Here is a 57671-nt window from a genome sequence, read left to right as displayed (position 1 = left end):
TGACGGACGAGCTCAGGGAGCTCGTGAACGACGAGAGCGTCGAGTCGAGGCCGCCGATCCCGTGCGCGACGACCGCCGGATACCAGATCGGCACGTATCCGGGGGACTCCTCGTACCGCACGGTGAGCACGCGGGTCCACTCCTTCTCGAGCCCGAACAGCATGGCGTAGGGGAGCAGCTTCTCGTAGAGGTGGATCACGTCGATCGTGCCGTCCTGCCGGCGCTCCGCGCCCTGGTACGACTGCAGCATCTGCAGCCGGTCGGCCTCCGCGACCCGGATGAAGAGCCTGACGCCCTCCAGGTACTCGCGCCACTCGGCGCCGACGGGCGTGTAGACCCGGTGCTTCGAGACGCTCATGAGCGCGAGGACGAGCGCCACGACGCCGATGATGATGCAGATGAACGCCGTGGGGGAGTTGCGCAGGGCGAGGCCGAGCACGATGAAGACGGCGAGCACCGCGATCAGGCCGATCGAGATGAAGCCGAGCACCCGCGCGGCGCCGCTGCGCTCCTTCGTGAAGTAGCCCCGCTCCAGCGCCTGCTGAGAGCCGGCGGTGCCGAGCGCGGTCATGCGCTTGCCGAACGACTCGCTCTTCTTGGGCAGCGCGAACGCGGCTCCGGCCTCGAGGGAGGGGAACAGCGCGGTCATGGTCTGCTGGTCGAGCGGATCGGCCGCGCGCTGCGGGTCGACCACCCGCAGGACGGGCTGCGCCGCTTTGGGGCCGAAGAGCCCCTGCTCCGGCTCGCCGTCCTCGATCCGGATCGCGCCGGTGACCGCGAGGTGGACGATCTCGGCGGGGACCGGGCCGACCGAGACGCCGGCGACCGGGGCCGCGATCAGCGGGGGCAGGGCCGGCGGCACGTCGTACTGGGCGATGACGGTGCCGCGCGCCGTCTTCCGGCGGTGCTTGAGCCGGCCCGTCGCCACCGCGCCGGCCGCGGCCGCGGCCAGCGCCCCGCCGCCGATCGCGAACGGCAGACCGTCGAGTGCGAAGTTCGGCAGCCGCTGCGGCGGCTGCACCACGCTGCCCGGCTGCAGGCCGATCGCCACGGTGACGCCCTCGCGGGAGCCGAGGCTCGGCGTCGAGGCGCGGAACACCCCGCCGTCGCCCTCGATCGTGCATTCCGCGGTCGAGTCCGGGGCGCCGAAGTAGCATCTCGCGTCGCCGTTCAGCCGTTCGGCGAGATCCTCCGAGAACGAGATCTCCGCCGAGAACGACTCGATCGGCTGGAGGTGCTCGAAGTCGGTGAGGTCCCAGTAGAACTCGTCGGCCGCGCCGTCGTCGCGGGCCAGGATCACGTCGCCGAGCGTGTAGCCGATGACGTAGGTCTGCACCCCGTGCACGTAGCGGTCGTCGCCCGTGAGCACGGCGATGAAGCCGTCGTCCTCCTCGATCTCGAAGGGGATCGGCTCTCCCGCCGCGTCGGTCACGGTGAAGTCGCGCGGATCGGTCGACGCTCCCTCGTAGTCGATCGGGAGCCCGCGGACGAGGCCGCGGTTCTGGTCGTAGTCGGGGAAGCGGGCGGTAAGCGTCTCCGTGACCCGGGCGACGGCGCGGCCGTCGTCGTCGGTGCCGATGCGGTACTCGACGTGCCAGCTGTCGTAGCTGAAGTCCGAGACGTCGGCCACCGCGGGAGCGGCGATCCCGACCCCCGTCAGCAGTGCGCCCCCGAGCGCGATCCCGAGTGCCATCAGCAGCCTGCGCAGCGTTCTCATGCCTCCCAGGCTACTGCGGGGCAGACGCCGGCCGGGTCGGCGCTCCGGGCTGGTGCTACAGTAGAGGCATGCTGTTCGGCTCGCTTCTTCTTAGCTGCCGCGACGAGTCCTAATCTTCAGGCCTCCCTCGTCGCGGAGTTTCGTGTTGGCTGAACCCAGGACCCAGACGAGAAAGTTCCCGAGCCCATGAAGAACATGCAGCAGCCCTCCGGCATGCCGACCCACCGCTACCGCCCGTTCCACGAGATCATCGCGGTCGATCTGCCCGACCGCACCTGGCCCTCGAAGCGGATCACCGAGGCGCCCCGCTGGTGCGCGGTCGATCTCCGAGACGGCAATCAGGCCCTCATCGACCCGATGAGCCCCGAGCGCAAGCGGATCATGTTCGATCTGCTGGTCAAGATGGGCTACAAGGAGATCGAGGTGGGCTTCCCCTCGGCGAGCCAGACCGACTTCGACTTCGTGCGGCACCTCATCGAGGACGGCGCGATCCCCGACGACGTCACCATCCAGGTGCTCACCCAGGCGCGCGAGCACCTGATCACGCGCACCTACGAGTCGCTCATCGGCGCGAAGCGCGCGATCGTGCACCTCTACAACTCCACGAGCGTGCTGCAGCGCGACGTGGTGTTCCGCTCCGACAAGGCGGGCATCAAGAAGATCGCCACCGACGGTGCGAAGCTCTGCCGCGCCAGCGAGCACATCTGCGCGGATACCGAGATCTTCTACGAGTACTCGCCCGAGTCGTACACCGGCACCGAGCTGGAGTACGCGGTCGAGGTCTGCAACGACGTGCTCGAGATCTTCGAGCCGACCCCCGAGCGCAAGGTGATCATCAACCTGCCGGCGACGGTGGAGATGGCGACTCCGAACGTCTACGCCGACTCCATCGAGTGGATGAGCCGCCGCCTGCACCACCGCGAGAACGTGATCCTCTCGCTGCACCCGCACAACGACCGCGGCACCGCGGTCGCCGCCGCCGAGCTCGGCTACATGGCGGGCGCGGATCGCATCGAGGGCTGCCTCTTCGGCAACGGCGAGCGCACGGGCAACGTCGACCTCGTCGCACTCGGCATCAACCTGTTCACGCAGGGCGTCGACCCCCAGATCGACTTCTCGCGCCTGGACGAGGTGCGCCGCACGGCCGAGTACTGCAATCAGCTGCGCGTGCCCGAGCGCAGCCCGTGGGCGGGCGACCTGGTCTACACGGCGTTCTCGGGGTCGCACCAGGACGCGATCAAGAAGGGCTTCGAGCGCATGGCCGCGGATGCCGAGGCCGCCGGCGCCTCGGTCGACGAGATCGAGTGGGCCGTGCCGTACCTGCCCGTCGATCCGAAGGACCTGGGGCGGTCCTACGAGGCCGTGATCCGCGTCAACTCGCAGTCGGGCAAGGGCGGGGTGGCCTACCTGCTGAAGACCGATCACCACCTCGACCTGCCGCGCCGGTTGCAGATCGAGTTCAGCTCGGTGGTGCAGGGCGTGACGGACAGCGAGGGCGGCGAGGTCTCGAGCGATGAGATCTGGCGCATCTTCCAGGACGAGTACCTGCCCACCACGGGCGACGTGTTCGAGCAGTGGGGTCGCTACGAGCTCTTCCGCACCTCCTCGACGAGCGCGGGCGACGGCGTGACGGAGCTCGTCGTCGACTACCGCGACGGCGAGGGCGAGCACCAGATCGTCGGCCGGGGCAACGGGCCGGTCGACGCGTTCATCACCGCGATCAACGAGAACGGCCACGCGGTCACCCTGTTCGACTACGTGGAGCACGCGATGAGCGCGGGCGGCGACGCGGTCGCGGCGGCCTACGTCGACCTCGAGGTCGACGGGCAGCGCCTGTGGGGCGTCGGGATCGACCCCGACACCACACGCGCCACGCTCAAGGCGATCGTCTCGTCGATCAACCGCGCGGTGCGCGCGCAGCAGGCGCGGGGAGCGGTCGCGGTCGAGGCCTGAGCGGTGCCGCCATTCGTATATATATTCGAATGAACGGTGTGGCGCGGGGTCGCGTGTCGGTGGTTCGCCCTAGGGTGAGTGTGTGATTGCTTCGATTCGCGGGCCCGTGCTCGCTGCAGGTGCGGGTTGGGTCGTCGTGGGCGTCGGCGGGATCGGGATGCGCGTGGAGGTGCCGAGCGGCCGCGTGTCGCAGGCGGTCCCGGGCGACGAGATCGACCTGCGCACCTCGCTGGTGGTGCGGGAGGACTCGCTCACGCTCTTCGGCTTCGCCACGCAGGCCGAGCTGGAGGTCTTCGGGCACCTCATCGCGGTGTCCGGGGTCGGACCGCGCAGCGCGCTCGGCGTGCTGTCGGGGCTCGCCCCGGCCGAGATCGCGCGGGCCGTTGCGGCGGAGGACGAGAAGCCGTTCCGCAAGGTGTCGGGGATCGGGCCGAAGACCGCCAAGCTGATCGTCGTGTCGCTCGCGGGCAAGCTCTCGGAGCTCGGCCTGGACGAGGGCGGCGGTGCGGTTCCCGCGGTCGCCGAGGATCCCGCGATCGCGGCGGCGGAGGCGGTGCGCGACGGGCTCGTCGGCCTCGGCTGGGGGGAGTCGGACGCGTGGCAGGCGGTGCAGGACGCGCGGGACGCGGGTGCGCCGGCCGACAGCGCGGGTCTGCTGCGCGCCGCGCTCGCGCTGCTGCAGGCCGCTCGGGGCGGAGCCCGCCGATGACGGGGGAGCTCTCGCCGCAGGCCGCGCCGTCCGAGCAGGGCTACGAGGGTGCGCTGCGCCCGGCCACGCTCTCGGAGTTCGTGGGGCAGTCCAAGGTGCGGCGCCAGCTGGGCCTGCTGCTCGACGCGGCGACCATGCGCCAGCACACGCCCGACCACATCCTGCTGGCCGGGCCCCCCGGCCTCGGCAAGACGACCCTCTCGATGATCGTCGCCGCCGAGCTCGACAAGCCGCTGCACCAGACCTCCGGCCCGGCGATCCAGCACGCCGGGGATCTCGCGGCGGTGCTCTCGGCGCTGACGCCCGGCGAGGTGCTGTTCGTCGACGAGATCCACCGCATGGCCCGCAGCGCCGAGGAGATGCTCTACCTCGCGATGGAGGACTTCAAGGTCGACATCATGGTCGGCAAGGGGGCGGGGGCCACCTCCGTGCCGCTCGAGCTCGCCCCCTTCACCCTGGTGGGGGCGACGACGCGCGCCGGCCTGCTGCCCAACCCGCTGCGCGACCGCTTCGGCTTCACGGCGCACCTCGAGTTCTACTCCGACGACGAGCTGACGAGCGTGGTGCGCCGCGCCGCCGGACTGCTCGACTTCGCGATCTCCGAGCAGGGCGTGGAGGAGATCGCGCGCCGATCCCGCGGCACGCCTCGCATCGCGAACCGCCTGCTGCGCCGGGTGCGAGACTACAGCCTGGTGCACGAGACGCCGGGGGACACCGCGAGCGTGCACGCGGCTCTATCGCTGTACGACGTGGATCAGCACGGCCTCGACCGCCTCGACCGGGAGGTGCTGCGCGCGGTCGTCGAGCGCTTCAGCGGCGGCCCCGTCGGGCTCTCGACGCTCGCCGTGTCGGTCGGCGAGGAGGCGGAGACCATCGAGGCGGTGGTCGAGCCGTTCCTGGTGCGGGCGGGGCTGCTCACCCGCACGCCGAGAGGCCGGGTCGCGACGCGGCTCGGCTGGGAGCACGTGGGCGCGGTGCCGCCGCCGGCCCCGGGATCGGCTCCGACGCTGCTCTGATCCGCGTTGCCGCTGTGTTGATCGGATGAATCTCCGGCCAGTTGCCTCAAAGTGGTGGGTTCACAGTCTCAGCACGGTAGACTGCTGAAATCTGTGCCCCTCGCATACGCGTGCGCACGCCCATCGAAAGGACCACTGTTGGACCCGATCACTCTCGTCATGTTCGGCCTCATCGCCGTGCTGATCTTCTTCATGTTCCGCAACGGCAAGAAGCGCCAGGCGGCGATGCAGGAGCTGCAGAACGGCCTGCGCCCCGGTGCCGAGGTGATGCTGCAGTCGGGGATCTTCGGAACCATCGACTCGATCGATGAGGCCGAGAATCGCGTCACGCTGCTCAGCGGCGGCAGCACGATCGTGGTGCACCGCAACGCCGTCTCGCAGATCGTCACGCCGAGCGAGGCGCCCGAGGCCGACGTCGTCGGAGGCGAGCTCGCGCCCGACGATGATCCCGCGTTCGGCGAGCGCATCGCGGGCAACGGCGCAGAGGGCGCCGATGCGGCGAAGGCGGATGCCGAGACCTCAGATGTCGAGAGCGTCGAAGCGGCGGGTCCCGAGAGCACCGGTGGTGCGGCGCAGGACCTCGACGGCGGCGCGAACCCCGAGCAGCCCGGCACCGATGAGCCGGGGGACGCGCAGGCGCCCAAGGCCTGACCCGGCCCCCGCGGTGCTCACCGCGGCATCGTCATCTTCGTTCCAGAGAGAAAGCAGTCAGTCTTGGCGTCCACACCCGCCGTGCGGAGGGCTCGTCGTTCCCTCGTATTCCTCTTGGTCTTCATCGTCGGCCTCGTCGGGCTGCTCACGTACGGCGTGCTCCGCAGCGACGCCACCTGGACCCCGAAACTCGCCCTCGACCTGCAGGGCGGCACGCAGATCCTGCTCGCGGCCGAGCAGACCGACGGTCAGGCGGTCGGCGGCGAGCAGCTGCAGCAGGCGGTGTCGATCATCCGTCAGCGCGTCGACGCCGCGGGTGTCTCGGAGGCCGAGATCACCACGCAGGGCAATCAGCACATCTCCGTCTCGATCCCGGGCAAGGCCGACGAGGCCACGCTGCAGCGCATCGAGGCGTCGGCGAAGCTGGACTTCCGCCCCGTGCTCTCGATGGGCCTCGGCGTGAACGTCGAGGATCTCCAGGGCGACCAGGCCGCCGAGGGCGAGGACGCCGCCGCTGGTGAGGACGCCGCCGCGGACGAGACGGCGACGGAGGAGGGCGCCGAGGAGGACCTCGGCCCGATCGATCCGGACCCGCTGCCGGAGGGGGCCGGCGACCTCGCCTGGATCACCCCGGCGCTGCAGCAGCAGTTCGACGACTTCACCTGCGACTCGGAGGCCGTGCTCGACACGCGCGATCAGCCCGCCGATCGGCCGCTCATCACATGCGACGAGTCGGGCACCGCGAAGTACCTGCTCGGCCCGGTGGAGCTGAGCGGCGACGTCATCACCGACGCCACCGCCCAGATGGCCACCACGCAGACCGGCGCCACCACCGGCGAGTGGGTCGTGCAGATCATCATGAACACGGAGGGTGCCGAGACCTTCGGCAAGATCAGCACCCGCCTGTACGGGGCCCCCGAGCCGCAGAACCAGTTCGCCTTCGTGCTCGACGGCAGCGTGCTGTCGGCCCCGACGATGCAGGGGCAGATCCTCGACGGGCGTCCCTCGATCAGCGGCAGCTTCACCCAGGACTCGGCCAAGGCGCTCGCCGATCAGCTGAAGTTCGGCGCGCTGCCGATCGACTTCACCGTGCAGAGCCAGGAGGACATCTCCGCGACGCTCGGCACGAACCAGCTCGCCGCCGGCCTGCTGGCGGGCCTGATCGGCCTGCTGCTGGTGGTCGTGTACTCGATGTTCCAGTACCGCGCGCTCGGCACGCTGACCATCGCGTCGCTCGCCATCGCGGGTGTGCTCACGTATCTGCTGCTCACCTTCTTCTCCTGGCGGCAGGGATACCGGCTCTCGCTCGCGGGCGTCGCGGGCATCATCGTGGCGGTCGGCTTCACCGCCGACTCCTTCATCGTGTACTTCGAGCGCATCCGCGACGCCCTGCGCGACGGCTTCTCCATCGAGAACGCGGTCGAGCACGGCTGGAAGCGCGCGTTCCGCACCGTGCTGGCGTCCGACGGCGTCAACTTCCTCGCCGCGGTGATCCTCTTCATCCTCGCGGTGGGCAATGTGAAGGGCTTCGCCTTCACCCTCGGGCTCACAACCCTCGTCGACGTGCTCGTCGTGGCGCTGTTCACGCACCCGATGATGACGCTGCTGGCCCGCACGCGCTTCTACCGCGACGGGCACCCGGCCTCGGGGCTCGACCCCAAGCGCCTGGGCGCGGTGTACCGCGGACGAGCGCAGTTCCGCGAGCCCGTGCGCACCGGGAAGAAGAACGCCCGCAGCCAGCGCGAGGCGGAGCGCCGCCAGACCATCGCCGAGCGCAAGGCCGCCGGAGCCGCGGCCCCCGAGGCCGAGTCCGTCGGCGCGACCACTGGGAAGGAGAGCTGACATGGCTCGCTCATTCGCCGAGTTCGGCAACGCTCTGTACACCGGTGAGAAGTCCATCGACTTCATCGGCCGGCGCAAGACCTGGTACCTCATCTCGATCGTGCTGATCGTGCTCTCGATCGCCGGCCCGATGCTGCGCGGGGGCTTCACCTTCGGCATCGAGTTCACCGGCGGCAGCCAGTTCCAGGTGCACCTCTCCGAGAGCCAGGACCGGGATCCGGCGATCGCCGAGTCGGCGGTGGCGGAGGTGCTGCCGTCGAGCGCGCCGCGCGTCACCCAGCTCGGACCCACCGACATCCGCGTGCAGACCGAGGCCCTGAGCGAGTCCGAGAACCGCGAGGTGACCGCAGCGCTCGCCGAGAGCTACGGCATCAGCGCCGACGAGGTCACCTACTCGTTCGTCGGCCCGGCCTGGGGGCAGGACATCACGAAGCAGGCGATCATCGCCCTGATCGTCTTCATCCTGTTCGCGGCGCTGATCATGGCGATCTACTTCCGCACCTGGAAGATGTCGCTCGCCGCGATCATCGCGCTGTTCCACGACCTCATCATCACGGCCGGCATCTACGGCATCTCCGGTTTCGAGATCACCCCGGCCGCCATGATCGGCTTCCTCACGATCCTCGGGTACTCGCTCTACGACACGGTCGTGGTCTTCGACAAGATCCGCGAGAACACGGCGCCGGGCGAGCTCAACGATCGCCGCACCTTCGCCGAGTCGGTCAACCTCGGCGTCAACCAGACGCTCGTGCGCTCGATCAACACCTCCGTGGTGGCGCTGCTGCCGGTGGGGTCGATCCTCTTCATCGGCGCGTTCGTGCTCGGTGCCGGAACGCTGCGGGACATCTCGCTGGCGCTCTTCATCGGCATCCTGGTGGGCGCCTACTCGACCATCTTCATCGCGGCGCCCGCGTACGCGCACCTGCGCGAGGGCGAGGAGGCGATCAAGCGGCACGACGAGAAGGTGCTCCGGATCCGGGGCAAGCAGGAACCGGCCGAGGAGGCGAGCGCGACGGCTCAGGCCTGACCGCGTTCGATGACCCGAGCCCCGCGCCTCCCGCTTTGCCTTGAACCGCTTGCCGCGTGTAATGTTCAAACATTCAAGGGAGGATGCAGGTGGTAGCTAACGACGTCACACACGGCGGTACGGCGCTGCGACGTCTGGTGCCGCGCATCTTCTCCCGCGGGAGCTCGCCGGGGGCCGTCGATCAGCTCGTGCGCACGGTGCGCGCCAATTACCCGCGCGCCGACCTGTCGATCATCGAGCGCGCCTACACGGTCGCGGAGCGGGCGCACCGCGGCCAGAAGCGGCGGAGCGGGGAGCCGTACATCACGCACCCCATCGCCGTCGCCCAGATCCTCGGCGATCTGGGCGTCGCGCCGGTGGCGATCGCCGCGGCGCTGCTGCACGACACCGTCGAGGACACCGACTACAGCCTGGACCAGCTCACCGCCGACTTCGGCGAGGAGATCGCGATGCTGGTCGACGGCGTCACCAAGCTCGACAAGGTGAAGTACGGCGATTCGGCCCAGGCGGAGACCGTGCGCAAGATGGTGGTCGCGATGTCGAAGGACATCCGCGTGCTCGTCATCAAGCTCGCCGACCGGCTGCACAACGCCCGCACCTGGGGCTTCGTCTCGAGCGACTCGGCCAAGCGCAAGGCCCAGGAGACCCTCGAGATCTACGCGCCCCTCGCGCACCGGCTGGGCATCCAGTCGATGAAGGCGGAGCTCGAGGATCTCTCCTTCGCGGTGCTCAAGCCGAAGCTCTACGCCGAGATCCAGAACCTCGTGTCCCAGCGCAACCCGCAGCGCGACGAGCTGGTGGGTGTGGTGATCAGCTCGATCGAGTCGGACCTGCGCGACGCCAAGATCCGCGGCGAGGTGACGGGGCGACCCAAGGAGCTCTACTCGATCTACCAGAAGATGATCGTGCGCGGGCGGGACTTCGACGACATCTACGACCTCGTGGGCATCCGCGTGCTCGTGAACTCGATCCGGGACTGCTACGCCGTGCTCGGGGCCGTGCACGCGCGGTGGACGCCGATCCCGGGCCGCTTCAAGGACTACATCGCCACACCCAAGTTCAACCTCTACCAGTCGCTGCACACCACCGTGATCGGTCCCGACGGGCGCGCGGTGGAGATCCAGATCCGGACTGTCGAGATGCACCAGCGGGCCGAGTACGGCGTCGCCGCCCACTGGAAGTACAAGCAGCGCCAGCCCGGGCAGCAGGACGGGCCGAGCTCCAACGACATGGCCTGGCTCGCCCACATCTCCGACTGGCAGGCCGAGACGGAGGACCCCAGCGAGTTCCTCGATGCGCTGCGCTACGAGATCGGCGCGAAGGAGGTCTACGTCTTCACCCCGAAGGGCCGGGTCATCGGCTTGCCCGCCGGCGGCACCACGGTCGACTTCGCCTACGCGGTGCACACCGAGGTGGGGCACCGCACGATGGGCGCCCGGGTGAACGGGCGCCTCGTGCCGCTCGAGACCGCGCTGCAGAACGGGGACGTGGTCGAGGTCTTCACCTCGAAGGACCCGAACGCCGGCCCGAACCAGAACTGGCTGAGTTTCGTCAAGAGCAAGCGCGCTCACAACAAGATCCGGCAGTGGTTCACCAAGGAGCGACGGGAGGAGGCCGCCGAGACCGGCAAGGTGGAGATCACCAAGGCGCTGCGCAAGCAGGGACTGCCGCTGCACCAGGTGATGAACTCGGAGGCGCTGCAGCAGGTGGCGCTGCAGCTGCGCTACGCCGATGTGACGGCGCTGTACGCGGCCGTGGGCGAGGGCCACGTCTCGGCCCAGTCGGTGATCGAGAAGGTCACCGCGCTCGTCTTCGACGAGCAGACCTCGACCGAGCCCGCGCTCTCGACACTGCCGATCATCGAGGCCCCGCGCGCGCGGAAGACGGGCGGCGAGAGCGGCGTCGTCGTCACGGGCGCGTCGGACGTGCTGGCGAAGCTCGCGAAGTGCTGCACCCCGGTGCCGGGCGACGAGATCCTCGGCTTCGTGACGAAGGGGCAGGGCGTCTCGGTGCATCGCATCGATTGCCACAACTTCATCAAGCTGCGCGAGCAGCAGGATCGTGTGGTCGAGGTCGAGTGGGCGCCCAGCGCGAAGAGCGTGTTCCTCGTGCAGATCCAGGTGGAGGCGCTCGACCGGTCCGGGCTGCTCTCCGACGTGACCCGCACGCTCTCGGAGCACCACGTGAACATCCTCTCCGCGTCGGTCAACACCTCCAGCTCCCGTCTGGCGATCAGCCGCTTCGTCTTCGAGATGGCCAATGCCACGCACCTCGAGCACGTGCTCAACGCCGTGCGCCGCATCGACGGCGTCTACGACGTGTACCGCATCCAGAGCTGAGGTCTCGCGCGGCGGCGCGCCGGTGCGGCGCCCCAGGCAGTGCCGCGCCCGCGCAGCGCCGGACCGGCTCAGGGGCGCCCGTTCACAGCCGCGCCAGGCGCGAGCGAGCCAGCGCGCGGTAGTGGGAGTGCTGCCGTTCGAGACGATCGGCGATGCCCGCCCGACCGTCGGGGACGAGCCGAACCAGAAGGCGGCAGGCGACCAGGTGGCGCCGGGCGAATCCGTGCGGCATCCGGAGCAGATCGTAGACGGTCTGCTCGGGCTCCGTGACGGCGAAGCCGTCGAGCGTGCGGAGCGCCGAGCGGTCGTAGGCGAACTGGTGCAGGAGGTGGTCGCGATGGGGGCCGTGGTCCGGTCGGCGCCGATCGGCGGTCGAGAGCTCGAGCGGTGCGTCGGGCCGGCGCGCGGCGCCCCAGATCCACGCGGCGCTCATGCGGATCGCGATGCGGTCGGAGGTGAGCCACGGTGCGAGGGCCGCCGCCCGCACCCGCGGCGTCTCGGGCCAGCCGGCCCCGCGCACGCCGGGGCCGCAGCGCACCAGGCTGCCCCGCAGCAGTTCGGCCGAGCGGACGGCCTCCGGCCAGCGGTCGAAGCGGGGGACCGGGCGCGCTCGCGCGCGGAGCTCGTTCACGGGTGAGGCCGGGGTCATGCCTCCATGGTCATCCGACGCGACCGCCGGCGCCACCCGCGCGGCTCAGGATGTGGATAACCCCGGGCTGGGAGCGAAGTCCGGGCCCGGGGTGAGTCCACGGCCGGGGCCGGGGCCCGGGCCGGCCGCGCGTCAGTCGCCGATCGCGGCGAGCCAGGACTGCTGCGCCGAGAGCTTCTCCTCGGCCTCGGCCTGGGCGCCGGCGTCGCCGGCGGCGCGAGCCGCCTCGACCTGCGCCTCGAGCTCGGCGATCGAGGCCTCGAGCTGGCCCCGCAGACCCTCGCTGCGGGCCTTCGTCTCTGGGTTGGTCTTGCGCCAGTGCTCGTCCTCGAGCCGCTTCACGTGATCCTCGATCTTGCGCAGCCGACCCTCGATCTCTCGCAGCGCCTCGCGCGGCACGCGCCCGATCTCGTCCCACTTCAGCTGCACCTCGGTCAGCAGCTTGCGGGCGGTCGCGTGCTCCTGCTCCTGCAGGATCGGCTCGGCCTCGTCGAGGAGTCCCTGCTTCGCGGTGAGGTTGGCGGCGTACTCCTCGTTGGTCTGCGCGACCTCGGCCGCCTTGGCCTCGTAGAGCACATCGCCCGCGGCCTTGAAACGGGCCCAGAGCTGATCGTCCAGCTTGCGGCTGGCGCGGCCAGCCGCCTTCCAGTCGTCGAGCAGCGCGCGGTAGGCGGGGATGCCGTCGATGCCCTTGGGTGCGAGCGCCTCCGCGGCGGCGATGATCCGCTCCTTGCGCTGCTTGACCTCCTTGTTGTTCGCGTCCATCTGCGCGAAGTGGGCGCGGCGCGCCGAGTCGAAGGACTGACGGGCGGAGCGGAAGCGCTTCCAGAGCGCGTCGGCCTGCACCTTGGGGATCTGCGGGCCGCCGCGCTGCGCGGTCTGCCAGTCGGTGAACAGCTGCTCGAAGGCCTGGCTCGTGTCCTTCCAGCGGATCGACGCCTCGGGCTGGCCGGCGAGCCGCTCGGCCTCGGCCACGATGGCCTCGCGCTTCTCGACGGCCTCCTTGCGGGCGGCCTCGCGCTCGGCCTGCTGCTTCTCGCTGAGCTCCGCGGTCTTGCCGACGAGCTTCTCGACGCGCTCGCGGAGCGCCGCGATGTCGCCGACCGCCGCGGGCTCGACGAGCTGCTCGCGGAGCTTCGCCACCGAGTCGGCGGCCGAGGCGTCGGCGGTGCCGCGGGCGATGCGGGCCTCGAGCAGGGTGACCTGTCCCTCGAGGTCGGCGTACTTGCGGGTGAAGTAGGCCAGCGCCTCCTCGGGCGTACCATCGGGGAAAGAACCCACGACACGCTCGCCGTCGCCCTCGCGCACGTAGACGGTGCGGTCGTCGTCGACGCGCCCCCAGGTCGTTTCGTTGCTCGCTTCACTCACGGTTCTGCTCACCTGTCGTGTGGGGCCGGGGTCGCCGACCATAACGGAATAGACCCCTCCACTATGCCACAGCACGGGCTCGCGCCGTGCTGTCAGAGGCCCTCGATAGCATGGGAGACGTGGACTCGAGACCCGTACCGTCGCACACCGCGCCTCTCGCGGTGCGCATGCGACCGCGCACGCTCGACGAGGTGGTGGGGCAGCAGCACCTGCTGCGCCCCGGTTCGCCGCTGCGCACGCTCGCGGCGGGCTCGGACGGCGGCGGGGGAGCCGTGTCGGTGATCCTGTGGGGGCCGCCCGGCACGGGCAAGACCACGCTCGCCCAGGCGATCGCGCACTCGAGCGGCCGCCGATTCGTCGAGCTCTCGGCGATCACGGCCGGCATCAAGGACGTGCGCACGGTGATGGAGCGAGCACTCAACGACCGGGATCTGTACGACATCGCCACCGTGCTCTTCCTCGACGAGATCCACCGCTTCACCAAGGCGCAGCAGGATGCGCTCCTGCCCGGCGTGGAGAACGGCTGGGTGACGCTCGTCGCGGCCACCACCGAGAACCCGTCGTTCTCGGTGATCAGCCCGCTGCTCTCGCGCTCCCTGCTCCTGACGCTCGAACCGCTGGAGGACGCCGACCTGCGCACCCTGCTCGAGCGTGCGATCGCCGATCCGCGCGGGCTCGCCGACTCCGTGACGGTCGAGGACGAGGCGCTCGACGCCCTCGTGCAGCTCGCCTCGGGCGATGCGCGCCGCGCCCTCACGGCCCTTGAGGCCGCGGCGGCGTCCGCGCTCGCGATGGACGGCGCGGGCGGGGAAGACCAGGAGGACGAGGACCCGGAAGCGGAGGACGAGTCCGGGGAAGACGCGGTCGCGGAAGACGAGGCCGGGGAGGGCGCGGGAGGCAGGCCGCCCGTCGTCACCCCCGACATCGTGTCGGCCTCGGTGGACCGCGCGCTCCTGCGGTACGACCGCAACGGCGACCAGCACTACGACGTGATCAGCGCCTTCATCAAATCGATGCGCGGCTCGGATCCCGACGCCGCGATCCACTACCTGGCGCGCATGATCGAGGCGGGCGAGGATCCGCGCTTCATCGCGCGCCGTCTCATGGTGCACGCGGCGGAGGACGTGGGCATGGCGGACCCGCAGGCGCTGCAGATCGCGGTCGCGGCGGCCGAGGCCACCCAGCTCATCGGCCTGCCGGAGGCCCGGATCCCGCTCGCCGAGGCGACGATCTACATCGCCACCGCGCCCAAGTCGAACGCCGTCATCAGCGCCATCGACGCCGCGATCGCCGACGTCAAGCGCGGCAACTTCGGTCTCGTGCCGAAGCACCTGCGCGACGCCCACTACCCCGGCGCGAAGCGCATGGGGCACGGCAAGGGGTACCGCTACCCCCATAGCGATCCACGGGGCGTGTCGCCGCAGCAGTACCTGCCGGACGAGCTGCGGGACCGCGTGTACTACCAGCCCACCCAGCACGGCAACGAGCGCGAGGTCTCCGACCGCCTCGAGAAGATCCGCCGCATCACGCGCGGCGGGTGAGGCCTCCAGTCGGATCCATCTGATAGACTCTTCGCTGGCCAACATCTCTTCCGCTGCCGGCTGCAAGCGGGATGCAGATGGCAGGCGCCCTGTAGCCGGGTTTCTGCGATGGTCGTTCCCTTACCGGAGCCCGGTTCCTCGCCGAGCGCCGGTGCGCCGAGTCGCGTGCGCTGCATGGTCAGCGCGGGCTCGGTATGACCGAGAGAACATCGGGCGTGCAGTGCGAGAGCGCTGCGTCCCCGCTCGAATGTAGATGGACAGAAACCCGAAAGGACCCACGTGTCGACCACGTCGCGTACCCGCTCCCAGACCCGCCGATCCCGCGCACTCGGGATCGCCCTCACCCCGAAGGCCGCGCGCTACCTCGAGAAGCGCCCCTACGGCCCCGGCCAGCACGGCCGCACCAAGCGCAAGAGCGACAGCGACTTCGCCGTCCGCCTGCGCGAGAAGCAGCGTCTGCGGGCCCAGTACGGCATCCGCGAGAAGCAGCTCGTCATCGCCTTCAAGGAGGCGCGCCGCCAGGACGGCCTGACCGGTGAGAACCTGGTCGAGCTGCTCGAGATGCGCCTCGACGCCCTCGTGCTGCGCGCCGGCTTCGCCCGCACCACCGCGCAGGCCCGCCAGCTCGTCGTGCACCGCCACATCCTCGTCGACGGCAAGATCGTCGACCGCCCGTCCTTCCGCGTGAAGCCGGGCCAGCTCATCCACGTCAAGGAGCGCTCGGAGGGCCTCGAGCCCTTCCAGGTCGCCGCTGCCGGCGGTCACGCCGAGGTGCTGCCCAACGTTCCGGGCTACCTCGAGGTCGAGCTCGACAAGCTCCAGGCCCGCCTGGTGCGCCGCCCGAAGCGCGCCGAGGTCCCCGTGACCTGCGAGGTGCAGCTGGTGGTCGAGTACTACTCGGGCCGCTAAGCACCCGCGCACCCAGGGGCGCCGGAATCCGAGCGATCGGGATCCGGCGCCCCTTCGGCTACCCGGCCGGGCACCCGGTGCGCCGTCGGGGGCTACCGCTAAGCTTGAGGGGTGCTTCTCACGCGCGGCGGATCCGTCGTGCTCGAACGGCGTAGGAGGAACCGGATATGCGCAGACTGCTGTGGCTCTTGAGCGGCGTGGCGGTGGGCTTCGTCGCCGCCCACTTCGTCAACCAGACACCGGAGGGACGCCGCTTCTTCGCGCGGGTGAACCGCGGCGTCGAGGAGTTCAACCGCGCCTTCTCCACGGGCTACCGCGAGGCCGAGGGCGAGACGGAGGACCTGATCGACGACGTCGAGGAGGCGCTGCGCAAGCTGCGCGACCGGAACCCGGCGGACTGACCGGACCGACGCGACCGACTCGCGCGTTCCCGGCCGACCCCCACCCACCACTTCAGAAAGACACCGCTCGGATGCAGACCGCAGAGATCCACCGCCGCTGGCTCGACTTCTTCGAGAAGCGGGGGCACACCGTCGTGCCCTCGGCATCGCTCGTGAGCGACGATCCCAGCCTGATGTTCACGGTGGCCGGCATGGTGCCCTTCGTGCCGTATCTCTCGGGCCTCGTGCCGGCGCCGTACCCGCGCGCCACGAGCGTGCAGAAGTGCATCCGCACCAACGATATCGAGGAGGTCGGCAAGACTCCGCGTCACGGCACCTTCTTCCAGATGTGCGGCAACTTCTCCTTCGGCGACTACTTCAAGGAGGGCGCCATCCGCTTCGCGTGGGAGCTGCTCACCACGAGCGAGGAGGAGGGCGGACTCGGTTTCGACCCGAAGGACCTGTGGGTCACCGTCTACGAGGACGACGACGAGGCGCGCGCGCTGTGGAAGCAGTACTCGACGCTGCCGGACGAGCGCATCCAGCGTCTCGGCAAGGACACGAACTACTGGTCGACGGGCCAGCCGGGCCCGGCCGGTCCCTGCTCCGAGATCTTCTACGACCTCGGCCCCGAGTACGGCGTCGACGGCGGGCCGGTCACCGATGACGACCGCTACGTCGAGATCTGGAACCTCGTGTTCATGCAGTACCAGATCACCGACGTGCGTTCGAAGACCGACTTCACGATCGTCGGCGAGCTGCCGAACAAGAACATCGACACCGGCATGGGTCTCGAGCGCGTCGCCTTCATCAAGCAGGGCGTGCAGAACATGTACGAGATCGACCAGGTGCGGCCGGTGCTCGACCGCGCAGCCGAGCTCGCGGGCAAGACCTACGGCGCGAACCACGACGACGACGTGCGCCTGCGCGTGATCGCCGACCACGTGCGCAGCGGCCTCATGCTCATCGCCGACGGGGTGACCCCGTCGAACGAGGGGCGCGGCTACATCCTGCGCCGCCTGCTGCGCCGCGTGATCCGTTCCATGCGCCTGCTCGGCGTGGAGGGGCCGACCTTCCCCGAGCTCTTCCCCGTGTCGCGCGACGCGATGCAGGCCGCGTACCCGGAGGTGGGCCGCGACTTCGAGTTCATCTCGCGCGCCGCCTACGCCGAGGAGAAGGCGTTCCTGCGCACCCTCTCCTCGGGCAGCCAGACCCTCGACGCGGCCGTCGCCGCGGCGCAGGAGGCCGGTGCGGCCGTTCCGGGCGACACCGCCTTCCTGCTGCACGACACCTACGGCTTCCCGATCGAGCTCACGCTCGAGGTCGCCGAGGAGGCGGGGGTCGCGGTCGACCGCGACGTCTTCGCGACGCTCATGCAGGAGCAGCGGGACCGCGCCAAGGCCGACGCGAAGGCCAAGAAGGGCCAGCGCGCCGACCTCTCCGTCTACAAGGAGCTGCGGGGCCGGGGCGAGACGCTCTTCACCGGCTACGACGAGCTGAACCACGAGAGCCGCGTGCTCGGCCTCGTGGTCGACGGCGCCCCCGTGCGCGAGGCGCGCGAGGGCGAGATCGCCGAGATCGTGCTGGCCGAGACGAGTCTGTGGGCCGAGTCCGGCGGTCAGGACTCGGACCAGGGTGTGATCGTGGGCGACGGCTTCGAGGCCGAGGTGCTCGACGTGCAGAAGCCGGTGCCCGGCCTCATCGTGCACACCGCGAAGGTCACCGTGGGCACGATCGGCATCGACGCCCGCGCCGAGACCCGGGTCGACGCCGACTACCGCCGCGGGGCCACGCAGGCCCACTCCGGAACGCACGTCGTGCACGCGGCGCTGCGCGAGGTGCTCGGTGCGAACGCGCACCAGGCCGGCTCCTACAACAAGGCCGGCTACCTGCGCCTCGACTTCACGCACAGCGAGGCGCTCTCCGCCGAGACCCGCAGCGAGATCGAGGAGATCTCGAACCTCGCGATCCGCTCCGACTACGAGGTCGTCACCCGCGAGATGCCGCTCGACGAGGCGAAGGCGCTCGGCGCCATGGCGCTCTTCGGCGAGAAGTACGGCGACCGCGTGCGCGTGGTCGACATCGGCGGCCCCTGGTCGCGCGAGCTGTGCGCCGGCACGCACGTGGCGAGCTCGGCCGAGATCGGCATGATCAGCCTGGTCTCCGAGAGCTCGGTCGGCTCCACGAACCGGCGCATCGAGTCGCTCGTGGGCATCGAGGCCTTCCGCAACTTCGCCGCCGAGCGCACCATCGTGCAGCAGCTCACGAGCGGGCTCAAGGTGCCGCGGGCGGAACTCGTCACCAAGGTGCAGGATCTCGGCGCGCAGCTGCGCGCGGCCGAGAAGCGTATCGCAGCGCTCGAGGCCGAGAAGCTGACGCAGCGCGTGCCCGAACTGCTCGCGGGCGCCGAGGAGCTCGGCGGGGTGCGCGCGGTGCTGGGATCGCTGGGGGGCGTCGGATCGGCGGACGACGTGCGCGGGCTCGCGCTGCAGCTGCGCGAGCGCCTCGGCTCCGAGGCCGGCGTGGTGGTGCTCGCGGGCGACGCGGGAGGCAAGCCCGTCGTCATCGCCGCGACGACCGCGGCCGCGCGCGACCGCGGCGTACGGGCCGGCGACCTCGCGAAGCTCGGCGCGCAGGTGCTCGGCGGCGGGGGCGGCGGCAAGCCCGACCTGGCCCAGGGCGGCGGCACCGATCCCGCGAAGATCGACGACGCGCTCGCCGAGATCCGCCGGAGCCTGGACTCGTGAAGGCCCAGGCCTAGTGCGCAGCGGTGTGCGGCTCGGGATCGATGTGGGCAGGGCCCGCATCGGCGTGGCCCGGAGCGACCTGCACGGCATGCTCGCCACCCCCGTCGAGACGGTGCCGCGCGATCTCGGGGGTGACGCCGATCTGGCGCGCATCGCCGCGATCGCGAGCGAGCACGAGGCCTTCGAGGCGGTCGTGGGGCTCCCGTTGAACCTGCGGGGCGAGCGCACCCCGTCGACCGAGGACGCCGAGCGCTTCGCCCGGCGCCTCGCCGACCGGCTGGCCGCACAGGCGGTCGCGGTGCGGCTCGTCGACGAGCGCCTGTCGACGGTGTCGGCCCAGGGCCAGTTGCGCCAGGCGGGCAAGAAGACCAAGCAGAGCCGATCCATCATCGATCAGGCGGCGGCGGTGGTGATCCTGCAGCACGCGCTCGACGTCGAGCGCGCGCGGGAGGAGGCGCCCGGCCGCGCGGTCGACCCGGTGGCGCGGCCCGAGGAGGGAACCCAGGCATGAACGCACGCACACGGGGCGAGCCCCGGCACATCGGACGGCGGATCCTGATCACGCTGCTCGTGACCGCGCTGCTGCTCGGCGGCCTCGCCGCCGCCGGCGGCTACCTGTGGTCGCAGTACGGCGGCCAGGTCTCGCAGCTGTTCGGCTGGACGAGCAACGACTACGATGGCGAGGGCCACGGCGAGACCGTCGTGGTGATCACGGCGGGGGAGATCGGCGAGGACATCGCGGCGACCCTCGCCGAGGCCGACGTGGTCAAGACGTCCGAGGCCTTCTACGAACTGCTGCTCGCGCAGGAGCCCGCGGTCGAGTTCCACCCCGGCTCGTACCGGGTGAAGCTGCAGATGAGCGCGCAGGCCGCGCTCGACGCGCTGCAGGATCCGGAGAACCGCATGGCCTTCACCGCGATGATCCCCGAGGGCAAGACCGTCGACCAGACCCTCGAGCTCGTGTCGGCCGGGGCCGACATCCCGCTCGAGGAGCTGCAGGCCGCGGCGGAGGACGTCTCGGCCTACGACCTGCCCGACGGCGTCGACAGCCTCGAGGGCTGGCTCTTCCCCGCGACCTACGAGTTCGAGGAGGAGACGACGGGAGCCGAGGCCATCGCGCGCCTGGTGCAGGAGCAGAAGGCGGTGCTCGACGAGTTCGGCGTGGCCGTCGATGATCGCGAGCGCGTGCTGAACATCGCCGCGATGGTGCAGCGCGAGGGCGGCCGCATCGAGGACTTCGGCCGCGTGTCGCGTGTCATCCAGAACCGCCTCGATCAGGGGATGAAGCTGCAGATGGACTCGACCGCCCAGTACGGCATGGGGCAGCACGACGACGGCAGCGTGTGGTCGACCGACGAGGCGCTGGCCGACGACAACCCGTGGAACACCTACGTGCACGAGGGCCTGCCCAAGGGCCCGATCGCCAACCCGGGCCGCGACGCCATCGCGGCGGCGATCGATCCGGAGGCGGGCGACTGGCTGTACTTCGTCGCGGTGAATCTCGACACGCGCGAGTCGGTCTTCTCGACGACCATCGAGGAGCACAACGCCGCGGTCGAGCAGCTGAACGAGTGGTGCGCGGCGAACCCCGGCAAGGGGTGCTGATGGCGGCGGAGGACGGCGTGCTGCGCGAGCGGCTCGCCGTGCTGGGCTCGCCGATCGCCCACTCGAAGTCGCCCGCGATCCACGAGGCCGCCTACGGCGTGCTGGGGCTCGACTGGTCGTACGAACGCGGGCGGCTCGAGGCCGACGCGCTCGAGGGCTTCCTGGCCTCCCGCGGGCCGGCGTGGCGGGGCTTCTCGCTCACCATGCCCCTGAAGGAGGAGGCCCGCCGGCTCGCCTCGGTGCTCGACCCCGTGGCGGAGGAGAGCGGTGTCGTGAACACGCTGCTGCGGATCGCGAGCGGCGTCGGCGAGGGGCCGCGCTGGGCGGGGTTCAACACCGACGTGGCGGGCCTCGCCGCGGCGATCCGAGACGCCGGCCTCGACGCGAGCCGCACGATCGTGCTCGGCTCGGGCGCGACGGCGGTCTCCGCGATCCTCGCCGCCCGACAGCTGGGCGCGCGGCACGTGGAGGTCGTCGCGCGGAACGCCGCGGCCACCGGAGATCTCGTCGACCGCTTCGGCGGGAGCCGGGAGCCCGGCTCGTCCGAGGCGCTCCGCGTCTCGGGGTCGGGACTGCAGCCCCCTGTGTCCGAGGCCCCGACCGCGGCGCGCCCCGAGGCGAGCGCGGACGCGTCGACCCTCGTCATCTCGACCCTGCCCGGTCCGGCCGGCCGCGACCTCGCGCTCCCGGAGGAGCTCACCCGGATCCCGCTCTTCGACGTGGCCTACGACCCGTGGCCCTCGCCGCTCGCGGAGCGCTGGCGCGCCGCCGGCGGCGAGGCGCATGCCGGAACCGACATGCTCGTGGAGCAGGCCCTGATCCAGATCCGCATCTTCCGCGGCGGCGATCCCGCCACCCCGCTGCCCGACGAGGACCGGGTGCTCGCCGCGATGCGCGCGGCCGTGTGACGCCGGCCGGCCGGCGCGCGCTGCACCCTCCGCATGTGGGAGGATAGAAGGCATGCTGCGTTGGCTGACCGCCGGAGAATCTCACGGCCCCGAACTGATCGCTGTCCTGGAGGGGCTGCCCGCCGGCGTCCCCGTCTCGCTCGACGGGATCCGGGAGGATCTCGCCCGCCGCAAGCTCGGCTACGGCCGCGGTTCGCGCATGAAGTTCGAGCAGGACGAGCTGCACCTCTCGGGCGGAGTGGTCCAGGGCGTATCCATCGGCGGCCCCGTCGCGATCCGCATCGGCAACACGGAGTGGCCGAAGTGGACCGAGGTGATGAGCGCCGAGAAGACCGAGCTCTCCGAGAAGTCGCGGGGTCGCGGCGCTCCGCTCACGCGGCCGCGCCCCGGGCACGCCGACCTGGCGGGCATGCAGAAGTACGGCTTCGACGAGGCCCGCCCGGTGCTCGAGCGCGCGAGCGCCCGTGAGACCGCGGCGCGCGTGGCGCTCGGCGCCGTGGCGCGCGCCTTCCTGGCCGAGCTCGGGATCCGGCTCGTGAGCCACACCGTCTCGATGGGCGACATCGCCGTGCCCGCGGGCTCGCCCCTGCCGCGCCCGGAGGACGTGGCGGCGCTCGACGCCGATCCGCTGCGCTGCTTCGACGCGGAGACGAGCGCGCGCATGGTGGAGGAGGTCGACGACACGAAGAAGTCGGGCGACACCCTCGGCGGCATCGTGGAGGTGCTCGCCTACGGCCTGCCCGTCGGTCTCGGCTCCTACGTGCACTGGGACCGCCGCCTGGACTCCCGCCTCGCCGGCGCCCTCATGGGCATCCAGGCGATCAAGGCGGTCGAGGTGGGCGACGGCTTCGAGACCACCCGTCGGCGCGGCTCCGCGGCGCACGACGAGCTGCGCATCGCGGACGGGCGCATCGCCCGCGACACCGGTCGCGCCGGCGGCATCGAGGGCGGCATGACGACCGGCCAGGTGCTGCGCGTGCGCGCGGGGATGAAGCCGATCGCCACGGTGCCGCACGCCCTGCCCACGGTCGACGTCGCGACCGGCGAGGAGTCGAAGGCCCACCACCAGCGCAGCGACGTCTCCGCCGTGCCCGCCGCCGGCGTGGTCGCCGAGGCGATGGTGGCCCTCGTCCTGGCCGACGCGGTCGCCGAGAAGTTCGGCGGCGACAGCGTGGCCGAGACGAAGCGCAACCTCGAGTCGTATCTGGCGGCGATCCCCGAGCGGCTGGCGACCGTCATCGAATCGTGAGCGCGCACCGGCGGGTGAACCGGGACGCCGGGCCACCGGCCCAGCGACCGAAGCCCGGGCCGCCGACCACGCCGATCCGGCAGCAGCCGGCGCCGGAGGAGCCCACGGGCGCCGCGCAGGAGGGCCCCGCCGCAGCACCGGCCAAGGGTCGCCCGCGCCGTCGCCGGCGCCGCCGCGGCGGAGCCCGGCTGCCGGAGCGCGCCATCGTGTTCGTCGGCCCCATGGCCGCCGGCAAGACGAGCCTCGGGAAGCGGGTGGCCCGCGAGCTCGGGATCCCCTTCGTCGACACCGACGCGGTGTTCGTGCGGCAGCACGGGGTTATCGCCGACTTCTTCGCGACGCACGGGGAGGCCGAGTTCCGGCGCCTCGAGGCCGAGGTCATCGAGGCGGAGCTCGCCGTGCCGGGGAGCCGCATCGTCGCGCTCGGCGGCGGAGCGGTGATCACCGAGAGCACGCGCCGCCTGCTGCACCATCACCCGGTCGTCCTGCTGCTGACCACCCAGGACGCGGTGCTCCGCACCGCGAACCTGTCGCGCAGACCGCTGCTGCGCGACGATCCCGAGGCGTGGGGGCGCATCCTGGAGGAGCGCCGCCCGTACTACGAGGAGGTGGCCGACGTCACCTACCGCACCGACCGGGCCACGAAGGAACAGCTCGCCCGCCGCGTCGCCCAGTGGGCGCGGTCGTACGCGAGGAAGCAGAACGAGAGGGAGCAGTAGATGAGCGACGCCATCGTCATTCCGGTCACCGGTGAGAGCGAGTACACCGTGACCGTGGGACACGGGGTGCTCGATCGCCTGCCCGAGGCACTCGGCGACCGCGTCGCGAAGGTGCTCATCGTGCACACCGCCACCGTCGGCAAGCTCGCCGACGAGCTGCGCGCCTCGCTGCAGGAGCGCTACGGGCAGGTGCTGCTCGCCGAGGTGCCCGACGCCGAGGCCGCCAAGCGCGTCGAGGTGGCGGCCTTCTGCTGGCAGATCATGGGCCAGGCCGACTTCACGCGCACCGACGCGGTGATCGGCCTGGGCGGCGGCGCCGTCACCGACCTGGCCGGCTTCGTCGCGGCCACCTGGCTGCGCGGGGTGCGGCTCGTGCAGATCCCCACGACGGTGCTCGGCATGGTCGACGCCTCGGTCGGCGGGAAGACCGGGATCAACACCGCCGAGGGCAAGAACCTCGTCGGCTGCTTCTACGCCCCGGCAGCCGTGATCTGCGACCTGGAGCTGCTGGCCACGTTGCCGAAGAACGAGATCCTGGCCGGGTTCGCGGAGGTCGCGAAGTGCGGCTTCATCGCCGAGCCCGAGATCCTCGACCTCATCGAGGCCGACACGGATCGCGCCACCGATCCGGGAAGCCCCGAGTTCCAGCGGCTCATCGAACTCGCGATCGGCGTCAAGGCGCGGGTCGTGTCCGAGGACTTCCGCGAGGGCGGGCTGCGCGAGATCCTCAACTACGGGCACACGCTCGGGCACGCCATCGAGCACGCCGAGCGCTACCAGTGGCGGCACGGCGTGGCGATCTCGATCGGGATGATGTACGCCGCGGAGCTGGGCCGGCTGGCCGGCTCGCTCTCGGACGAGGCCGTGGAGCGGCACCGCCGCGTGCTCTCGGCGCTCACACTGCCGCTCTCGTACCCGGCCGGGCGCTGGCCCGGCCTGCTCGCGGCGATGCAGCGGGACAAGAAGGCGCGCGCCGGCATGCTGCGCTTCATCGTGCTCGACGACATCGCCAAGCCGAGGGTGCTCGCCGGCGTGGACGACTCGATGCTCCAGTTCGCCTACCAGGAGATCGCGAGCTGATCCGTTCCGGGGGCGCCCCGCTCAGGTGCGGCGGGCGAGCACGGCGCGGCACGCCAGGTGGAGTGCGAGCCGGGTCTCCGGCGATGCGAGGTCGACGCCGACGAGCTCCTGCGCGCGCTGCACCCTGAGCGCCACCGTGTTGCGGTGCAGGCCGAGCGCCGCCGCGGTCGCCTGGATGCCCGACTCGTGATCGAGATACGCGGCGAGCGTGTCGAGCAGCTCGGGCGCCTCGTCGAGCAGCGGGGCGAGCAGCGACTCGGCGGCGGGGAGGAAGGTGTCGGTGCCCGTCCAGGCGAGCAGCAGCTGCTCGAGGCCGAGGCTGTCGACGCGCACGAGGTACCCGCTGGCGGAGCGCGAGGCGGCGATCCTGGCGGCGTCGGAGGCCTCGCTGAGCGTGCGCGAGAGGCCGGCTTCGCCGCTCTGCAGCGATCCGATGCCGAGCGCGATGTCCCGCGCGGTCCGCAGTTGCTGATGGATCCGGTGCAGCAGGCTCGCATACGCCTCCACCTGCTGCGCGGTCGGCGGATCGGCGAGGCTCAGCCAGCCGAGCACGCTCGGTCCGGCGAGCGCCGCGTGCGCCTCGACCGAGATGGCGCTGAGCTCGTGGGAGACCGCCCTGAGCAGCCCGATCGGGTCGACCCTGCCGCGCGGGGCGAACTGGAACCCCAGGTGGTATCCGCTCGTGCGCCAGCCCCGCTCCGACATGCGGCGCTGGACGTCGGGATCGCGCGCCCCGCGCAGATCGACGAAGTCGCGCAGCAGGTCTGACGACGAGGACGCGTCGTTCACCGCCGCGAGCTCGTCGATGAGGATGCGCGCGGCCACGGCGGGCATCATGATCTCGGCGACGGTGGAGAGCGTGCGCAGCTGCGCGTCGCCCAGGCCGGTGCCGAAGACGACGAGGCGGAGGCCCGCCCGGGTGGAGCTGTCGACGCGCACCGATGCCGCCGCGGCGCTTCCGACGCGCGCGACGCTGATCCACCGCGAGAAATCGAGGCCGGCGGCGAGCTCGGGATCGAGCTCGCCGCCGGCCTGCTGCACGGCGGCGCTCCCGTCGGCGAGAGCCACGCCGTGCCCGATGGCTGCGGAGAGGTGCCCGAGCAGGTCCGAGAGATCGGCTGCGGGGTACTCGAACGCGTGGGCCACCTTGCGCACGTAGTCGATGGTGAGCGCGTCGCGCGCCTGCTGCAGCTGCCAGCAGGCGCGCGCGAGCCCGGCAGGCCGCACGACGTCGAGCAGGGTGAGGCCGAGCCGATCGGCGAGCTTGCGGGCGCCGCGCTCGGCGCCGAGCGCTCCCCGCGCGGCGAGCGCCGCGAATCCCCGGTCGCGCACTCGCCGGATCAGGGAGTCCTGCTGCCAGGTCGCATCCGGGAACGGGGAGGTCAGCACGAGCAGGCCGTCGGCGACCGGCGTCTCGGCATCGTCCACCGCCACCTCGGTCCATTCGTCGGTGCGGGCTTCCGCGGCCCCCGGCGATTCCGCGGCGCCCGGTCCCGCGACGACGGTCAATCCGCCGTTGTCCGGGTGGGCGAGCAGCGAGGCGAGGTCGAGTCTGGCGTGCACTGCGCGATCGCGGGTCACCATCCGGGGTCCAATCCCTGCAGTCCGTACGAGGAGGGGAAGACGCTGCGGGCCCTCCCCGGCGCTCCCCGCCACCAGCCGTCGGCGCGGAGCGTGAGGATCGCGACGTGCCGGTTCAGGCGGAGCTCGGTGACCTCGATGAGCTCCCGCGTCAGCGCGTCGAGCGCGACGATGAAGTCGGGGGCCGTCGCCACGGGCTCCCCATCGGCGAGCACCGCGAGGTACTCGGATCGGGCCACGAGCCTGAGCACCGCCCCGTCGCCGCCGCCGATCTCGGTCGTGTGCACGTGGGGGTCGGAGCGATCCTGCGAGATCCCGAGGACCCTGCCCTGTCCGAGGAGCGTCGCCCCGATCCTGGAGGCCAGGTCCTCGAGCGAGCCGGCCGCGGTCTCGACGAGCGCGGCGCCGATCTCCCGGGAGCGCCGCAGATGCCCGTGGATCGAGTGCTCGACGAGGTCGCCCGCGGTGAATCCCGCGACGAGGATGCGACCCACGCCGCCCGCCTGGATCATTGCGGCGCGCATCAGCCGATCCACGTCCTCCGCCCGGTCGGACCGGATCAGCGAGACGCCGTTCGCGCCGGTGCCGCACACGGCGAAGAGCCCGGGAACACGGTCGAGGAACAGTGTGGAGCGGTCGAGGGTGGGGACCGCGCGGCCGCTGCAGTCGGCATCGATGAGCGTGCGGTCGTCGGAGAAGAAGAACGGGGTGAGGGCGTTCGTCCCGCCGCCCTCGAGGGAGCAGACCGCGTCGAGCCGCCCGCCGATCCAGCGCTCCGCGACCTCGATGAGCGGATCGAACGCGTCGAGCCCCGGCAGCCGCTCCGCGAGGAGCATCGTGGATCCGGCGAACGCCGGAGCGAAGCAGCGGGTGTCCGGATCCAGCTCCGCGGGCAGGAACGCCGTCGCCGGGCCGTCGAAGCCGCGTCCGAGCATGAGCTCCACGTGCCGCGGGGATCCGCCGCCGCCCGAACCGCAGAACGAGGCCCCCGCAGAGATGATCGGCAGGTCCTCGGCGGAGACGGTGAACGGCATGGTCCCCAGCGTAGGGGGTCGTGCGGCGGAGCGGACGCTCCGCCGCACGATGTCACGCCCCGCCGGCCGCGATGGGCGCTCCTGCGCGGACCGAGCCGTCGAAGCGGTGCGGATCGAGATCGTACCCGAAGTAGCGGGGCCCGACGAGCGCGATGGCCTCGGGGGAGTGCCAGCGCTCGTCGGCGGGCGAGGCGATGACCCGCACCCGCTGGCCGTAGCGGAGCCCCTCCGTGGTGACGGGCTCGCCGCTCTCGTGGTCGAGCACCATGATGAGGTCGGGCGCCGTCGCGAGGATCTCCCCGTCGAGGGCGGCGATGAGGTGCTCGTTCTGGAACGAGAGCTCGAGCGTGCGGTCGCCCTCCGAGAGCACGGCGCGCCCGCGAGCGAACCCGCTCGTCGTGGCGCGCTCGACATCGGTCACCTTGCCGCCGAACAGCACCCGGCCGCCGAGCAGCTCGGCGACGCGCGCGACGGAGTCGACCTTCTCGGAGCGGGCCTCGACGATGCCCCGCCCGACCGCCCGGGACAGGCTCAGCGAGTCCCGCACGAGCGTCCTCCGCGCCGTCTCCCCGGACATGTGGAAGCCGGAGAGCATGATGGAGCACCCCATCTCGACCGCCGCGACCCGGATGATGCGCTCGCCCCAGATGTTGTCGATCGTGCGCAGCACGCCGATGTTCCCCTTCTCGTCGGCGTACGCGAGCGGCGAGGCCTGCACGCCGTACAGCGTCGGCAGCACCATCTGGAGCTCCGGGAAAGCCCGGCCCATGCCGTCGCCGTCCACGAGGGGGAGCCCGAGCGCCGCGGCCGCCGCGATCGGGATCGTCGAGTTCACGCCACCGACCTCGATGCACATGATGTGCGTCACCGGACTGCCGTAGTGCTCGGCGAGCTCCTGCAGCGGCAGCACGACGGAGCCGAGGCTCGGCAGCTTCTCCACCATGACGGTGGGGGCGCCCAGCATCGAGACGTTGGCGACGACGGCGTCGTCCGGGAGCTCGTCGAGCGAGACCACCGTGACGTCGCCGTGGGCCCGGAGCGCCTGTTTGGCGAGCAGGCCGCCGATGTACGGGTCGCCGCCGCCTCCGGTACCGAGCACCGCCGATCCGCGGGCGATGTCGTCGATGTCGTCCACCGAGATGGTCCAGCTCATGGTCGTACCTCCATATCCAGGTCGCCGACGGCCTTCACCCGGATGCGGGTCGCATTGCCCGGCAGATAGGGGATCGGCACCTCGTCGAAGTCGATGATCGTGACGGTCGAGGGGATCGCGCCGGCGGCGACGGCCCGCTCGGCGGCTTCGGCGCGCACCTCGGCGATCGTCCGCTCGCGCGCGCCCGGCTCGATCGAGTAGACCTTGTCGATCTCCCCGCCGACTTGGGCGATCGATGCGCCGATCGCGTTGGCCACGGCGTAGTTGTCGGGCTTCGACACCTCGCCGAAGATCGGGAGCCGGTCGGGCAGCAGCACCGAGCCGCCGCCGACCGCGACGACCGGGATCGGCTCCGGCGAGGTGCGCATGCGATCCACGGCCTCCGCGATGCGGTCCGCGATGCGATCCAGCACCCGCTGCACGAACGCGGGATCGAGGTGCGCCACCCTCGAGCGGTCTCCGATGTCGGCGCGGCCCGCGGCGACCGCGATGTCGGTCGCCGTGAGCGTCGATCCGCCGAACACGAGCGCCTCGGACTGGAGCCGGTAGCCGACCGATTCGGGCCCCACCTCCGCGGTGTCCTCATCCACGACGCTGCCGCCGCCGATCCCGAGCGAGAGCACGTCGGGCATGCGGAAGTTGGTGCGGATCCCGGCGACCTTCACCTCGTTCGCGGTCTCACGGGGGAAGCCGTTGATCAGCAGGCCGATGTCGGCGGTCGTGCCGCCCACGTCGATGACCGCGCAGGTGCCGAGCCCGCTCGTCAGGGCGGCGCCCCGCATGGAGTTGGTGGGCCCGGAGGCGAAGGTCGCGACCGGATAGCGTCGGACGTAGTCCTCGTCCATCAGCGTGCCGTCGTTCTGGCTCAGGAAGATCGGCGCCGTGATGCCCTGGGCGCGCACCGCCGAGGTGAGCCCGTCGACGATCTCCGAGGCGAGCTCGCGGAGTGCGGCGTTGATCACCGTCGCGTTCTCGCGCTCGAGCAGTCCGATCCGGCCGATCTCGTGCGACAGGGAGATCGCGACGTCGTCGCCGAGCACCTCGGCGACGATCGCGGCGGCCTCGGTCTCCAGGTCGTGGTTCACGGGGCTGAAGACGGAGGAGATCGCGACCGAGCGGATGCCGTGCTCGCGCATGTCGACGGCGTGCCGGCGCAGCTCCTCGGGGTCGAGCGGGCTGATCGGGCGCCCGTCGAACTCGTATCCGCCGTGCGCGAGGTAGCCGCGCGCCTCGATCGCGGCCGTGAGGTCCGCCGGCCAGTCGATGAGCGGGGGCAGCGCCTCCGTCGCGGGCAGTCCGAGGCGCAGGGCCGCCGTGGGCGCCAGGCGCCTGGCCTGCACGAGGGCGTTGATGAAGTGGGTCGTGCCGATCATCACGGCGGCGATGTCCGAGCCCTCGAATCCATGCGCGGACCGGAGGTCCTCGATCGCTCGGACGATGCCGCTCGTCACGTCGGGGGTGGTCGAGTGCTTGACGCCGGCCAGGGTCCGGACGCCGTCCATGAGCACGGCGTCCGTGTTCGTGCCGCCGACGTCGATACCGATATGCATGCTTCTCGCTTTCATGGGTGTGCGGGGTCAGGGGGGCCGATCAGACGGCGGCGACGCGCTCCGGCTCGCGAGTGGGAGCCGAGCCGATGGGGCGGATCCAGCCGAGCCGGCCGGCGACGACGTAGAGCACCATCGAGATCAGCAGCGACAGCACCGCCGGGATGCCCCAGGTGATGAAGTAGCCCGCGACCGAGGAGACCAGCCAGATGACGATGGTCGCGGGGACGATCCTCGGCGCGGAGGCGGGAAGACGGCCCTCGGCGTTCGAGGCCTCGAGCTCGGGGCGCCAGCGCTTCACGATGTAGTACTCGGCGACCATGATGCCCGCGATCGGGGGGAAGGCGACGGACAGGAGGATCAGGAAGCCGGTGAACTGACCCAGGATGCCGGCCGCGGCGAGGATCGAGCCGGCGACCCCGAGCACGATCGTGGTGGTGGAGCGGTGCAGGTTCCTGCCGAAGGCGGTCGAGATGAAGTTGACGAGTCCGAGCGTCGAGGAGTACAGGTTCCAGTCGTTGATCTTCAGGGTGCCGGTGATGACGATGAGCAGCCCCACGACGCCGACCGAGGAGGTGATGATCGCGACGATGTCGCCGGTCGCCGCCGCGTGCGCCACGAGCACGCCCGAGAGGCCGATGACGAACTCTCCGAGGGTCACGCCGACCACCGTCTGCTTCACGACGTCGGCCCGTGAGCGGTTGAAGCGGGTCATGTCGGCCGAGATGATCGCGCCGACGATGAGTCCGCCGGCGACGATGCCGGTGCCGGCCCAGACGCTCATCGTGGGCCCGGGGGCCGGACCGGTGAGCAGCTCGCCGAGGTCGTGCCGGGAGAGCTCCGTGAAGATCGACCAGCCGACGAGCACGAGGAAGAGCGGCACGGTGATGTTCGCGAGCCACTGCATGCCGGTGAAGCCGAACGCGACGATCGCGGTCACCGCCAGGCCGAAGAGCAGGCTCCAGAGCCAGATCGGCATGACGCCGGGCATGAGACTGTCGAGCGACTGCGCCGAGATCGCCGACTGGATTCCGAACCAGCCGACGAGGCTGATGCCGATCGCGAGCCCGACCAGCGAGGCGCCGACCTCGCCGAAGCCGGTCCAGCGGGCGAGGAGCGCGGTGTTGAGGCCCTCGCGCTGGCCGATGAAGCCGACGAAGACGATGACGATCTCGAGGATGATCGAGCCGAAGAGGAAGGCGAGCGCCGCCTCCCCGAAGGTCATCGAGTAGCCGAGCGTCGCGCCGAGGAGGAACTGGGTGAGCGCCGAGACCTGGCCGAAGCGCTGCACCGCGATTCCGAACCAGTGCTTGCGGGAGGAGGCGGGGACTCGGGTGAGTGCGAAGTCGTCGCCGTGGGTGTTCCGGGACATGAGCATCCTTGCTGGTGTGTACTGGAGGGGGTCACCGCCAGAGTATGCTCGGCACGGATCGGCAGACATGGGCATTCTGCACGAATTCGTCGTATCGGAGTGCGAAGTGCACTGCAATGCCGGGATTCGGCCGGGATCACCCGATCCGGAATCCCTGGCCCGCGAGGATCAGGGCGAGCACACGACGATCCTCGCGGTGCATCACCCCCTCCACGAACCGCGTGAGCGCACGATCCAGCGACACGGAGCCCGCACTCCCCGCAACCTTCTGCAGCACCGCGACCAGGGTGCGGGGAGCGAGCACCGCCTCTTCGAGGCCCGGCCGCCCGTCGATCTCGCGCTCGGTGCTCACGTAGTCGCCGAAGCCCTCGCCGTGCTCGCCGGCGAACACCTGCTGGCTGATGAACGCTGCCCGGGCGACGCGGAGGAGCTCCTCGCCGGGCAGCTCCGCGGGCAGCCGACCGCGCCGGTCGACGATCGCCGCCGCCGCGAGCAGCGCGTTCTCGGCCGGGAAGTCCTCGTAGCCGAGGCCGGTGTCCGGGTAGTGCACGCGGTACGCGTTCGCGCCGAATCGGTTGACCAGCTCGGCGCTGAGCCGGTCGAGGCCGCGATAGCGGTGCGGGGTCTGCTCGTTGGCGGTGGCGAGGATCGCGAAGCCCGGGGCGATGCGCACCTCCCGGCCGGCGTCCTCCTGCACGCCGAGCGCGTCTCCCGGCCGCAGCTGCAGAATGCGGTTGAGCCGTTTCAGGAACTCGGCCGGCATGGCGTTGAGCTCGTCGAGGATCACCGGACGCCCCTCGGTCATCGCCCGCAGCAGCGGACCGGGCACGAAGGCGCTCACCGTTGCGCCGCCCTCCGCGCGCAGCTCGTGGGTGCCGATGAGCTGCGCGCTCGTGATGTCGCCGTAGCCCGACACGAGTTCCGGATCCATCCCCACCGCGCGCCGCGCCAGGTACTCGGCGAGTGCGGTCTTCGCCCCGCCGGTCTCGCCGACCAGCAGCACCGGGTCGCCGTGCAGCACCGCGGGCAGTGCCTCGGCGATGATCCCGCTCATCTGATCGGTGAGGAGCAGGCCGTCGCGCAGCTGGCGCCGGGCCTCGCGCAGGCGCAGCGCGCCGAGCGCGTCGAGCACCCCGTCGCGTCGCGTCGCGGTCGTGACGGCCGCGCGCCACGCACCGCCGTTCGGGCCGTCGCCGCCCGCGATGTCGTCTTCGCCGCGGCCGGCGCGCCCGCGGAGGCCGGCCGCGCGGGTGCGCTCGGAAGCGGTGAGGGATCGCCCGCCCGCGATCGCGCGTGCCACGATCGCATCGGCCTCCGTCAGTCGGCGCCTCCGCCGTTCCGTCTCGCGATGCACCTCGACCGCGAGCCGCAGGGTGCGCGCCCGCTCCTCGAGCGCGAGGTCGATCGCCGATCGGTGCTGCGGATCCTCGAGGATTGCGGCCAGCCGCCCGTCGAGCAGCGCGAGGTCGGCGCGATGGGCGCCGGCCTCCGGGCTCGCCGGGTCCTCTGCGGCGAGGGCGCGCCGCACCCGGCGCCGCTCCTCGGAGATGGTCCGGGCCTCGCGCAGCACGGGATCCGCATCGAATGCCAGCATGCCCGTCACGCTACCATTCTCCGCGCGTGCCCGGACCGGGTGGACCCGCGGCGGTGCCTCGCATCCCCGGTAGGGTGAGGGCATGGAGGCGCGCGAGGGGCTGCAGGCCGTCGGGGCGCTGCTCGGGATCGCCGTCGCAGTCACCGACGAGCAGTCGTGGGACCTCGTGCGGCCGGAGGGCCGCACCCCAGAGCTGCGGGTCGGCCTCGGCTGGTACGCGGTGCGCGGTCACGGCGACGAGGAGGCGGTCGCGCTCGCGCTGCTGCAGCTGTGGGAGAGCGTGCGGGGCGAGGCCCGGTTCCCGGATCGCGCGCGCCGGGCGCGCTCGATCGTGTCGGCGCGACCCGAGACCGGGCCCCTCGTCGTCGCCGTCATGCGCCTGCAGGCCGAGGCCGAGCTGCTCGTCGCGATGCCGGGCATGCGTCCGCGTCTCGCGGCGGCCCTCGAGCGCAGCCTGCCGCACGCGAGCCCGGAACAGCCGCGGCACCTGCAGTGGGTGGCCGTGCTGCTGCGGGCGGGGCTGGGCGCCGGGACACCGCAGGCCGACGCCGACGTGACGGAGGAGTGGCGGGCGCTGCAGCGCCGCGGAGACGGGCGCATCGATCCGCTCCGGCGCGTGCTCGCCCCCGACCCGGAGCGCCACCCGCTGGAGCGCTTCGAGCGCTCGCTCGCGCTGCTGCTGCCGCCGTACGAGCGGCTGCTCGCGCTCGACGCCCGCGAGCGCGGCCCGGGCGAGGCGCCGGACGGCGCGACCGCGCAGGAGCACGAGGGCGGCACTGCGGCGGACGACTTCGGTGCCGCGGGCGCTGGGGCGGAGGGAGAGACGGGCGCAGAGGGCTCGGACGCGAACGGCGAGGCCGCGCCGCCCGACGCCGACGATTCGCGCGCCCGGGCGGGGGAGGGGCGCCAGGGCGCGGAGGGCGCGGACCTCTTCGCGGCCGAGCAGGCGGGGTTCGTGCGCGACTTCCTCGCGACGCCGCTGCCGGCCGAGGGCGCGCTCGTGCAGGCGCTCGTCGATCTCGACGCCGGCGCCGAGGCGGCTGAGCCGCGCGGGGACTCCGAGCGGGACCCGGGGCAGGAGGCGGCCGGTGCGCCCGGGTCGGGCGCAGCGCTGGCCGCGGCGGACTACCGGTCCCGGGCCGCCGAGCTCGCCGGGGCCGTCGAGCGCATGCGCGAGGTCTGGGCCCGGGTGATCGCGGAGCGCGTCGCGCGCGTGCGCACGATCGGACGCCGCGCGGTGCCGGAGGGCGAGACGCTCGACCCGCAGTCGCTGGCGGAGGCGTTCGCCGAGGCCAGGTCGGGAGTGCAGCGGCCCGCGGCGTTCCTGCGTCGCGAGACCCGGCCGCGGCGCACGCGCCGGGCCGGGAGCACGGACTACGTGCTGCTCGTCGATCGATCCGCGTCGATGCAGGGCCGCCCGGCCGTCGCCGCAGCCGACGCGACGCTGGTGATGCTCGAGGCGCTCGCGGGGGCCGAGCGCGACATCGCCCACGCCGAGGAGCGCCAGGGCATCGAGCTGGATCTCGACATCCGCACCGCTCTCGTGCTCTTCGACGCGGAGGTGCAGCTGGTGAAACCCCTGTCGCGCGGGCTCGACGACACCGTGCGTCTCGACATGGTCGCGGGCATCCGCTCGCCGCGGGGGTCGACCAACGACGGCGCCGCCCTGCGGCTCGCGGCCGAGCAGCTCGGTCTGCTCGGGGGGTCGACGGGCGACGGCCGGGAGCGCCGGCGCGTCGTGATCGTCGTGAGCGACGGCGGCTCCAACGACGAGGCTGCGTCGGCGCGCGAGCTGCGCCGCCTGCGAGCCGCCGGCGTGGGCGTGCACGGCATCGGGATCGGCTCCGACGAGGTGGTGCGCCGGTATGCGCCGAGCAGCCGCCGCGTCGACGATCCGCGCGACATCGCCGAGGCGCTGCAGCAGCTCGTCGAGAGCGAACTGCCGTGAGACACTGGTCACCGCGAAGGGAGGCGGCGCATGTCGCGGACGGATGAGGAGACGGGGGCCCGGCTCGCCCGTGCGCTGTTCCCGGATCTGGCGGCGGAGCTCGATGCCGCGCTCGCCGGGGGTGGGGGCGGCGCCGAGCAGGGTTTCGACGCCTGGCTCGACGACCGCACCGCCGCCGTGCGCGCCGAGCTGGGAGGCGCGGCGTTCGGCGCCGTGGAGGACGCGGGGGCGCTCGAGCGCCTCGAGCGGGCGTTCGCCGCCGCGCGCACCGTGGCCGGCTGGGCGGGGCTGCGCGTACCCGAGCCGGAGGCCTTCGCGGCGGCGGGCGTGGATTTCGCGCGCCTGGGGGCGGCCCTGGCCGCCGATCCCACGCTCACCCCGGTGACGGCGCCCTACGGTCTGGGAGCCGATGGCTGGCGGGCGCTGTTCGCGCGCGCCGCGAACGAGGCGTGGAGCCCCCTGGGCGGGGGAGGCCGCGCGGCCGGGGAGGCGAGCGGTGCTGCCGGGGAGGCGAGCGGTGCTGCCGGGGAAGTGAACGGCGCTTCGGCCGGGGAGGTGAACGGCGCTTCGGCCGGGGAGGCAGACGACGGATTCTCCGGTGCGGCACCCGAAGCCCGGCCGCTCGTGCTCGCCAGCGAGGCCGAGCGGGAGTTCGCGCGGCTCGACGCCGTTCCCGACTCGTCGGCGCCCGCCGTGGGCACCGGCACTCTGCGCTGGACGCTGCGCCTGGTGCCGGCGGGCCTCGCGCCCGCCGTGCTCGGTCTGAGCTTCGAGCACGGCCCGCACGCGTCGCTCCCGGAGATGCTCATGCTGCAGCTGATCCGGGTCGTCGCGGGGGAGCCGCTCGTCGACGCGCGCAGCTTCACCTGGCTCGCGGGGCCGCTCGCCGACGGGCGGCTCGCCGCCCGGCACGTCTACGACTCGGCCGAGCGCGTGGTGCGCATCAACTGCCGCGAGGTCGGCAACCAGGGCCCGCATCTCGGAGCCCGGCCGCCCGTGGGGTAGGGCGCGGGCGAGGTGCTCGCCTTCGCGGTCTGCTCGCCTCGTGTTCTGCTTGCTTCGCGGTCTGCTCGCTTCGCCACGCACCCGTCCCTGCGGCGTCCTCGCGGCGCCCTCACACCCGTTCTCGCGGCGCACCCGCGGCGCACCGCGCGGCCCGCGGGTGCGGATCAGAAGGGGACTGCGGCAGGTGCCGGCGGCGCATTCGCGTCGGCTCGGGCGAAGGCCACCCGGGCCGGTGGTCGTTCGCGGTAGTCGCGCCCGGTCGGGGAGCTCCACTCGAGCGAGCCGTCGCGGTGCTGCCGGGCCTGCCAGCCGCCGTGGTGCTTCAGCGTGTGGTGGCCGCGGCAGAGGTGGGCGAGGTTGTCGGTCGCGGTCGCGCCCCCGAGGGCGGCGTCGACGGTGTGATCGATATCGCAGCGCGACAGGGGTGTGCGGCAGCCCGGGAAGCGGCAGTGCTGGTCCCGCGCGGCGAGGTACCGGCGCAGCGCCGCGCTCGGGCGATAGCGGTCGACGGAGAGCACGGCGGGGAAGTCGTCCGGCACGACGGTGTGTGAAGCCGGCACGGCGGTGAAGCCACCCGGCACGGCGGTGAAGCCACCCGGCACGGCGGTGGGAGCACCCGCCGCAGCGGTGAAGTCATCCGCGGTGGGATCGCCGGGCACCGTGCCGGAACCCGAGCGGACCCGTACGAGCTCCCAGGAGGGTGCGAGGGCCGCGAGCTCGCGGGCGGTGCGCGTGTCGATCGGTCCGTATCCGGTGAGTATCGGAGCCGGGCCGGCCGTGGGTTGGCCGAGCGCGTCGAGCACCTCGTGCCCGCCGCGCGCCGCCGACCGCCCAGCGCCGAGAGGAGGGGCGAGGCACTCGACCGGGATGACGAGCTGCACCCGGGCGCGCAGCGCGCCGAGTCCGTCGGTCCGCTGCGTCGCGGGGGCCGAGGACTGCTCCGGTACCGCCGACTCGGCATCTGGCGTACTCCGGGGCGTCGGGCCGAGGACGACATCGACGAGCAGGTCGGCGCGGATCTCATCGCGGCCGCGCGGTTCGGTCTGAGCGTGCTCCGCCTGTGAGCGCTCGATCTCCCGGCCCCTGCGGGTGAGCTCGGCGTACATGCCGTGCGCCTCGGCCGCGGTCAGGTGCGCGACGAGATCGGACATGCCGTCGTCTCCATCGGCCAGGTGCACCCGCCGTCGCCTGCGCGCTTCCGCGTGGCGCTCGTCGAGCGGCACCTGCGCGTATTGCTCGGCGATGCGCCGCGCGATGGGGCGCAGTCGGCTCGGCGTCTCGAGTCGCGCGTGCGCGAGCACGGCGCTCTCGTACCCGGCGCGCCGGAGCACCGCGTCGGGATCCTCGGCGTGGGCGATCACCGTCCCCGCGTCGACGATCACGGCCGTGTGCCGCTCCGAGATCGCCCCGTCGTGCAGGGCGTCGAGGGTGCGCGGATACGAGCAGGCGAGGGCGTGGGCCCGGCTGAAGCCGTACTCGACGGTGTGCTCGCTCTGCCGGAGCGCCGCCGCGGCCTCGGCGCGGACGGTGCGATACAGGATCTCGCCGCCGCGGCCGACGGGGATGCTGCGGTGCCCCGATCCGCTCCCGGCCGCCGCCACGTCGAACACCGCGGCGAAGGCCTCGAAGCGCGCCGTCTCGGCCCCGCGCACGGCCCGCTCGGCCGCCTCGAGCTGCGAGAGCGCGGCGTCGAGAGCCGCGGCGCGCGCGTCGAGCGCGTCGCGCGCGGCGGGGGAGGCGGGTAGTGCGGACATGTCACGAGTACATCAGGGACCACTGACATTCACGGAGTCGCTCCGAGATCCTCGTCGATGGACGGAGGCCGCGGGCAGGAGGCATCCGTTGCGCGTGCTCCGCCCGCCCGCGCTCCGCCCGCCGGCTCACGCCCAGACGCTGTGCGCCTCGATCCGCGTCGACGGGAGCCGGGTGGTGCGGCCCCACTCGAGCACCTCCTCCGGCACGTGCAGCCGCTCGGGGTCGGCCCCGCTCTTCTCGATGATCTCGGCCACCGGCACGGTGCCGCCCGCGCGCCGCAGGATGCGCCCGCGCACGACGGCACGGGCGTAGATCTCGGGCCGGCGCTCGGCGTCGGGGCGCACGAAGCGCTGCTCGATGTAGACGGCCTGCTCGTCGAAGCCGAGGATGCGGGACTCGACCCAGAACCGCATCCAGGGGTTCAGCGACTTGCGGTACGAGATGGTCTGCCCCACGACGACCGCGTACCAGCCCTCCCGGGTGAACACCTCCCAGCTGCCGTTGCGCTGGATCAGGTCGAAGCGGGCCACGTCCATGACCGAGAGGTACTTGCCGTTGTTCATGTGCCGCAGGAGGTCGAGGTCGGTGGGCCAGACCCGGAACCGCGAGCGCGAGACGTCGCCGAATCCGATGCGGCCGCCCCGGCGGCCCACGAACCACTGATGCCAGAGGGTGCGGAAGATCATGTGCATGGGCGCGAGCCTAGGGCGGGCGAGAGCGCCGCGCACGTCGTTTGTGCGAGACCTGCAAGAGACCCGCGCGCGGGCGGTGTAGAATTGACCGGCGCTGAATCGCGCTCGAACCTCACAGAACCCGGAGAAGGCTGAGCACATGGCAACCTCGAACGACATCAAGAACGGCACCGTGATCAAGGAGAACGGTCAGCTCTGGAGCGTGGTCGAGTTCCAGCACGTCAAGCCGGGCAAGGGCGGCGCGTTCGTGCGCACCAAGCAGAAGAACGTCGTCTCGGGCAAGATCATCGACAAGACCTACAACGCCGGCGCCAAGATCGAGACCGCCAACGTCGATCGTCGCGATTACCAGTACCTGTACCAGGACGGTGCCGACTTCGTCTTCATGGACACCGCCGACTACGATCAGCTGACCGTCGCGGGCACCGTCGTGGGCGACGCCGCCAAGTTCATGCTCGAGAACCAGCAGGTGCAGATCGCCCTGCACGAGGGCGAGCCCCTCTACCTCGAGCTCCCCGCATCGGTGGTGCTCGAGGTGACCTACACCGAGCCGGGCCTGCAGGGCGACCGCTCCACCGGCGGCACGAAGCCCGCCACCGTCGAGACCGGCGCCGAGATCCAGGTGCCGCTGTTCCTCGAGACCGGCACGAAGGTCAAGGTCGACACCCGTACGGGTGACTACCTCGGCCGCGTCAACGACTAGTCGACGCCTCGATGAGTGCTCGCACCAAGGCGCGCAAGCGCGCCCTCGACATGCTCTTCCAGGCCGATGTGCGGGACGAGTCGATCCTCGCCATCGTGAACGCGGAGGCCAAGCGCGCCGCCGGCGAACCCGATCGGGAGGCGTCGTGGCTGTACGCGCGCGAGATCGTCGACGGGGTGGCCGACCACCGCGATGAGATCGACGAGCTCATCATGAGCTACGCGCAGGGGTGGACGCTGGAGCGCATGCCCAACGTCGACCGCGCGCTGCTGCGCCTGGCCGCGTGGGAGATCCTCTTCAACGCCGAGGTGCCCGCCGCTGTCGCGATCGACGAGGCGGTCGAACTCGCCAAGGAGTACTCCACCGAGGACTCGAGCCGCTTCGTCAACGGCGTGCTCGGCCGGATCGCGGATCACGCGCAGGCCTGAGCGCGGCCGGGAACGCCGCACGACGCGAACCGTCCTGGCGTGCGGAACTCCGACGACCCCCGCTCAGCTGTTCACGCTCGCGAGGGGCACGATGAGCGGTGACGCGAGTTCGGTGTCGAAGGAGACACGCGCCTCGATCCGGAACACCTCGCGCAGCAGCTCCGGCGTCATCACCAGCTCGGGCTTGTCGTGGGCGATGATCGCACCGTCGCGGACGACGATGAGTTCGTCGGCGTAGTAGCAGGCCTGGTTGAGGTCGTGGAGCACGAGCGCGATCGTGCGCCCCTCCTCCTGGTTCATGCGGGCGAGGAGTTCGAGCACCTCGAGCTGGTGCGAGACGTCGAGATAGGTGGTCGGCTCGTCGAGCAGCATGACCGGTGACTGCTGCGCGAGCAGCATCGCGATCCAGACCCGCTGCCGCTGGCCACCCGAGAGCTGCTCGACCGGGCGGTCGGCGAGATCGGCCAGTCTCGTGACCTCGAGCGCCCGGGCGATCGCAGGCCCGTCCGCCTCCGAGCCGCCCCTGAGCATCCGCTGATGCGGGTAGCGCCCGCGGCTCACGAGCTCCTCGACCGTGATGCCGAGGGGTGCCGTCGAGGTCTGGGGCAGGATTCCGAGTCGGCGCGCGAACTCCTTGTGCGAGTAGCTGCGCGCATCGATCCCGTCGAGCAGCACCGTCCCTGAGGTCGGAGAGATGAGGCGTGCGAGTGCGCGGAGAAGGGTGGATTTGCCCGAGGCATTGGGGCCGACGATGACGGTGACCTTGCCTGGTGAGATCGCGACTCCGAGGTCGCGCGAGATCTCGCGGCCATCGTAGGCGAGCGTGAGCGCCTCGCCGCGGAGCGCGTTCGTCGCGTGCTGCGTGTTGATGAGCATGGGTGTCTTCCGATGGTGTCTGCGTCCTGCGGTCACGCCTCGTCCTCGCGCAGAGCGAGGAGCGCGAGCAGGCCGGTCACGAGCGCCTTCGTCGAGAACTCGAAGAACTCCTCGTCGCGGCGGAATCCGGTCTCCCGCGCCGCTGCGGAGAGCGCGGGGAGCTCGGTGCTGGTGAGCATGCGATCCACGTCGCGGACGCGCCCGCCGTGGCTGTGCACGACATCGGTGACGGAGAGCGCGTGTTCGGCGACGGCGGCGATGAGGAGCGACGCATTCGCGAGCCCGAGCCCGTATGCCCCGGCGACGCGCTGCTGGTGCGCGTCCATCGCCCGCTGCACCTTCGGAGATATCTCGTGCGAGTTGCGCACGAGGAAGCCGGCGATCCCCGGATTCTCGATGGCGAGCCGCCTGAGCGAGATCGCGATGTCCATGAGGTGCTCCTCGAGCGGCCTGCTTCCCGGTTCCGGTGCCTCCCAGCCGGCGAAGATCTCTTCGGCGGTGATGATCTGGATGTCGCGGATCCCGTCCGTGTGCTTGTAGAGAGCCCGCACGCCGACCCCGAGCTCCTCCGCGATCCCGGCGACCGTCGCGCCGGGCAGTGTGAGCTTCCGTCCCGCTGCCGCGATCTTGGCGCGAGTGATCTTCTGGGGGCGGCCGGGCCTGCGCGGCTCGTGCTCGGAACTCATGGCGCCTCCTGGTGTCGACGGCGGGTGCGGGGGCGTCGCGGCCCCCGCACCGGCGCGTTAGTGCTGCAGCGCGGGCGCGATCCGGCCTGCGATGACCTCCTCGATAACGTAGCCGATGGAGAGCGGCGAGGGGTTGCGCAGCGCGGTGCTCGCCGAGAGATCCAGGGCGATGAACCCGCCGTCCCTCACCGCGGAGAGCTCCTGGAAGAGAGTCGAGGACTCCCAGCGCTCCTGGGTGTCCTCCCCGAAGAAGCCGATCATCACGATGTCGGCGTCGAGCGCCGCGATGTTCTCCTCGGAGACGCCCGCCGAGCCCGACCCGTCGGCGAGGCCCGGCAGAGCCGCAGCGGTCTCGCTGAACGTGAGGCCGAAGGCCTCGAGTACCTCGACACTCGCGTCGTCCGGGTCGTTCATGACCTTGATCTGGTCGGGGGTGCCGAGCGAGAGGGTGTAGTCGTGACCGGCCGTCTCGGGGTGCTCTTCGACGGCGGCCACGAGCTCGGCTTCGGTCTCGTCGATGAGCTCGGCCGCTTCGTCGGCCTTGCCGAGCGCCTCGGCGATCGCCATGGTCTGCTCGCGCCAGGGGAGTTGCAGGTAGTTCGTGTCGCTCGGGCCGAGTACCGGGGCGATCTGCGAGAGCTGATCGTAGTACTGGCCGAGTTGCGAGTACGTGTTGGCGATGATCAGGTCCGGTTGCATCGACGCGATCGACTCGATGTCGAGTTCCGCCCCGTTGGCGCCCTGCGTGGTGGTGTCGATGATCTCGGGGACCTCGTCGAGCGCCGGGGAGAGCCAGGGCGCGATCCCGTCCGGTGTCGCGAAGAACTTCGCCATGGCGATGGGCGTGACGTCGAGGTCGACCGCGATGTCGGTCTCGAGGAGGCCGAGGGTGATGACCTTCTGCGGTGCCTCGTCGAGTTCCAGGGTGCCGTAGGCGTGATCGATGACGATCGGCTCGCCCGTCTCCGTCGGAGTCGTGTCGCTCTCGGTCCCGGGGGCAGCGGTGGCGCAGGCCGCGAGAGTGAGCGCGAAGGCGGAGATCAGGGCGGCCCCTGCCGCGCGTCGAACTGGCATGAAGTGCATGGTGCTCCTCGGAGAAGGGAATGGATCAAACATCTTATGTTTGTAAGGGCAACCTTAATGCCTTAATGTTGATCGAGGCAACAGGCCGTCGCCGACGGGAGGACACGAGCATGACCGAAGACGCAGAACGCCTCTACGGGGGTCGCCACCGGAGGGTGCTCGAGCACCCCGATCACGTGCGGGGGATCAACCACGGCACGATGACGATCACGGCGATCACCGAACTCGCGCCATCGCTGGTCCGGATCTCGGCGGCGCTCGACCACGACGGCGACGTCGAGCGCTGGTTCGTGACGAACCCGGCGATCCGCATCGAACTGGAGGATCCCGCGACCTCGGGCACCGTGTCGCGGGTCTACACCGTGCGGGCGGTCCGACGCGATCAGCGCGGGATCGGCATCGACGTCGACGTCGTGCGGCATCCCGGCGCCAGCGTCGTGATGACCTGGCTCGCCTCGCTCGAGATCGGCGGCAGCGTCAGGATCCTCGGCCCGCGCGCCCACTTCACCCCGCACCCGGATCCCGCGATCCCGGTCGCACTCTTCGCGGACGAGACGGCGATCCCGGCGCTCGCGACGATCATCCGAGACTGGCCGGAGCGCCGGAGCGCGAAAGTCTGGATCGAGACCCCCGACGCGGCCGTGGTCGCCGACCTGCCCGCGCATCCGGACGTCGCCGTGCACTGGCTCGAGCGTGCCCGTCACGAGGAGCCTGCGACGACCGGCAGGCTCGTCGACGCGGCCATCCGATTCAGTGCGGAGAACGTCGGGCCCGTGTCCATCTGGGCGTGCGGCGAGCACGGTGAGATGAAACGGATCCGGGACCACTTCCGGAAGGATCGCGGGCAGCCGCGCGAACGGGTCGTCGTATTCGGCTACTGGCGCAGGCTCGTCACGAGCTCGCAGATCGACGAGGAGCGGCTCCGCCGATACGAACGCGCGCTCGCGGTGAACCCCCGCATGACGGTGCTCGACGACTTCGAAGACAGTGAATAGCGGCTCCCGCGTCGTGCACACCGGCAGGGCGGCCGTCGTCTTCGCCGGGGCCGGAGTGATCGCGCTCCTCGCGCTGGCCGTCGGAATCTGCATCGGCGGCCAGTTCACGCCCTTCGGCGCGGTGCTGGCAGCGCTCCGCGGAGACGGCGAGCTGGCCCTCGTCGCCGTCGTCCGGGAGATCCGGCTCCCGAGATCCCTCGCAGCGGCCGTAGCCGGCCTCGGCCTCGGCCTCGCGGCCTCCCTGCTGCACACGCTGACCCGCAACCCCGTCGCCGATGCGGGTCTCCTCGGCTCGAATGCGGGTGCGACGGTCGTCGTCGCCGCGGGGATGGCCGGCGACGTCGTGAACGGAATGCTCGCCCAGAGCGCGTTCGCCTTCCTCGGCGCGCTGATGGCGACGAGCTTCGTGTGCGCGGTCGGGCTCAGCGGCAGGGTGCACTCGATCACGCGGCTCGTACTGCTCGGCGTCGCGCTCGGCGCAGTGCTCATCGGCATGACGAACGGGATCATGCTCGCGGTGCCGGAGGCCTTCGAGGGCATGCGGCACTGGCTCGCCGGATCGACGGTCGACGTGCCGCTCGCCTCGACCGGCGCGGCAGCGCTCACCGTGACCGCCGCGCTCGTCGTCGCTGCGGCGGTCTCGCGCACGCTCGAACTCACTCTGCTCGGTGACGATTCGGCGCGCTCGCTCGGCGTGCGGCTCGGCATGACCCGCTCGTTCACGGTGCTGGGCGTCGCGCTCGCGAGCTCGGCGGCGACGGCGCTCGTCGGCCCGATCGCCTTCGTCGGCCTCATCTCCGCGCACGTCGCCACTCGGATCGCCGAGTCGGCCGGCCTCCACGCGATGATCCGACACCTGCTCGCAGCGATCGGCGGCGCGGTGCTGCTCATCTGCGCCGATGTCGTCGGGAGAGTCGCGGTGTGGCCTGGAGAGCTGCCGGTTGGGATCGTGGTCGCCGTCATCGGGGCACCGGTGCTGCTCTGGATCGTGCGCAGGGCGAGGAGTCTCACATGAGCCGGGATCCACGAGTACGCGGGCGGCGGAGCCCGGGGGCGGATCGGCAGGGGCGCGCCGAGGAGCACCCGGGCGATCGCCTGCGGCCCGCACGGCGCCGCGCCGTCGTCGGCCTCGTCCTCGGCGCGGCCGCCCTCGCCACGCTCCTGCTCGGTGTCTCACTCGGAAGCTACGCGCTGAGCGTGGAGCAGCTGATCGCCGTGCTCACGGACGGCGAGGCCGGCTTCGAACGCACCGTCGTGCTCGAGTGGCGCCTGCCCCGCGCACTCGCGGCCCTCGGCATCGGCGCCTGTCTCGGCCTCAGCGGGGCGCTGCTGCAGACGGTGACCCGGAACCCGCTCGCCTCGCCCGACCTCATCGGCATCTCGGGCGGAGCGTTCACCGCCGTGCTTCTGCTCATCGTGGTCCTCGGCTCCGAGTGGGCCGTCGTCGCGCCTGCGGCGCTCGTCGGCGGCCTCGCGACCGCCGCGATCGTGTTCTCCCTCTCCGGGGCGCGTTCGCAGCGCGGCGGCAGCCGTTTCCTGCTCACCGGCGTGGCGGTCGCCGCGCTGCTCAGCGGGGTGAACAGCTGGGTGGTGATGTCGGCCTCGCTCGAGTCGGCGATGGCTGCAGCCGCATGGGGCGCCGGTTCGCTGTCGGCCTCGACCTGGGCGACCGCGGGCATCGCAGCAGCCGCGCTCGCGATGTGCGGCGTGCTCTGCTCCCTCGCGGTCCGGCGGATCCGGGTGCACCAGCTCGGGGACGACCTCTCGCAGGCGCTCGGCGCGGCGCCGGCGCGGCTGCGCGTCGAGATCCTCGTGCTCTCGGTCGTGCTCGTATCGGTCGCGACGGCGCTCTGCGGTCCGATCGGGCTTCTCCCGCTCGTCGCGACGCCCATCGCCCGCGCGCTCGTGCGTTCGGGCAACGCGCCACTCGCAACCTCCGCAGCGGTGGGTGCGGTGCTGCTCGCGGTCGCCGACCTGCTCGCCCAGCACGCCGTTCCCGGATCCCCTCCGGCCGGACTCGTCACCACCGTCATCGGCGGCGGCTACTTGATGATCGTCATCCTCATGGAGAAGCGGTGAGCTCCCGCCGGCCCGGTGCGAGGAGCAGCTCGTCCATGCGCTAGACTGGCGGGGTTGCAGCTTTTCTTTAACTCCCGTCCCGTGAGGCGGAGAAGGGGGGCTCGAATATGGGTACGCGAACAGTGCTGGAAGGCGCTGAGATCTCGCGGGCGCTGACTCGAATCTCGCACGAAATCATCGAAGCGAACAAGGGCGTTGCGGGACTGGTGCTCATCGGCATCCCCACGCGCGGCTCGCTGCTCGCCCAGCGCATCGCGGTGATCATCTCCCGTATCGAGGGCGCGGAGGTGCCCGTCGGCAGCCTCGACGTCACGATGTACCGCGACGACCTCGCCAAGCACCCGACCCGTGCCCCGCGGCCGACCGCCATGCCCGCCTCCGGGATCGACGGGACCACCGTCGTGCTCGTCGACGACGTGCTCTACTCGGGCCGCACGGTGCGCGCCGCGCTCGACGCGCTGAACGATCACGGGCGGCCCCGGGCCGTGCGCCTCGCCGCGCTCATCGACCGCGGGCATCGCGAGCTCCCGATCCGCGCCGACTACATCGGCAAGAACCTGCCGAGCGCCAAGCATGAGCGCATCTCCGTGCGCCTGGCGGAGCTCGACGGCGTCGACGAAGTGACGATCTCGGACTCGGAGGAGCGCGCATGAGGCACCTGCTCGACACGCGCACGCTGAGCCGCGACGACGCGATCCTGATCCTCGACACCGCCGAGGACATGGCGGCGGCCCAGCAGCGCGAGGTGAAGAAGCTGCCCGCGCTGCGCGGGAAGACGGTGGTCAACCTCTTCTACGAGGATTCCACGCGCACGAGGATCTCCTTCGAGGCGGCGGCGAAGCGCCTCTCGGCCGACGTCATCAACTTCAGCGCGAAGGGCTCGTCGGTCTCGAAGGGCGAGTCGCTCAAGGACACCGCGCAGACGCTGCAGGCGATCGGAGCCGACGGCGTCGTGATCCGGCACCCCGCCTCCGGGGCCCCGGACCGCCTGGCCCGCAGCGGATGGATCGACGCCGGCGTGCTCAACGCGGGCGACGGCACGCACGAGCACCCCACCCAGGCACTGCTCGACGCCTTCACGATGCGCCGCCGCCTGTTCGGGAACGGCCCCGACGGCGGGGGGAGCCGAGGCCGCGACCTCGACGGCGTCTCGGTCGTGATCGTCGGAGACATCGCCCACTCGCGCGTGGCCCGCTCCAACCTGTGGCTGCTGAACGCCCTCGGTGCGCACGTGACCTTCGTCGCTCCGGAAACGCTGCTGCCCTACGGCGCGCGCGACTGGCCCGTGACGATCCACCACTCGCTCGACGCCGCGCTGCGCGAGGAGCGGCCCGAGGTCGTCATGATGCTGCGCATCCAGAGCGAGCGCATGCACGCGGCCTTCTTCCCCAACGAGCGGGAGTACGCCCGCAACTGGGGCCTCGACGACGCCCGGCTGGAGCGGCTCGTCGACGAGGCGATCGTGATGCACCCCGGCCCCATGAACCGCGGCCTCGAGATATCGTCCCGCGCGGCCGACTCCGAGCGCTCGACCGTGCTCGAGCAGGTCGCGAACGGCGTCTCGGTGCGGATGGCCGCCCTGTACCTCCTACTGTCCGGCGAGCGAGAGGCGAGCATATGAGCAACCCCGACATCCTGATCCGCGGCGCGCGCCTCGCGGCCGGGCTGACCGAGCGCGGCGGCGACGTCGGCGCGGCCCCCGCCGTGGATCTGCGCATCTCGAACGGCACGATCGCCGAGCGCGTCGCGCAGGCCGACGGCGGGATCGCGGCCCGCGACGGCGAGCGGGTCATCGAGGCCGACGGCCTCGTGGCGCTGACCGGCCTGGTGGATCTGCACACGCACCTGCGCGAGCCCGGCTTCGAGCAGTCCGAGACCGTGCTCACGGGCACCCGCGCGGCCGCGGCAGGCGGCTTCACGAGCGTCTTCGCGATGGCGAACACCCTGCCCGTGCAGGACACGGCGGGTGTGGTCGAGCAGGTGCAGCGCCTGGGCGACGCCGCGGGCTACGCCACCGTGCGCCCCATCGGGGCGGTGACCGAGGATCTCGCCGGCGAACGGCTCAGCGAGATCGGCGCCATGGCGCAGTCGCGCGCCGAGGTGCGCGTCTTCTCCGACGACGGCAAGTGCGTGCACGATCCGCTGCTCATGCGCCGCGCGCTCGAGTACGTCAAGACCTTCGACGGCGTCATCGCCCAGCACGCGCAGGACCCCCGGCTCACCGAGGGCGCGCAGATGAACGAGGGCGCGCTGTCGAGCGAGCTCGGCCTCAAGGGCTGGCCGGCGGTCGCCGAGGAGTCGATCATCGCGCGCGACGTGCTGCTCGCCGAGCACATCGGCGCCCGGCTGCACATCTGCCACCTGTCGACCGCCGGCTCGGTCGAGGTGATCCGCTGGGCGAAGGCCCGCGGCGTGCGGGTGACCGCCGAGGTCACGCCGCACCACCTGATCCTCACCGAGGAGCTCGTGCGCAGCTACGACGCCCGCTACAAGGTCAACCCGCCGCTGCGCCGCGAGGAGGACGTGCGGGCACTGCGCCGGGCCGTGGCGGAGGGGGTCATCGACATCATCGCCACCGACCACGCCCCGCACCCCATCGAGGCGAAGGAGTGCGAGTGGGACGTGGCGGCCTTCGGCATGGTGGGGCTCGAGTCGGCGCTGCCGATCGCGCTGCTCACCCTCGTGAACGAGGGGCACGCCAGCTGGGCCGAGCTCGAGACGCTGCTCTCGCACCGGCCCGCCGAGATCGGCCGACTGGAAGGGCACCCCTCGGCGCTCGAGCCCGGACAGCCCGCCGACATCGCGCTCGTCGATCCGAGTGGATCGAGCGAGTTCGATCTGGCCCGCCTGCAGGGCCTCAGCGTGAACTCGCCCTACCTCGGCATGGAGCTGCCCGGACGGATCGCCTACACGGTGCGCCGGGGATACCTCACGCTCGACGACGGCGAGCTGGTGGGCGCCGAGGCGGTCTCCGCCGCGGCAGCGGCGCAGGGAGGCTCGCTGTGAGCCAGACCACCTACGTGATCGTGATGGCCGCCATCGCGGCCCTCGCGCTGCTCGGCATGTGGTTCGCCTGGCGGGCCAGGGCGCGACGCGATCGCGGTGTCGAACCGCCGGCCGCGCAGCTCGCAGGCGAGGCGCTCGTCAGCTTCCCGCGCGCCGGCTATGTCTCCACCACCCCCGTCGGCGCCCCGTTCGAGCGGCTGTCGATCCCGGGCCTGCGCTACAAGGGCTTCGCCGAGCTGACGGTCCTGAGCGACGGCGTCGTCATCGCGGTGACGGGGGAGGAGCCGGTGCGCATCCCCGCGGCGCAGCTGCGCGGCAGCGGCACGGCCGGCGGCCGCGTGGGGAAGGCCGTGGAGCGCGACGGGCTCTCGCTGCTGCGCTGGGCGCCGTCGGGCGCGGCCGGCGAGCGCACGCTGGAGTCCGGCTTCCGGCTCGCGAACCCCGCCGAGCAGGCGGCCTTCGCCGAGGCCGTCGACAAGATCTCACTCACACCTTCGACGTCTCAGGAGGGCGCGAAATGACCACAGCTTCCGAAACACACGCAGTCATCGAGGTCACCGCTCCGCCGGCCTCCGCGGTGCCCACCGGCGCGGCCGTGCTGGTGCTCGAGGACGGCACGCGCTACACCGGGCGCGCGTACGGCGCGACCGGGCGCACGCTCGGCGAGGTCGTGTTCTCCACGGGCATGACCGGCTACCAGGAGACCCTCACCGATCCGTCCTACGCGGGCCAGATCGTGCTCATGACGGCCCCCCACATCGGCAACACCGGCGCCAACGACACCGACATGGAGTCGCGCAAGATCTGGGTGTCGGGCTTCGTGGTGCGGGATCCCGCGCGCCGCGTCTCCAACTTCCGCGCTGAGCGCTCGCTCGACGAGGACCTCGTGCGCGACGGCGTCGTGGGCGTCTCGGGCATCGACACCCGCGCCGTCACCCGCCGCATCCGCTCCGCGGGCGCCATGCGGGCCGGAGTCTTCTCCGGCGCCGACTTCGACCTCCCCGAGGCCGAGCAGCTGGAGCTCGTGCGCGGCCAGGAGGCCATGGCGGGCAGGAACCTCTCGGCCGAGGTGACGACGCCCGAGCGCTACGACGTGCCCGCCGCCGAGGGCGCGGAGCGCGTGGGGTCGATCGCCGTGCTCGACCTCGGCATCAAGCGCGCCACCGTGCAGTACCTCTCCGAGCACGGCTTCGACGTGATCGTGCTGCCGGCCGCCACGACGCTCGAGCAGGTGCGCGAGATCGCGCCCGACGCGCTGTTCTACTCGAACGGCCCCGGCGACCCCGCGGCCTCCGACGAGGCCGTGGTGCTGCTGCGCGAGCTGCTGCGCGACGGGCTGCCCTATTTCGGCATCTGCTTCGGCAACCAGCTGCTCGGCCGCGCGCTGGGCTTCGGCACCTACAAGCTGCCCTTCGGCCACCGCGGCATCAACCAGCCCGTGCTCGACAAGCGCACGGGCCGCGTGGAGATCACCGCCCAGAATCACGGCTTCGCGGTCGACGCCCCCATCGAGGGCGAGCTCGACGCCCCCGAGGGCTTCGGACGGGTGCAGGTGAGCCATTACAGCCTCAACGATCAGGTGGTGGAGGGGCTCGAGTGCCTCGACATCCCCGCCTTCTCGGTGCAGTACCACCCCGAGGCCGCGGCCGGTCCGCACGACGCCTTCTACCTCTTCGATCGATTCCGCGCTTTGGTCAAGGAGCGCAAGACCACCGCCTCGGAGGCCTAAGACACATGCCCAAGCGTTCAGACATCAACTCCGTCCTCGTCATCGGCTCCGGCCCGATCGTCATCGGCCAGGCCTGCGAGTTCGACTACTCGGGCACCCAGGCCTGCCGTGTGCTGCGCGAGGAGGGCGTGCGCGTCATCCTGGTCAACTCGAACCCCGCGACCATCATGACCGACCCCGACTTCGCCGACGCCACCTACGTCGAGCCCATCACCCCCGAGGTGATCGAGTCGATCATCGTCAAGGAGCGCCCCGACGCGATCCTGCCGACGCTCGGCGGGCAGACGGCGCTCAACGCGGCCATGGCGCTGCACGAGCGGGGCATCCTCGAGAAGCACGGCGTCGAGCTCATCGGCGCGAAAGTCGACGCGATCCGTCGCGGCGAGGACCGCCAGATCTTCAAGGACCTCGTGATCGAATCGGGCGCCGACGTGGCCCGCTCGCACATCGCGCACACGCTCGAGGAGGCGAAGGAGTTCGCCCAGGATCTCGGCTACCCCCTCGTCGTGCGCCCGTCCTTCACCATGGGCGGCCTGGGCTCCGGTTTCGCCTACACGGAGGAGGACCTCATCCGCATCGCGGGCGACGGTCTGCACTACAGCCCGACCAGCGAGGTGCTCCTCGAGGAGTCGATCCTCGGCTGGAAGGAGTACGAGCTCGAGCTCATGCGCGACACCGCCGACAACACGGTGGTCGTCTGCTCGATCGAGAACGTCGACGCGGTGGGTGTGCACACGGGCGACTCGATCACCGTGGCGCCGGCGCTCACGCTCACCGACCGGGAGTTCCAGAAGCTGCGCGACATCGGCATTGACATCATCCGCCGGGTGGGCGTCGACACCGGCGGCTGCAACATCCAGTACGCCGTCGACCCGAAGACCGGGCGCATCATCGTCATCGAGATGAACCCGCGCGTCTCGCGCTCCTCGGCGCTCGCCTCGAAGGCGACGGGCTTCCCGATCGCGAAGATCGCGGCCAAGCTGGCGCTCGGCTACCGCCTCGACGAGATCCCGAACGACATCACGCAGAAGACCCCGGCGAGCTTCGAGCCGACCATCGACTACGTCGTGGTGAAGGCGCCCCGCTTCGCCTTCGAGAAGTTCCCGGCCGCCGACGACACCCTCACCACCACCATGAAGTCGGTGGGCGAGGCGATGGCGATCGGCCGCAACTTCACGACGGCGCTGCAGAAGTCGCTGCGCTCCCTCGAGAAGCGCGGCTCCTCGTTCCACTGGGGCGAGCAGACCCGCACCGTCGAGGATCTCCTGACCTCCATCGCCCGTCCCACCGACGGCCGCATCGTCGACGTGCAGCAGGCGCTGCGCCTCGGCGCGACGATCGAGCAGGTCTTCGAGTCGACCGCGATCGACCCCTGGTTCCTCGATCAGATCCAGCTCATCAACGAGGTCGCGGACGCCGTGAGGGCCGCGCCGCAGCTCACCCTCGAGGTGCTGCGCGAAGCGAAGGATCACGGCTTCTCGGATGCGCAGATCGCCGCGATCCGCGGTGTCAGCGAGAGCGAGATCCGGGGCCTGCGCCACGGTCTCGGCCTGCGCCCGGTCTTCAAGACCGTCGACACCTGCGCGGGCGAGTTCCCGGCCCTCACTCCCTATCACTACTCGTCCTACGACCTGGAGACCGAGGTCGCGCCCAGCGACCGCAAGAAGGTCGTGATCCTGGGATCGGGCCCGAACCGCATCGGCCAGGGCGTCGAGTTCGACTACTCGTGCGTGCACGCCTCCTTCGCGCTGTCGGAAGCCGGCTACGAGACCATCATGATCAATTGCAACCCCGAGACGGTCTCGACCGACTACGACACGAGCGACCGGCTCTACTTCGAGCCGCTCACGCTCGAGGACGTGCTCGAGGTGATCCACGCGGAGCAGCAGAGCGGCGAGCTGCTGGGCGTCGTCGTGCAGCTCGGCGGCCAGACCGCGCTCGGGCTTGCGCAGCCCCTCAAGGACGCCGGGATCCCGATCCTCGGCACCACCCCCGAGGCCATCGACCTCGCCGAGGAGCGCGGCGCCTTCGCCGGCATCCTCGAGCAGGCCGGTCTCGTAGCGCCCCGCAACGGCACGGCGATCGACGAGGAGGGCGCCGTGCGCGTCGCCGAGGAGATCGGCTACCCCGTGCTGGTGCGCCCGTCGTTCGTGCTGGGCGGCCGCGGCATGGAGATCGTCTACGACACCGCCTCGCTGCGCGGCTACTTCGGCCGCATCGAGGGCCACGCCCTCGTGGGTCCGGGACACCCGCTGCTCGTGGACCGCTTCCTCGACGACGCCATCGAGATCGACGTGGACGCCCTCTACGACGGCGAGCAGCTCTACGTCGGCGGCGTGATGGAGCACATCGAGGAGGCGGGCGTGCACTCGGGCGACTCCAGCTGCACGCTGCCGCCCGTGACCCTCGGCCACGACCAGATCGCCCACGTGCGCGAGGCGACGCTCGGCATCGCCGCCGGGCTGGGCGTGCGCGGTCTGCTGAACGTGCAGTTCGCGATCGGCCAGGGCGTGCTCTACGTGCTCGAGGCGAACCCGCGCGCATCGCGCACGGTGCCGTTCGTGTCGAAGGCGCTCGGGATCCCCCTCGCGAAGGCCGCCTCCCGCATCATGGCGGGGGAGACGATCCAGCAGCTCGTCGACGCCGGCTTCCTGCCCGAGCGCGACGGCTCGCGCGCGCCCATCGACGCGCCGATCGCGGTCAAGGAGGCGGTGCTGCCGTTCAAGCGATTCCGCACCCACGAGGGCCTGGTCGTCGACTCGCTGCTCGGCCCCGAGATGCGGTCGACCGGCGAGGTCATGGGCATGGATCGCGACTTCCCGACCGCGTTCGCCAAGAGCCAGTCGGCCGCGGGCAGCGAGCTGCCCACCTCGGGCACGGTGTTCCTGTCGGTGGCCGATCGCGACAAGCGCTCGATCGTGCAGCCCGCGCTGCGCCTGCAGGAACTGGGCTATCGCATCCTCGCGACCCAGGGCACGCAGGTGGTGCTCGCGCGCAACGGGATCTCCTCCGAGGTCGCCCGCAAGCACTCCGCCCGTGCGGAGGGCGCGCACGCCGACGGCGACACGATCGTCGACCTCATCAACCGCGGCGAGATCGACATGATCATCAACACGCCCTCGGGCAGCTCCGCGCGCGCGGACGGCTACGAGATCCGGGCGGCGGCCGTGGCCGCGGACAAGCCGATCTTCACGACCGTCTCCGAGCTCTCGGCGGCGGTGGGCGCGATCTCGGCGCAGCAGCAGGGCTTCGCGGTGAAGTCGCTGCAGGAGTACGAGCTGGACCGCCGCGCGGTCCGCGAGGCGGTGTGAGATGAGCACGAGCACCTCCGCGTCCTTCTCGAACCGCCTCGCGACGGCCCTGGCGGCGAAGCGGCACCTCTGCGTGGGCATCGACCCGCACGCGCCGCTGCTCGACGCCTGGGGGCTGCCCGACGATGCCTCCGGCGCCGAGCGCCTGGGGCGCGAGGTCGTGGCCGCTGCCGCCGGGGTCGCGGCCTGCGTCAAGCCCCAGGTCGCCTTCTTCGAGCGCTTCGGCGCGGCGGGCTTCGCGGCGCTCGAGCGGGTGCTCGCGGACGCCCGCGAGGCGGGGGTGCTCGTGATCGCCGATGTGAAGCGGGGCGACATCGGGTCGAGCTTCGCCGCCTACGGGGAGGCCTGGCTGACGCCGGGGTCCCCGCTCGAGGCGGACGCGATGACCGTGACCGCGTACCAGGGCTTCGGCAGCCTGTCGGGCGCCTTCGATCTCGTGAGGGATCACGGCAAGGGGCTCTTCGTGCTGGCGGCGACCTCGAACCCCGAGGCGCGCGAGGTGCAGCTGGCACGCCGCGACGACGGGCGCACCGTGGCGCGGGCCATGGTCGACGACGCCCTCGCGTTCGAGTCGCCCGGCGACAAGTACGTGAACTCGGTGGGCGTGGTGCTCGGGGCCACCCTGACGCTCGCCGACTTCGGCATCGACATCGAGCTGCCGCCGGCGAAGCCCGCGCTGCCCGTGCTGGCACCAGGCTTCGGCCACCAGGGGGCGCGCGTCGAGGACGCGCTGCGCATCTTCGGCGGGCTGGGGTGGGCGCTGCTCGCCAACGAGTCGCGCAGCATCCTCTCGGGCGGCGCATCGGGGCTCGCCGATCGCGTGCGCGAGCGGTCCGCGGCCATCGGAGAGGCCCTCACGCACGGGTAGCCTCGGCGCGACCGTAGACTTGAGGAGCCCCCTCCGACCGCCACGATGGAGCAGACATGACGAACCACAGCGCCACACCCGCCATGCCGGAGGTCGATCGCGTCGCGGCGAACCGAGCCGCGATCGCGGCGCGGCGAGCCCGCGCCGAGCTCAAACGGCGTCTGCGCAGCGGCGAGGTGTCGCCGTTCCGCGTGCTGGAGCAGTCCCGCGTACCGGGCAGCGCCGCCGCATCCCTGCGCATCACCGACTACCTGCTCTCCTTCCCGGCCATCGGCGCCGTGAAGGCCGAGCGGATGCGGGAGCAGCTCGGGATCTCGGAGCGCAAGCGGCTCGGAGGCCTCGGCAAGCTGCAGCGCGAGCGCCTGGAGCACTTCGTGCGCGAGCGCACGGGAGCGGCTCCCACCGGAGAGCGACCGCCGCTGACGGTGCTGGCCGGTCCCACGGCCGTGGGCAAGGGGACGGTCGCCGCGTACATCCGCGAGCACTACCCGGAGATCCGGCTCTCGGTGTCGGCCACGACGCGCGCACCCCGTCCCGGCGAGGAGGAGGGCAGGCACTACTTCTTCGTCGACGACGAGGGCTTCGACCGCATGCTGGCGTCGGACGAGCTGCTCGAGTGGGCGACCGTGCACAACCGGTACCGCTACGGCACGCCGCGCGGCCCGGTGCTCGCCGCCGCCGAGCGGGGCGAGCCGATGCTGCTCGAGATCGACCTGCAGGGCGCCCGCCAGGTGCGGGCGAGCATGCCGGAGGCGCGGCTGGTGTTCCTCGCGCCGCCGAGCTGGGACGAGCTCGTGGAGCGGCTGGTCGGGCGCGGTACCGAGGACGCCGAGGAGCGGGAACGACGTCTCGAGACCGCGAAGGTCGAGCTCGCCGCGGCGGACGAGTTCGATGAGATCATCGTGAACGACGAGGTGCCGCGCGCTGCGGCCCGGCTCGTGGAGCTGATGCGCGGAGGCGACTGAAGCGCGCGCCGCTGCCGCGCGGGGCTCGAGCGCGCATGGTTCGAGCCGAAGCCCCACACGCCCCCGGATAGTCCGGGCGGGGCGGTGATCCGGGGTAACGTTGTCCTGTGATCCCGAGCCTGATCGACTCATCCGTGCGCCTGGGCGCCCTCCTCCCGACATCGGGGATCGACGAGGTCCTGGCGATGGATCCCAAGCAGCTGCTCGGCATCCCGCTCGCCCTCATCGGCGCCGCCCTGCTCGCGTTCGGCGCGCAGTACCAGTCGCGCGGGCTGAACAAGGTGGAGCGCATCGTCGGCGAGAGCGCGGGCGCCGGGCTCTCTGGCCGACACATGCTCAACCTGCTGCGGCGCCCCTCCTGGGTCAGCGGCACGCTGCTGCTCGGGGTGGCCGTGCTGTTCCAGATCGGCTCGCTGTCGCTGTCGCCGCTCATCATCGTGCAGCCCATCGGCGTGGTGGGCCTCGTGATCACCTCGATCCTCAACTCGCGCATCAGCGGGGTGAAGCTCGGGAAGCGCGTCAAGACCTCGATCGCGCTGTGCGTGCTCGGGATCGTCGTCTTCGTCACGATCGCGGCCTTCACGGCCGCCGATCAACCGGTCACCGACGCCAAGCTCATCACGATCCTCATCACCTTCGCGGTGGTGCTCGTGCTGGCGCTGCTGCTCTTCGTCGCCTTCCGGCACCGCGGCGTCGCCCTCATCTACATCGTCGGCGCCGGGGTGCTGTACGGTTTCGTCGCCACCTTCGCGAAGGTGGTCATCGGCCGGCTGCAGCAGGGCGAGTTCGAGTGGCTCACCTGGACCTGCGTGTGCGCGCTCCTCATCGGCGCCCTGCTCGGCATGGTGTTCGTGCAGAACGCCTACTCCTCGGGGCCGCCCGACCTGGTGGTGGCCGGTCTGACGGTGATCGACCCGATCGTCGCGGTGCTCATCGGCATCGTCGTGCTGAACGAGGCGGCGGGCGCGCCCGCGTGGGCGATCGCGGCGTTCGTGGCCTCGGGCGCCGTCGCGGTGATCGGCGTGCTCGGGCTCGCCAAGTTCCACCCGCAGACGGGGCGATCGGCGCTCGACGAGGGCGGCGCGGGCCCCGGCGAGCGCTGACCGGCCGCCCCTGACCGCCCGGCCTCCTTCTCGGCGGCTTCTAATATTCGGCTTACGGTCGGCATAGTCGCCCTTTCTACGCTCGATTCGAGCCCGGGATCCCGGGAGGAATCGAGCTGATCGGGAGGGGCTGGACGATGGCCTCAGACAGGGCGAGATCGTTCTTCGCCGGAGTGCGGAAGCGGACGTGGGTGGTCCTCGGAAGTGCGACCGCGCTGATACTGGCGGGCGGAGCGGCGGCTCTGATCCTGCTCTCCCAGCAGAGCGCTGCCCAGGCGGCGCCGGTCACGCGGAACGTCGCCGCGAGCCTCGAGACGCTGGACAAGTCCGTCGAGGCGACGGGCACCCTCACTCCGGCGGTGCAGGAGAGCGTGAGCTTCGTCGCCTCGGGCACCGTCACGAAGGTCGCCGTCGAGGCCGGCGACACGGTCGAGGCCGGGCAGACGCTCGCCACCGTCGACACGATCACGGTCGAGGCGGAGCTGCTGCAGGCGCAGGCGGATCTCGCGGACGCGGAGGCCCAGCTCTCGAGCGCGCAGTCCGAGGACGACGGCTCCGTCTCCTCCGCCGCGCGCATCAGCGCGCGGGAGGCCGCGGTGACCGTCGCGCAGCAGCAGGTGGAGAGCGCTCGCGAGGCGGTGTCGGGCGCGACCCTGCAGGCCCCCGTCGCGGGACTCGTGACCGCGGTGTCGCTCTCGGTGGGCGATGTCGTGACCGGGTCGTCCTCCGGCGGAGGGACGAGCGGCTCCGGCAGCTCCGGCACCGGTTCCGGAGGCACCGGCTCCGGCGGGAGCGCGGCCTCGGGCCAGGGCGGTGCGACGAGCGCCGGATCGACGACCGGCACCTCGAGTGAGAGCGCCCAGTTCACGATCGTCGGCACCGAGGCCTGGGAGGTCTCGGTCTCGGTCGGCGAGTCCGAGATCGGCCTCATCGAGGCGGGCGACCAGGTCGAGCTCGAGACGGCCGAGGGCACGCAGCTCTTCGGCGTCGTCGACGCGGTGGGCAAGCTGCCCTCGACGAGCTCGGGCAGCGCCGCCTTCCCCGTGACGATCGCCATCACCGGCACCGCCGAGGGCCTCTTCGACGGCACGTCCGTGACGGCCGCCATCGTGTACGAGCGCCGTCACGAGGTGCTCACGGTGCCGAGCGCCGCGGTCAGCACCGATCCGGACGGCACGAGCACCGTCACGCTGATCGACGACGCGGGCGGCGAGTCGCAGCGCGAGGTGACCGTCGGCGAGGTCTCGGGAGACCTCACGGAGATCACGGACGGCCTGGCCGAGGGGGACCTCGTGCAGGTGGCGGTGTTCACCCCGGGCGAGGGCGACTCCGCGGGCGGCGGGCAGATGCCCGGCCTCGGGGGCGGCGAGATGCCCGATCCCGGCAGCGGGCAGATGCCCGACTTCGGCGACGGGCAGATGCCCGACTTCGGCGGCGCGAGGGGCGGCCAGTGATGCGCGGAATCCTGCAGAGCGGGGCCTCCCGGATCGGTGCACCCGCGCGTCCGGCGCGTCCCGCCGGCGCGCCCGGTCACGGGGATCCCGTCATCGAATTGCGCGGGGCCCGCAAGACCTATCGCTCGGGGGACATCGAGTTCGAGGCGCTGCGCGGCGCCGACCTCAGCATCCGCGCGGGCGAGTACGTCGCGATCATGGGCCCGTCCGGCTCCGGGAAGTCGACGCTGATGAACGCGCTCGGGTGCCTCGACACGCTCACGGCGGGCAGCTACCGCCTCGACGGCACGGACGT

Annotated in this window: 48 protein-coding genes and 1 pseudogene (1 of these 49 running past the window's edge); 35 read left to right on the top strand and 14 right to left on the bottom strand. The window is 71.6% G+C overall.

Annotated elements, in window-relative coordinates:
- Window positions 1–1717: the 5' portion of a DUF2207 domain-containing protein gene (locus ACWKZU_RS12135; protein ID WP_449282583.1), read on the bottom strand. It extends 86 nt beyond the left edge of the window; 1717 of the gene's 1803 nt are visible here — the first part of the coding sequence; it begins with the start codon at window positions 1715–1717; its stop codon lies beyond the left edge, outside the window.
- 186 nt (window positions 1718–1903) lie between these two features.
- Between ACWKZU_RS12135 and leuA the strand changes: the two genes are divergently transcribed.
- From leuA to ACWKZU_RS12100, 7 genes are all read left to right on the top strand, one after another.
- Window positions 1904–3670, top strand: coding sequence for a 2-isopropylmalate synthase (gene leuA, locus ACWKZU_RS12130; RefSeq protein WP_449282582.1), 1767 nt, complete (start codon window positions 1904–1906; stop codon window positions 3668–3670).
- A gap of 82 nt (window positions 3671–3752) precedes the next feature.
- Window positions 3753–4379: a Holliday junction branch migration protein RuvA gene (gene ruvA / locus ACWKZU_RS12125; protein ID WP_449282581.1), complete on the top strand. Its 627-nt coding sequence runs from the start codon at window positions 3753–3755 to the stop codon at window positions 4377–4379.
- Entirely contained in the window at window positions 4376–5395 is a 1020-nt protein-coding gene (ruvB, locus tag ACWKZU_RS12120; protein ID WP_449282580.1) for a Holliday junction branch migration DNA helicase RuvB, read from the top strand. The genes ruvA and ruvB overlap by 4 nt, the downstream gene beginning before the upstream one ends.
- A gap of 138 nt (window positions 5396–5533) precedes the next feature.
- Window positions 5534–6046, top strand: coding sequence for a preprotein translocase subunit YajC (gene yajC / locus ACWKZU_RS12115; RefSeq protein ID WP_449282579.1), 513 nt, complete (start codon window positions 5534–5536; stop codon window positions 6044–6046).
- Between the two features lie 63 nt (window positions 6047–6109).
- Window positions 6110–7888, top strand: a complete 1779-nt coding sequence (gene secD, locus ACWKZU_RS12110; protein WP_449282578.1) for a protein translocase subunit SecD — start codon at window positions 6110–6112, stop codon at window positions 7886–7888.
- Window position 7889: 1 nt separating this feature from the next.
- The gene (secF, locus tag ACWKZU_RS12105) at window positions 7890–8915 is read left to right on the top strand and encodes a protein translocase subunit SecF (RefSeq protein WP_449282577.1); all 1026 of its coding nucleotides are present in this window, start codon (window positions 7890–7892) and stop codon (window positions 8913–8915) included.
- Window positions 8916–8998: 83 nt separating this feature from the next.
- Window positions 8999–11254, top strand: coding sequence for a RelA/SpoT family protein (locus tag ACWKZU_RS12100; RefSeq protein ID WP_449282576.1), 2256 nt, complete (start codon window positions 8999–9001; stop codon window positions 11252–11254).
- Between the two features lie 82 nt (window positions 11255–11336).
- On the opposite strand, the gene ACWKZU_RS12095 is transcribed toward ACWKZU_RS12100, so the two are convergent.
- Window positions 11337–11903 (bottom strand): hypothetical protein, encoded by a 567-nt coding sequence (locus ACWKZU_RS12095; RefSeq protein WP_449282575.1) that lies wholly within the window; start codon window positions 11901–11903, stop codon window positions 11337–11339.
- A gap of 132 nt (window positions 11904–12035) precedes the next feature.
- On the bottom strand, window positions 12036–13313 hold the full coding sequence (locus ACWKZU_RS12090) for a DUF349 domain-containing protein (RefSeq protein ID WP_449282574.1): 1278 nt from the start codon (window positions 13311–13313) through the stop codon (window positions 12036–12038).
- Between the two features lie 68 nt (window positions 13314–13381).
- Between ACWKZU_RS12090 and ACWKZU_RS12085 the strand changes: the two genes are divergently transcribed.
- From ACWKZU_RS12085 to aroB, 10 genes are all read left to right on the top strand, one after another.
- Complete coding sequence (locus ACWKZU_RS12085; RefSeq protein WP_449282573.1) at window positions 13382–14812, top strand: replication-associated recombination protein A; 1431 nt, start codon at window positions 13382–13384, stop codon at window positions 14810–14812.
- 279 nt (window positions 14813–15091) lie between these two features.
- Window positions 15092–15721, top strand: a complete 630-nt coding sequence (gene rpsD / locus ACWKZU_RS12080) for a 30S ribosomal protein S4 (protein ID WP_449282572.1) — start codon at window positions 15092–15094, stop codon at window positions 15719–15721.
- 167 nt (window positions 15722–15888) lie between these two features.
- Window positions 15889–16122: a hypothetical protein gene (locus tag ACWKZU_RS12075; protein WP_449282571.1), complete on the top strand. Its 234-nt coding sequence runs from the start codon at window positions 15889–15891 to the stop codon at window positions 16120–16122.
- A gap of 71 nt (window positions 16123–16193) precedes the next feature.
- Window positions 16194–18848 carry an alanine--tRNA ligase gene (alaS, locus tag ACWKZU_RS12070; RefSeq protein WP_449282570.1) on the top strand — a complete coding sequence of 885 codons (2655 nt, stop codon included), beginning with the start codon at window positions 16194–16196 and terminating at the stop codon, window positions 18846–18848.
- A gap of 13 nt (window positions 18849–18861) precedes the next feature.
- Window positions 18862–19359, top strand: a complete 498-nt coding sequence (ruvX, locus tag ACWKZU_RS12065; RefSeq protein WP_449282569.1) for a Holliday junction resolvase RuvX — start codon at window positions 18862–18864, stop codon at window positions 19357–19359.
- Window positions 19356–20453, top strand: coding sequence for an endolytic transglycosylase MltG (mltG, locus tag ACWKZU_RS12060; protein ID WP_449282568.1), 1098 nt, complete (start codon window positions 19356–19358; stop codon window positions 20451–20453). Before ruvX ends, mltG begins: the two co-directional genes overlap by 4 nt.
- Window positions 20453–21361: a shikimate dehydrogenase family protein gene (locus ACWKZU_RS12055; RefSeq protein ID WP_449282567.1), complete on the top strand. Its 909-nt coding sequence runs from the start codon at window positions 20453–20455 to the stop codon at window positions 21359–21361. Before mltG ends, ACWKZU_RS12055 begins: the two co-directional genes overlap by 1 nt.
- A 52-nt stretch (window positions 21362–21413) precedes the next feature.
- Window positions 21414–22610 carry a chorismate synthase gene (aroC, locus tag ACWKZU_RS12050; protein ID WP_449282566.1) on the top strand — a complete coding sequence of 399 codons (1197 nt, stop codon included), beginning with the start codon at window positions 21414–21416 and terminating at the stop codon, window positions 22608–22610.
- Complete coding sequence (locus ACWKZU_RS12045; RefSeq protein WP_449282565.1) at window positions 22607–23329, top strand: shikimate kinase; 723 nt, start codon at window positions 22607–22609, stop codon at window positions 23327–23329. The genes aroC and ACWKZU_RS12045 overlap by 4 nt, the downstream gene beginning before the upstream one ends.
- Window positions 23330–24409: a 3-dehydroquinate synthase gene (gene aroB / locus ACWKZU_RS12040; protein WP_449282564.1), complete on the top strand. Its 1080-nt coding sequence runs from the start codon at window positions 23330–23332 to the stop codon at window positions 24407–24409.
- A 21-nt stretch (window positions 24410–24430) separates the two neighbouring features.
- On the opposite strand, the gene ACWKZU_RS12035 is transcribed toward aroB, so the two are convergent.
- The 6 genes from ACWKZU_RS12035 to ACWKZU_RS12010 form a co-directional block, all read right to left on the bottom strand.
- Window positions 24431–25972 (bottom strand): PucR family transcriptional regulator, encoded by a 1542-nt coding sequence (locus ACWKZU_RS12035; protein WP_449282563.1) that lies wholly within the window; start codon window positions 25970–25972, stop codon window positions 24431–24433.
- A 14-nt stretch (window positions 25973–25986) separates the two neighbouring features.
- Window positions 25987–27024: an S-methyl thiohydantoin desulfurase domain-containing protein gene (locus ACWKZU_RS12030; RefSeq protein ID WP_449282562.1), complete on the bottom strand. Its 1038-nt coding sequence runs from the start codon at window positions 27022–27024 to the stop codon at window positions 25987–25989.
- A gap of 52 nt (window positions 27025–27076) precedes the next feature.
- Complete coding sequence (locus ACWKZU_RS12025) at window positions 27077–28177, bottom strand: DUF917 domain-containing protein (RefSeq protein WP_449282561.1); 1101 nt, start codon at window positions 28175–28177, stop codon at window positions 27077–27079.
- Window positions 28174–29727: a hydantoinase/oxoprolinase N-terminal domain-containing protein gene (locus tag ACWKZU_RS12020; RefSeq protein ID WP_449282560.1), complete on the bottom strand. Its 1554-nt coding sequence runs from the start codon at window positions 29725–29727 to the stop codon at window positions 28174–28176. The genes ACWKZU_RS12025 and ACWKZU_RS12020 overlap by 4 nt, the downstream gene beginning before the upstream one ends.
- 40 nt (window positions 29728–29767) lie before the next feature.
- On the bottom strand, window positions 29768–31096 hold the full coding sequence (locus ACWKZU_RS12015) for a purine-cytosine permease family protein (RefSeq protein ID WP_449282559.1): 1329 nt from the start codon (window positions 31094–31096) through the stop codon (window positions 29768–29770).
- A 136-nt stretch (window positions 31097–31232) separates the two neighbouring features.
- Window positions 31233–32690 carry an AAA family ATPase gene (locus ACWKZU_RS12010; protein WP_449282601.1) on the bottom strand — a complete coding sequence of 486 codons (1458 nt, stop codon included), beginning with the start codon at window positions 32688–32690 and terminating at the stop codon, window positions 31233–31235.
- A gap of 82 nt (window positions 32691–32772) precedes the next feature.
- Between ACWKZU_RS12010 and ACWKZU_RS12005 the strand changes: the two genes are divergently transcribed.
- A complete protein-coding gene (locus ACWKZU_RS12005) occupies window positions 32773–34638 on the top strand; it encodes a VWA domain-containing protein (RefSeq protein WP_449282558.1) in 1866 nt (621 codons plus the stop codon).
- A gap of 30 nt (window positions 34639–34668) precedes the next feature.
- On the top strand, window positions 34669–35643 hold the full coding sequence (locus ACWKZU_RS12000) for a hypothetical protein (protein WP_449282557.1): 975 nt from the start codon (window positions 34669–34671) through the stop codon (window positions 35641–35643).
- A 164-nt stretch (window positions 35644–35807) separates the two neighbouring features.
- On the opposite strand, the gene ACWKZU_RS11995 is transcribed toward ACWKZU_RS12000, so the two are convergent.
- Together ACWKZU_RS11995 and ACWKZU_RS11990 are read right to left on the bottom strand one after the other, a co-directional pair.
- Entirely contained in the window at window positions 35808–37397 is a 1590-nt protein-coding gene (locus ACWKZU_RS11995; RefSeq protein WP_449282556.1) for a DUF222 domain-containing protein, read from the bottom strand.
- 126 nt (window positions 37398–37523) lie between these two features.
- Window positions 37524–38090, bottom strand: coding sequence for a thioesterase family protein (locus ACWKZU_RS11990; protein ID WP_449282555.1), 567 nt, complete (start codon window positions 38088–38090; stop codon window positions 37524–37526).
- 139 nt (window positions 38091–38229) lie between these two features.
- Between ACWKZU_RS11990 and efp the strand changes: the two genes are divergently transcribed.
- Window positions 38230–38793 (top strand): elongation factor P, encoded by a 564-nt coding sequence (gene efp, locus ACWKZU_RS11985; protein ID WP_449282554.1) that lies wholly within the window; start codon window positions 38230–38232, stop codon window positions 38791–38793.
- 11 nt (window positions 38794–38804) lie between these two features.
- On the top strand, window positions 38805–39221 hold the full coding sequence (gene nusB, locus ACWKZU_RS11980; protein ID WP_449282553.1) for a transcription antitermination factor NusB: 417 nt from the start codon (window positions 38805–38807) through the stop codon (window positions 39219–39221).
- 63 nt (window positions 39222–39284) lie between these two features.
- Here nusB and ACWKZU_RS11975 read toward each other — a convergent pair whose 3' ends face one another.
- Genes ACWKZU_RS11975 through ACWKZU_RS11965 form a run of 3 tightly spaced genes read right to left on the bottom strand, consistent with a single transcriptional unit; the run spans window position 39285 to window position 41857 of the window.
- Complete coding sequence (locus tag ACWKZU_RS11975; RefSeq protein ID WP_449282552.1) at window positions 39285–40097, bottom strand: ABC transporter ATP-binding protein; 813 nt, start codon at window positions 40095–40097, stop codon at window positions 39285–39287.
- A gap of 32 nt (window positions 40098–40129) precedes the next feature.
- On the bottom strand, window positions 40130–40783 hold the full coding sequence (locus tag ACWKZU_RS11970) for a hypothetical protein (protein ID WP_449282551.1): 654 nt from the start codon (window positions 40781–40783) through the stop codon (window positions 40130–40132).
- Between the two features lie 57 nt (window positions 40784–40840).
- Window positions 40841–41857: an ABC transporter substrate-binding protein gene (locus ACWKZU_RS11965; RefSeq protein ID WP_449282550.1), complete on the bottom strand. Its 1017-nt coding sequence runs from the start codon at window positions 41855–41857 to the stop codon at window positions 40841–40843.
- Between the two features lie 119 nt (window positions 41858–41976).
- Between ACWKZU_RS11965 and ACWKZU_RS11960 the strand changes: the two genes are divergently transcribed.
- The 14 genes and pseudogenes from ACWKZU_RS11960 to ACWKZU_RS11895 form a co-directional block, all read left to right on the top strand.
- Entirely contained in the window at window positions 41977–42861 is an 885-nt protein-coding gene (locus ACWKZU_RS11960) for a siderophore-interacting protein (protein WP_449282549.1), read from the top strand.
- Window positions 42854–43876 carry a FecCD family ABC transporter permease gene (locus ACWKZU_RS11955; RefSeq protein ID WP_449282548.1) on the top strand — a complete coding sequence of 341 codons (1023 nt, stop codon included), beginning with the start codon at window positions 42854–42856 and terminating at the stop codon, window positions 43874–43876. Before ACWKZU_RS11960 ends, ACWKZU_RS11955 begins: the two co-directional genes overlap by 8 nt.
- Window positions 43873–44940, top strand: a complete 1068-nt coding sequence (locus ACWKZU_RS11950; protein WP_449282547.1) for a FecCD family ABC transporter permease — start codon at window positions 43873–43875, stop codon at window positions 44938–44940. Before ACWKZU_RS11955 ends, ACWKZU_RS11950 begins: the two co-directional genes overlap by 4 nt.
- A 101-nt stretch (window positions 44941–45041) precedes the next feature.
- Window positions 45042–45593, top strand: a pseudogene (gene pyrR / locus ACWKZU_RS11945) (bifunctional pyr operon transcriptional regulator/uracil phosphoribosyltransferase PyrR); the annotation flags it as partial.
- Window positions 45590–46561 carry an aspartate carbamoyltransferase catalytic subunit gene (locus ACWKZU_RS11940; RefSeq protein ID WP_449282546.1) on the top strand — a complete coding sequence of 324 codons (972 nt, stop codon included), beginning with the start codon at window positions 45590–45592 and terminating at the stop codon, window positions 46559–46561. The pseudogene pyrR and the gene ACWKZU_RS11940, both read left to right, overlap by 4 nt.
- Window positions 46558–47946, top strand: coding sequence for a dihydroorotase (locus tag ACWKZU_RS11935; RefSeq protein WP_449282545.1), 1389 nt, complete (start codon window positions 46558–46560; stop codon window positions 47944–47946). Before ACWKZU_RS11940 ends, ACWKZU_RS11935 begins: the two co-directional genes overlap by 4 nt.
- Window positions 47943–48467: a PH-like domain-containing protein gene (locus tag ACWKZU_RS11930; protein ID WP_449282544.1), complete on the top strand. Its 525-nt coding sequence runs from the start codon at window positions 47943–47945 to the stop codon at window positions 48465–48467. The genes ACWKZU_RS11935 and ACWKZU_RS11930 overlap by 4 nt, the downstream gene beginning before the upstream one ends.
- The gene (carA, locus tag ACWKZU_RS11925) at window positions 48464–49675 is read left to right on the top strand and encodes a glutamine-hydrolyzing carbamoyl-phosphate synthase small subunit (protein ID WP_449282543.1); all 1212 of its coding nucleotides are present in this window, start codon (window positions 48464–48466) and stop codon (window positions 49673–49675) included. The genes ACWKZU_RS11930 and carA overlap by 4 nt, the downstream gene beginning before the upstream one ends.
- Window positions 49676–49680: 5 nt before the next feature.
- Window positions 49681–52986, top strand: coding sequence for a carbamoyl-phosphate synthase large subunit (gene carB, locus ACWKZU_RS11920; RefSeq protein ID WP_449282542.1), 3306 nt, complete (start codon window positions 49681–49683; stop codon window positions 52984–52986).
- A gap of 1 nt (window position 52987) precedes the next feature.
- Window positions 52988–53854, top strand: coding sequence for an orotidine-5'-phosphate decarboxylase (pyrF, locus tag ACWKZU_RS11915; RefSeq protein ID WP_449282541.1), 867 nt, complete (start codon window positions 52988–52990; stop codon window positions 53852–53854).
- A gap of 56 nt (window positions 53855–53910) precedes the next feature.
- On the top strand, window positions 53911–54819 hold the full coding sequence (gene gmk, locus ACWKZU_RS11910; RefSeq protein WP_449282540.1) for a guanylate kinase: 909 nt from the start codon (window positions 53911–53913) through the stop codon (window positions 54817–54819).
- Between the two features lie 107 nt (window positions 54820–54926).
- Window positions 54927–55922: a DMT family transporter gene (locus ACWKZU_RS11905; protein ID WP_449282539.1), complete on the top strand. Its 996-nt coding sequence runs from the start codon at window positions 54927–54929 to the stop codon at window positions 55920–55922.
- Window positions 55923–56059: 137 nt separating this feature from the next.
- A complete protein-coding gene (locus ACWKZU_RS11900; RefSeq protein ID WP_449282538.1) occupies window positions 56060–57376 on the top strand; it encodes an efflux RND transporter periplasmic adaptor subunit in 1317 nt (438 codons plus the stop codon).
- On the top strand, window positions 57376–57671 hold a 296-nt coding region (locus ACWKZU_RS11895), incomplete at its 3' end, for an ATP-binding cassette domain-containing protein (protein ID WP_449282537.1). The genes ACWKZU_RS11900 and ACWKZU_RS11895, both read left to right, overlap by 1 nt.

Source organism: Leucobacter sp., assembly GCF_053528595.1.
The sequence above is the reverse complement of the archived record's forward strand: the minus strand, read 5'-3'. Positions and strand labels throughout refer to the sequence as shown.

Excerpts from the sequence above, each read along its gene's own strand:
- secF (WP_449282577.1), top strand. The coding sequence starts at position 7,890 with ATGGCTCGCTCATTCGCCGAGTTCGGCAACGCTCTGTACACCGGTGAG.
- ACWKZU_RS12075 (WP_449282571.1), top strand. The coding sequence starts at position 15,889 with ATGCGCAGACTGCTGTGGCTCTTGAGCGGCGTGGCGGTGGGCTTCGTC.
- ACWKZU_RS12055 (WP_449282567.1), top strand. The coding sequence starts at position 20,453 with ATGGCGGCGGAGGACGGCGTGCTGCGCGAGCGGCTCGCCGTGCTGGGC.
- carB (WP_449282542.1), top strand. The coding sequence starts at position 49,681 with ATGCCCAAGCGTTCAGACATCAACTCCGTCCTCGTCATCGGCTCCGGC.
- ACWKZU_RS12095 (WP_449282575.1), bottom strand. The coding sequence starts at position 11,903 with ATGACCCCGGCCTCACCCGTGAACGAGCTCCGCGCGCGAGCGCGCCCG.
- ACWKZU_RS12005 (WP_449282558.1), top strand. The coding sequence starts at position 32,773 with ATGGAGGCGCGCGAGGGGCTGCAGGCCGTCGGGGCGCTGCTCGGGATC.
- mltG (WP_449282568.1), top strand. The coding sequence starts at position 19,356 with ATGAACGCACGCACACGGGGCGAGCCCCGGCACATCGGACGGCGGATC.
- ACWKZU_RS11935 (WP_449282545.1), top strand. The coding sequence starts at position 46,558 with ATGAGCAACCCCGACATCCTGATCCGCGGCGCGCGCCTCGCGGCCGGG.
- ACWKZU_RS11970 (WP_449282551.1), bottom strand. The coding sequence starts at position 40,783 with ATGAGTTCCGAGCACGAGCCGCGCAGGCCCGGCCGCCCCCAGAAGATC.
- aroB (WP_449282564.1), top strand. The coding sequence starts at position 23,330 with ATGAGCGACGCCATCGTCATTCCGGTCACCGGTGAGAGCGAGTACACC.
- ACWKZU_RS11975 (WP_449282552.1), bottom strand. The coding sequence starts at position 40,097 with ATGCTCATCAACACGCAGCACGCGACGAACGCGCTCCGCGGCGAGGCG.
- pyrF (WP_449282541.1), top strand. The coding sequence starts at position 52,988 with ATGAGCACGAGCACCTCCGCGTCCTTCTCGAACCGCCTCGCGACGGCC.
- ACWKZU_RS11900 (WP_449282538.1), top strand. The coding sequence starts at position 56,060 with ATGGCCTCAGACAGGGCGAGATCGTTCTTCGCCGGAGTGCGGAAGCGG.
- ACWKZU_RS12100 (WP_449282576.1), top strand. The coding sequence starts at position 8,999 with ATGCAGGTGGTAGCTAACGACGTCACACACGGCGGTACGGCGCTGCGA.
- ACWKZU_RS12010 (WP_449282601.1), bottom strand. The coding sequence starts at position 32,690 with ATGCTGGCATTCGATGCGGATCCCGTGCTGCGCGAGGCCCGGACCATC.
- ACWKZU_RS12085 (WP_449282573.1), top strand. The coding sequence starts at position 13,382 with ATGGGAGACGTGGACTCGAGACCCGTACCGTCGCACACCGCGCCTCTC.
- ACWKZU_RS12025 (WP_449282561.1), bottom strand. The coding sequence starts at position 28,177 with ATGAGCTGGACCATCTCGGTGGACGACATCGACGACATCGCCCGCGGA.
- aroC (WP_449282566.1), top strand. The coding sequence starts at position 21,414 with ATGCTGCGTTGGCTGACCGCCGGAGAATCTCACGGCCCCGAACTGATC.
- ACWKZU_RS12015 (WP_449282559.1), bottom strand. The coding sequence starts at position 31,096 with ATGTCCCGGAACACCCACGGCGACGACTTCGCACTCACCCGAGTCCCC.
- ACWKZU_RS11960 (WP_449282549.1), top strand. The coding sequence starts at position 41,977 with ATGACCGAAGACGCAGAACGCCTCTACGGGGGTCGCCACCGGAGGGTG.
- carA (WP_449282543.1), top strand. The coding sequence starts at position 48,464 with ATGACCACAGCTTCCGAAACACACGCAGTCATCGAGGTCACCGCTCCG.
- ACWKZU_RS11950 (WP_449282547.1), top strand. The coding sequence starts at position 43,873 with ATGAGCCGGGATCCACGAGTACGCGGGCGGCGGAGCCCGGGGGCGGAT.
- leuA (WP_449282582.1), top strand. The coding sequence starts at position 1,904 with ATGAAGAACATGCAGCAGCCCTCCGGCATGCCGACCCACCGCTACCGC.
- gmk (WP_449282540.1), top strand. The coding sequence starts at position 53,911 with ATGACGAACCACAGCGCCACACCCGCCATGCCGGAGGTCGATCGCGTC.
- ACWKZU_RS12030 (WP_449282562.1), bottom strand. The coding sequence starts at position 27,024 with ATGCCGTTCACCGTCTCCGCCGAGGACCTGCCGATCATCTCTGCGGGG.
- ACWKZU_RS11990 (WP_449282555.1), bottom strand. The coding sequence starts at position 38,090 with ATGCACATGATCTTCCGCACCCTCTGGCATCAGTGGTTCGTGGGCCGC.
- ACWKZU_RS11940 (WP_449282546.1), top strand. The coding sequence starts at position 45,590 with ATGAGGCACCTGCTCGACACGCGCACGCTGAGCCGCGACGACGCGATC.
- ruvB (WP_449282580.1), top strand. The coding sequence starts at position 4,376 with ATGACGGGGGAGCTCTCGCCGCAGGCCGCGCCGTCCGAGCAGGGCTAC.
- ACWKZU_RS12000 (WP_449282557.1), top strand. The coding sequence starts at position 34,669 with ATGTCGCGGACGGATGAGGAGACGGGGGCCCGGCTCGCCCGTGCGCTG.
- ACWKZU_RS11995 (WP_449282556.1), bottom strand. The coding sequence starts at position 37,397 with ATGTCCGCACTACCCGCCTCCCCCGCCGCGCGCGACGCGCTCGACGCG.
- ACWKZU_RS12090 (WP_449282574.1), bottom strand. The coding sequence starts at position 13,313 with ATGGTCGGCGACCCCGGCCCCACACGACAGGTGAGCAGAACCGTGAGT.
- nusB (WP_449282553.1), top strand. The coding sequence starts at position 38,805 with ATGAGTGCTCGCACCAAGGCGCGCAAGCGCGCCCTCGACATGCTCTTC.
- ACWKZU_RS12020 (WP_449282560.1), bottom strand. The coding sequence starts at position 29,727 with ATGCATATCGGTATCGACGTCGGCGGCACGAACACGGACGCCGTGCTC.
- ACWKZU_RS11965 (WP_449282550.1), bottom strand. The coding sequence starts at position 41,857 with ATGCCAGTTCGACGCGCGGCAGGGGCCGCCCTGATCTCCGCCTTCGCG.
- efp (WP_449282554.1), top strand. The coding sequence starts at position 38,230 with ATGGCAACCTCGAACGACATCAAGAACGGCACCGTGATCAAGGAGAAC.
- alaS (WP_449282570.1), top strand. The coding sequence starts at position 16,194 with ATGCAGACCGCAGAGATCCACCGCCGCTGGCTCGACTTCTTCGAGAAG.